This is a genomic window from Bradyrhizobium sp. 132, from assembly GCF_023074185.1.
GTDB lineage: Bacteria > Pseudomonadota > Alphaproteobacteria > Rhizobiales > Xanthobacteraceae > Bradyrhizobium.
The window spans coordinates 1-53,834 of record NZ_JADPKY010000096.1 but is presented as its reverse complement, the minus strand read 5'-3'; the positions used below and the strand labels follow the sequence as shown (position 1 = coordinate 53,834).

Genomic DNA, 53,834 nt, shown 5'->3' with positions numbered 1-53,834 from the left:
CATAGTTGGCGGCAAGGCCCACGATCGAGGTGAAGCGCGTCGCTACCCATGGATCAGTGTCAGCCGCCAGAGGAATGGTCAGGCGGTATCGCTTGAGTTGATGTGCGGCGAGCGTCTTGAAGACGTCCTCGTCATTGATCTGGCGGTACGCCCCGGAGGCGAACATGGAGTGGCCATTGACGCCGATTTGAACTGTCAATTCTGTTCCTTGATTGCGCGAGAAAAGAAGAGGATGCCGTTTGCAGCAGATCTGATTTCGGGCGCGGCGGGGTAAAGGAGGAGAAACCCCCGCCGCAGTCGGGCCGTAGCAGTCGGCCGGCGCTCTGTGTCGCCGCTCTCTGTTCTGTACTCCGAGTATGGTTGTATTTTGGCCAACTCTCCCTGAGGGAGTGGAAGGACTGCCATTGCGCGAACCAAGTCGCATCGACAGTCGCGCAGATGAAGACAATCTTACGGAATAACCTTTACGAACAAACTATGCGTCTAACTACCGAGGAGAGCGAACCGCATGTTGCTAGCCACATAGATTGCGCCGAAAACTAACGCCGGCTGGAGGCTAGGCCAAGGGAACGGCTGATGCCAAGAACTATCCAGGAACAACTGGACCAGGTGGAACGTGATATCAAACTTTACACAGAATACGATAATGCCGAAAAAGCACGCTTCGATCGCGAGTGTTACCTTTGGACCGCGGAAGATCGCATCGAGTGGCAGGAGACGCAGCTTTCCAATGCTCAATATCTTCGCGAATTAAACGACGAGCGCGTTGCGTTGCTTAAGCGGCTAAAGGGGTGAACGGCTGTTTGAGAATACGCGCAGCGCGGCTCCCTGATTGGATGAGAAGGACCCGTGTGTTTTAGTGGCCACTTCGGAGGGGCCCCCAGATGATACTTAGGCCGATGTCGATAGGCGAAACACCCAAGACATGCGTTTTCTGCGGAGGGGGGCCGTTATCTCACGACCACATTTGGGCCGAATGGATACAATCCTACGTCTCACGAGCCTTTTCGAAGCGAATGCACACGGCTTCATTCAGTGGGACTTTGCACGCCGAACGGATTTGGAATGGCGACATGCTAACCGACACGATCCCTTGTGTGTGCGAACGTTGCAACAGCGGCTGGATGAGCAGGTTGCAGACAAGAGCAAAGCCGCACATCGTTCCTTTTCTGCAGGCTACTTGGCCCACTCTAGATCGCTGGGCTTCAAGGTCTCTGGCGGCATGGATCACCATGTTCACAATGGTCTACGAATTCCGCGCCCCCCGTACAGCGGCGATCCCTTCCAAGCAGCGTGATACTTCCGAAGAACCAGAGATCCCATCGACGGCTGGGAAATCTCGATTGCGAAGATAAACCCTAACCGATGGAGAGGTCGCATCACGCACGTTGCAAGAACCCTCTACGACGTGAAGCATTCACCACTCAACGCAAGGCCCGACCATCAAATCACGACCGGTGTGATCGGCAATCTGCTTTTTCACAGCTACTCCTTTGCCCCAGAACTCGATATGTCCATGCCGGAGATCGAGGAGTACGGTTCAGCCCTGGGACTTACTCGCATCTGGCCGACAACCGAGACGCCTCCGCACTGCCCCCCTTCGCGTTCTATTCGATGCTGATGCGGAGAACGTGTCTTATTCCTTGATCAACGTACTCGCCAAAGTTTACGGCATCCAATCTCTTGTCCCCGTCCGAAATTAAAGTTTCCGAGCGGCAATGCCGAGCCAGGATCGACGCTGTACTCGTCCCCGAGACATGGATGGGTATCAGATCGAGATAAAGCCCGGCTGCACGGCTATTTGGCTATATCCCGCAATCTGCGTTTCCCCCAAAGCATTTAAGTGGAAGCCATCGCCCGCCGCATGTCCTCTCGCGGTAATCTCTGCGTAGGTGCCCATGAGCCTAAACACGTCTATGCGCGGCGCGTTCAACGATCGGGCCGCTGTGATTACAGCATCAGCATAAGCCGCCTGTGTCACCAGCGACACGCCCGAGATCGCGGGATCAGTGGCGTTTTCCGTCATGAAAATCACAGAGCCTTTCGGCTGCACGTTCGTGCTGATCGACTGAAGGCTGGGAATGTAGGCACCGGGGATGTCGGTACCACGCAACTGCATCGTTAATCATGTGCGCGACGAAGTTTAGGTTAGCCGCCAAGGTGGCTGTCGCCGGATACGGGTTGTAAGAGGCAGCGCCGTTGAGCGAGTTCGAAACCTTCGATGATGACCACCCAGCACTGTAGACAAATGTCTGGGACGGGATGGCCGAATTATAGGCGATGATCCGCGCCGCGTAGACTACCCCGGATACCCAATCAAGGTTGAGCGTGTGCAAACCAAGAGTTGTCGTGAACGCCGGTGCCGTGACGAAACCGTTTGCTAGTCCCTGATTGATCGGCGTGTTAGTTCCGCCGTCAATATTGACATTTAAAGTCCCCAACCCGCCACCGGCTAGCGTCGGGTAGCTGTACAGGAATGTGTCCACCGGAATGACCCGTGTTCCACATTGGGCCGCCGAGCGACGTGTCGGAGCCGGTCTTGGTCCATCCTCCCGTAAGCGTCAACCGACCATCGAACGCAGCGAGTTGATTATGCGAGCCGAACATCGACTGCGAAGAACCGCCCGGCAGCGCGGTTGCGCGCTGGCTTAGCCAAGAGTGTACAACCGCGTCAACATCACCGGCCCCCGTAGAACCTGAGCCAAGTCCGGCCATAACCGAACTACCTTGACCTAGTATTGATCTAGGGTACGGCGCTGAGTGGTACTTTGATAAATTGATGCCCGTGAAGTTGATAAAGTTCGGGATGTTGCTCGCTCCTCCAACGAGTGTGTACAGGTCAGTGAAGTTCGCCTGCGTCGCGGCGCGCAACTGATCGCTTGAGAGCCCAGCATTTAGATAGCGCGGAGCTCCGGTGAGCCCCTGCGCCTTCACCGCGGCATAGAGGTCCGAAAAATTGGCCCGCGTAAAGTCCAGCACCTGGCTGTCAGAAAGCCCGCTCTTCAGAAGCCGCGGCACCAGGTTGGTACCGTACGCGGAATTCAAAGCGGCATAGAGCTCCACGAAGTCGGCCTGCACTGCCGCCCGGATCTGCTCGCGGGAGAGCCCGATGTTTAAATTTTGCTCAAGCGGCCGATCTCAGGATGTCGTTGAGCGACGCAAACCGAAACTCCTTCAGCGCGCTGCCTTCAGTCGCGTCGATGACTTCGACGCCGACGGCGCGTGCGGCCTCGTCCCAGCCTGCAAAGCCCGGAACGAATTCGCGCTGATAGATCTCGGAATCGCGGGCCGAGCCCTTGTACTCGTCGTGGCAGTGCTCCCGGTCCGCGACGATGCGCAGCGCCTGGGGGTCGCCCTCGCCTTGTACGCGCTTGACCTTGTCCGGCATCTCGCGCTTCGCCGTTCGCGACATCGAGATCACCAGGCCATCCCAGTTCGCCACCAGCTGGCGCCGCGGCTCGTACCAGCCGGAATCCGTGAAGAACAGCACGCTCGCCCAGGGCGCCAGCACGGCCGACGAGTTGATGGCGATCGACCGCCGGCCGCGCACACGCTGGCAGATCTCCGCCGTGAGGCTCGGGCCCGACGCCAGGCAGAAAATCGTCTCGCCCTTGAACAACCAGGCGTAGTTGTCTTTTCCGGTATGCTTCAACCCAGGAATCCGTTTCTAGCGGCCGGCCGCCACGATGTGCGAGCACGCTTGCCCAGTCACGTGTTCCAGCAACAGCGCATGCATCACCTTCCGGGTGTAGGGCGGGCTGGCGGGCGGGGGCGTCTTTTCACTTCCGCATTCCGATCCCTGTACTGCCGGAGAAGCGCAGAGCGTCGCGCCAGAGGCGCCGTGCCTAACTATTGACGAGCTCCTGGCACAGATCGGGAGCACACGCCTGACCACACGAGCGAGCTAGACGATGCCCTTTATCAAAGGAAGTAAAGTGGGAGCACGTTCCTAGCAGCACCAGCGGCGAGGATAGTAGATGGTGAAGCCGCGGCGGCCAAGGCCGTGCTTGGGTCGGATCAGTTGGTTATTTGATGGCGCGCAAGGCGCCGAAGGAATTGGTGCTTTGGTCTTGGACATGCCGCTGGAACATTGCCCAAGCGCCGTCCAAACATCTCCATCTTCTGTTTGATTGAACGCGCGACCGCGACCACCGCGTCGGTCCCCTGCCCGATCGCGTTGTTGAGATTGAGCATGCCGAAGTCAGGCCCTATTTCGCAGCGGCCACAATTCAAGCGGGCCGCCGCGAGTCTTCCGCAATGAGACGTGGCCGACTCATCTGGCGGCGTTCCGCTCGCATAGACAAAGTGGCGGCGATCTCGCTCCTGCCGGAACTGGTAGGGGGCGCCGCTGAGTTTTTTGAATATTCTTTGCCGCTTCGGCGAGAAGCTCTTCCCAACTGAAGCACTCGGCACGCAATCCATGCGGTTACGACCTGTCGAGATCGGGTTCTCCAAAGAGAAAAGACCAAATGGACACGGTCATGAAAACGCCCTTTAACGTGCGCGGAGGCGAAGATGTGCGCGGCATCCCGTTGAGAGATCTAGATGTAAGCGAACCTAGACGATTTCAAGATGATAGCTTATGGCCCTGCTTCGAGCGGCTGCGAAGGGAAGATCCCGTTCACCACTGCCAAGACAGCCCATACGGAGCATATTGGTCGATAACGAGATACCGCGATATCGTGGCCGTCGATACAAATCATATAATATTCTCGTCAGAGCAAGGTGTCACGATCCTCGACGTGCCCGAGGAACATTGGACACCGAGTTTTATCAAGGCAGGTCCTCCCAAACATGCCGCGCAGCGCAACACCGTAAGTCCGATACTCGCACCGGACAATTTGGAAAAACTCGAGGGATTAATCCGCAGTCGCGCTAGAACAATCCTTGATGGCCTGCCGCGCAATGAAGCCTTCAACTGGGTCGATATGGTCTCGATCGAGTTGACGACGCAGATGCTGGCCACACTTTTCGACTTTCCGTTCGCGGATCGCCGGCTCCTGACGTACTGGTCGGACGTAGCCGTTGCAGCGCCGACGGTTGGGCAGGCGATCGACAGCTGGGGCAAGCGAAGCGCAATTCTGTCCGAGTGCTTGACATATTTTACTCGGCTTTGGCGGGAGCGGATAAATGCCGAGCCACGATTTGATCTCATTTCGATGATGGCGCACTCGTCCGGGACTCGGCATATGGAGCCACGTGAGTTTCTTGGCAATCTCATTCTACTGATCGTGGGGGGCAACGACACCACGCGCAATTCGATCACCGGTGGCCTGCTGTTCATGAACCAGCACCCCTCCGAGCTACGAAAGCTACGAGATAATCCCGCCTTGGTGTCGAGCGCTGTGTCCGAGATTATTCGATACCAAACGCCCATCGCACATATGCGCCGCAACGCTACCGCGGACATTATCATGGGAGGCAAACAAATCAGGCGAGGCGACAAGGTTGTAATGTGGTACATCTCTGGCAACCGAGACGATGAGGTCATCGAAGACGCCAACAAATTTACGATAGATCGCAAGAACGTGCGCCAACATCTCTCGTTCGGATACGGCATCCATCGTTGCCTTGGTCGACATCTCGCGCGGCTGCAGCTTAAAATCCTCTGGGAGGAGATACTGAATAAACGCATGGAGGTCGAGGTCGTTGGCGATCCGGAGCGCGTTGCATCGAACTTCGTGCACGGTTATTCCGCACTCCCTGTCCGAATCATAGTCTAGGCTGTGACGCCCTGAAATGACGCGCGAGCTACACGGCAGGACCGTCGTCGGGCTCTCTGATGACCAGTTACGCCATTGCACGCGGACCGGCGCGCGCCGCTGAAGATCGCCATCCCGGCTGGAGCCCGCACCTCTTGACCAACTTGGTCCGCCACTACGCTTCGCGTGACGCATCTCTCAAAGGCATCAAGTCAATGTCTGGGAACTCTATCACAATCAGGTTCAGACCGGAGCACGGGCGTATAAGGTGATAGGTAACCGGCAAAGAGACCCGCAAGCCGGAACCTTTGGTCGCAGCGGTCATCCGGTGCCGGCTTATCGCTTCGAAGACAGCCGGTCCGGCGAATGCACTGTTCGTGATTCAGTGGCCTTCTGCCCGCGCAGAAGCCGGCCCCCGACCGGCGTGCGGCCTGATCCTGAACCCCTGCGGCCATCATCGTCGGCACCAACCCCAGGTGCAGCGCCCATCATCATAGCGGTGTCAGGCCACAATGAATGCGCGATCATCGCGATCCGTCATCGGCGCTGCCGGTCGATCCAGAGCCCGCGCGGGGCGACGAGCGGACCAACTTCACCGCATGGTCCGGCCTCGAGGGTGCGTGGCCACAGGTTCACATACACGCGTCAGCGACGGTCTGGGCCCGGCGAGGAGCATCAGTTCTTCTTCGGCACGAGGTTGAGACTGACAGCGCTGCAACTGCAGCGGAGGACTTCCTTGTCACCCTTGATAGGCGAAACGCAGAGGAATTCGCCGCAATCGGTGTTGGGGCACTGCATCAGTTGAAGCAATTGTTGAAACGAACTCACGACCGCAGCGAATTCCTTCGATTGCAGGTCCGCCCAGGCGTTGTAGTGAACCGCCTTGTTGATCATCCACTCTTCGGACTTTGTCGCCGCCACCCGCTTTTTGGATTCTATCTGGAGCGCTTCGGCATCCTGAATATTTTTCCCCCACGAGGAGGCGGAGTCGCGCGCCTCTTTGAGACGGGCCTTCCATGCGGCTAACACCCCGGGCCAGAGATCGCCCAGGTCGTATTGTCCGTTTCCATGATATTCGATGCGAGCGCGCAGATTATCCGCAAGGATCGTCGAGGTGAACTCCAGATAGCGTCGCAAAGTCCCTGCCGCCAAAAATACATTGTCATTGGCAAGGTGTTTCTGGATCTGCGTCCAGACGTGACCCTCGTTCCAGACCTGTGGGCCACTGTCGACCGTCCAGCCGCCAAAGCTAAGAGTGCTCTGAACCAGCTTTTCGCTCTGCATGAACTTGAGCCACACGCCGTCGTGAGTGGTCAGGACAAACTGCGTGTTTGGAAATCTCTGCTTCAGGAGCGCGCAAACCTCACGACGATGGCCGGCGTCGACCGACATCAGCACATCGTCGAGGACGGCAAGCGTAAATCCATCGCCGAGCGTGTGCTTCACCAGTGCAAGATAGAGGCAAAGCCCCATGCCATCCTGATGGCCCTCGCTGTGGTAGGCCCCGGGAGGAAATCTGCCTCGTCCGTAAAAGTCGACATCGAAGGCCAGTTTGCCCAATGATGCAGAGAGCTTGCCCTCGAAATTGGCCTCATCGTCGCGGTTGATGAAACTGTAGTATTCGGTGAAGTCCTTCTGCACCTTGTCGTAGATGCCTTCCAACATTGCGGTGCTGACCGTACCGTAGTGGCTAAACACCGCAGAAGCTGTTTCGGCCTGCTGGGCCGCGATATTGAGGGTCTGCTGCGTCCCACGGCATTGATCGTATTTCTCCTGGGCAACGATCAAGAATTCCTTGGCTTCTTCCTCCTTTGAAAGGTCGGAGAGCGTTTCGATATAGGCCGCCAGACGATCGGCGGGCTGAAGCAACTCGACCGCGGGCGATGCCCCCAGTCGACCAAGGGCTTGCAGCGCGTGGGCGATCGCTGCCGGGTCCCGGACGACCTTGTCTAGTGTGTCGCGGTCACCGTCGAGGGCCTTTGCGTGGGACCGCAGCGACGTGGCATCTATAGGAGGATTGGCCTTTTCGCACCATTCGGCCACTTTGCCCGCGTCAAGCGCCATCGCCCGCAGGTGAGCCGCGAGAGGGTCGATCGCCAGGGCCAGTTGCTTCAATGCCGTCGAGGCCGCATCTGCCTTTGCGATCTTCTCTTGAAGATGCGTTGCCAGGAGGGCCATCTCCCAGGGACCGTCGCACAGTGGACAAGCGTCGCATTCGACCAGCTCAAGACCCCGCTCAACCAAAGCGCGCTGCTTGACAACCCTTAACAGAGCCGGATCGTCCGTGAGCTGGGCGAGAGCGCCGACTGCATCCGACTTTGCGCCGGTTATGGTTATTTCCTGCGAGACAGCCAGCCTCTTCAGGAAGCTCGCAAGGTCATTCTTGGCGCCGAGCTTGGAGAATGGCTGCGACGCCTCGTGCTCGGCATCTGGATTGATGCCTACCTTCAAGGCATTTTCCGGCGCGAGGTCCGCCACAGGATCGAGCTTCAGCACAGCTCGACGAGCATTTACAGAAGCAAGCAGATCAGTTTTGTTTGGAGTGGCAATGCCGAGATGGTGAAAGAAATCGGACTTGCTCCGCCGATCCTCCACCTCGGCCCTTCCGTGGTCGCGTTTTGCATCGTTGGCGACGCGTTGGAGTGAGACCCGCAGCTTTTCGAGCTGATCAAGGCGCAGCAGCTCTTGGACGTATTGTGATCGTTTGCCTGCAGGAACGAGAATATATTTGATGATTTCTCGACGAGACAGGGCAAACTCAGGATGGGTTTCGAGCTGCGCCAGAAGCGCCCTGGTTTCAGCACTGCTTGGCTTGAGTACCGCGGCGCCTGGATTCTTGACGCTCCGCTCGATTATGAAGCTCTTTTTGAGAGCGGGCGCATAGACCTGCAGGCGAACGAGCGCGGTTTCGGGCTTTTTGCTCGCGTCGACATGTGGAGCGTGCGCCTTGACACTCAGCTCCGCCGTGCCCGCGCCGCCGAGACGAGTGATGTTTCCGGTGAGGGCAAATTCGATCGCATCCACGATGCCGCTCTTGCCAGTACCGTTCGGCCCCGCAATGCCAAAACTCCTTCGGCCCAACGAGCGCTTGAGATGACGAATTCCACGGAACTCGACAATTTCGATTTCTTCAATCTGGATCATTGCTCGGCTCAGCAGCATTGAAAATGGCCGCCCGTAGGCTCTCGGCGTCCAATTGATGATCCGCCAGTGCCTTTCGCAGCGCCGACAAAGACGCCCGCGAAAGGGTTTTCTGGTCCTCGAGCTTTTTCAAGAAGGCATCGACAACGGATGAGACCGTAGATGAAAAGGGAAGATCGTCAGCGGCCATATGGTTGCTATTCCTGGGCTGGCCACCTGCTTCTGTGCGGCAGCGTCAATCGCGAGACGTCTCGACAAACAGCGATTCCGGACGTGGTCCTAGTGGTTGTGCACAATGCGCCACTAATCGCTTACGTTACTAGCCCTGCAAAGCCGCCCAGAACGCTTCGCCAAATGAATTGAGATTAGAACTGAGCCACCCATCTGGCACAATGAAGCCGACTTGAAAGCGCTGCCTGAAAATCAATCAAGCCGACCGATCGACCACCTCGGCCGGAGCTTGACTTGAACTGCGTCCGCGAGCACACCGCGGAGGCCAAGCCGACGCGAACGAAGCAACGCTGCCCTCAAGCTTGACATATTTTCCTGCCCCAGACCCGTGGCGGGGCTCGTTTTACCCGCCACGGCAGCTGCGAACTAGGCTAGGCGGCCGCAATGTTCGCAGCGCGGCCGCCCTCCGGTGCCCGAGGCGAGATTCTGCCGTTCGATGTTATTGCCCTCGGTACACTTGTCGTTGTCGTGATAGACGCTTCGCGCACCAGGTTTCGTTGAATGAAATGGTGAAACTTTCGACATAAATTGGTCCCCGACGGAGATGGGTGCATTTGTTCGTATGTGGTAGCAAACATGGAGGTTTGAATTTGTGCAATGACTCTCAAGCCAGCGCTTAAATTTGGCGCTCCATCGAATTTTTCGACGAATTTCACCATCGATGACAGCAGACCGGCCCTTGCGGGACGCAGATCGAGCTTGAGTTACGTCAGGTGTTGGGACGCCCCACGACGCCAGCAAAATCAACATAGACTGCCTCACCGACCTGCACACGACGAAGGTGCTGCCGGTATGCACCCGGGAGCCCGATATTTCCTCGCACGATTGTGGGACTGGCGCGCCAAAGACGATGGCAGCGATCAGCTTTGTCGATCGGCAGTTGCGCCGCGTGCTCGATGGGTGGGAGGCTGAGGGCGTCTCCCTTGGCGTGCACCTGATCACCGCCTCCGGTCATGGACATGTGACGGTGCATGCGCGGGCCGATCTATTTGAGACGCTCGAGGCTGCCGGGCTGCGCTGCGGCCCGGCACCGGCGGCCGGGATCGATGCCACGTCATACCTGGCCAAGTCGGAGCAATTTACATCGCCGAGCCATCGGACGCCGTTATCCGCCGCACAGTAGGATCGATGATCGAGCGGCCCTGGTGTGGTCTGGTGTTTACCGCCGGTGGCGCGGCCTATGGCATTGCGGCGGGCAGCTTTGCCCGCCATTTGGTGTTCGCCGACCATGCCCGATCGGCGGACATTCTGTTCTCGTTCCGGTCGGATGGTCTCGATCCATTTGGCCTTATGGGCCGCACCTGGAGTGCGGATGGGGCGGTCGGCTTCGGAGTGCACGGCGGGTGGCATGCCAACGAGATGTCGTCGGTCGGGATTTTGGCGGGACCGCTGATCGAAAAATGACTTCGTCTCGCAAATTCCCTCAGGCATTTGCGACATTGCGCCGACAGTGCTCGGTCTTCTGGGCCTTTCGCGACGGGCAACGATGACCGGTCGTGCGCTCGCAGAGATCTTTATCGATGATGGACAGGACGTACCTCGTACGGTTGAAAAGATATGCGAGACCAGCAGCGGAAGGAGAGGATTGCGACGTCGGGCCGAATTTGAAGCCAGATTACGTCGAGGAACGCTGAAGTCAGGAAGGCTTGAGAGGCAAGATCTGGGTTGCCGGCGGGGGACGCCGCAGGCGTCGGCGCCAGCAGGGTCTCCACTCGTCTGAGCATCTCGGCGGAGGTCGCGATGCAAGGGAAGTGGCCGGAGAGCGTCACTTGTCCGAGCTTTCGAGCTTTATGGTTCAGCAGGCGCCTTGCCCCCGCCGAGTTGGAAGCGAGGACTGAGAAGGTTCTGCCGTTCGCCGCGAGGATCTCACCAAGTGATGGCACACCGACTAGATGGCCCTTGCTCGCGGCATCAAGGTGCTCGATCAGGCGCGCATCGCTCGTGTCGACAGAGCGCGGTATGGGCGACTGCCTGTCGAGATATTGATCTCAATGATGCCGTGGCGATCCGGCGTCGCGCCAGTGACGAGGCTCGTGAGCGCTATTCGTGTTTCGCTGGGCGAGACGGTGCGCTGCCTGGCCAGCACAGCACCGCGGCGCTGGAGCCTGACCAGTTTCGGCGTCAATGATGGTTTGACGAGATCGGGTCGAAGCCCATCGAACAGCACGATGAGAACCCGATTCCGGATCGGTCGGTCGAACATGTAAAACTTTCGTCTAACTGGAACGTAGCGGACTGGGAGCGACCAGGACCGGGCTGGCGCAGCCCAGCGCCATCGACTTGGAGCCGAGGCTGATCGCTAGCACGAGCGCAATGCGGGTATGGCGCTCCCAGCCATGCTGACCAAAGCCCGGCCAGCGCGACGGCCGCTCCCGAGCCGGGATTAGCGGCGTGCGAGCGCCAGCAGCTCTCCTCAGCTGTAGATCGGCCCGGCTTGTCTAAAACTGGAGGCTGCGGCGTCAGTGGTTTGGTCTGATCATGATCGCCTGATGCACCTCTGCGGGCACAGCGTGAAGACACCGAAATCATCACAGGCCCCGAGGATCGCCCAATTCCGGCGAGGACGTCAGGTAGGATGTCCAGCAAGCCGTCGATAGCACGGCCCCGCAAGCAAGCGTAGCAAATGCCGCGTCCAGGAGAAGCTGCTCGGCAGCCCTAGCCGATCGTGATCTGGTCGACGTCGCGATTGAGCCAGGAAGCGTGACTGATGCTGCCGGCGGATCGTTTCGCCTGGCGGCTTGCTTCCTGCGAATGCGATGCATCTCGTGTGCTTGGCATTTCACAGCTGTGGCGCTCGCAGACACCGGTCGGCGTCTCGAAAATTGATATGCCCTGACTAAGCGTGATCGTATCGACGCCGGGTGCGCGCCGCTGGGCTGCTCGATTTGCCGGCGTTGCTCTCGAAGGGAGGGATCCGTTGAGCCATTCTGGCAGAAGTGACATGTTGGAAAGCCTGCAAATCGCCAGGGACGCCTTGAGGATTCCTACTCGCACTCAAACGAGCTAACCACTTTGGCTATCGTTTTTTGAAATGAAATGATCGAAAATATGATGCTAGTCAAGTTACCATGTCTTATTGTTATCCCTGCAGTCGCGCCGTGACGCGAAACCTTCAATTTTCAGTCCGAGCCTTCGCCCCGGTTCACAACCGCACGGGCAAGCACCCCGGCATATCGTCGCCGCGGGCATCAGTGATGCGCGCGCATCAGAGAGGGCGATTTGCTAAGTGGCGGAACCGCAGCACGAGGATCGCCGCATAGATTGTGAATCCGGTCGACAAGCCAATCCATATACCGACGGCGCCCAAACCGATCTTCAGACTGAGCCAATAGCTGAGGGAAAAGCCGATCGGCCACCAAGCAATAGTCGCAAACAGCAGCGGCACCCGCGTGTCCTTCAGCCCGCGCAGGCCGCCTGCCGTAATGCACTGGGCGGCGTCAGTGATAAAGAGGGTTGCGCCGACGATGAGGAGCGTTGCAGCGAGGCTGATCGTTGCCTCCGAATCGCGAGCCGCTCTGCCCAGAAACAGCTCCACGATCTCAAAACGCACGGTGATCAACGTAAGCGTTAGCGTTGTAGCTATGACCATACCGAGCAACATCGCCGCCAGATTCGCCCGCTTGACGCCTGCACGGTCGTCGCGGCCGGCGGCATGGCCAACGCGCATGGCAGCGGCCGTCCCAATGCCGAGATAAATCATAAACAGGGTCGAGGAAACCTGAACAACAATCTGGTGAGCGGCCAGTGCGCTGTTGCTGATCGAGCCCGCAACGAGCGACGTGGCTACAAATAGTCCCGACTCGATCGATGAAGCGATGGAGATCGGCGTCCCAAATGCGATGAGCTGCCGCATTGCGCGCCAATCGAAACGCCAGAGATCCGCAAGCACATGGTACTCACGGAACGGCCGGCGCAGTGCAGCGAACCACAAGCCCGCCAAAAACATGCCGCAGTTGACCAGCGTGGTCGCAAGACCTGCCCCGAACAGCTCCAACCGGGGCAGCCCAAGCTTCCCATAGGCCAGAATATAGACCAACAACGCATTGAGGGGGATGGCGGATAGCGTAATCCAGAAGACTGGCTGTGGCCGATTGACCCCACCCATGAAATTACGGATAGCCAAAAACGCCAGTGCCGGAGCCGTGCCGAGGGCTAATCCGAAGAGGTATTGCTGGGCGAGCTGCGCCACATCTGGGGTCTGCCCCAAGGCAAGCAGTATTTGCTCTGCTCGCAGCGCCACAGCAATGATCGGGAATGACAGGATCTGGGCCAGCCATAGGCCCATGCGCAGCGAGCGCTGTACCGCGCCTAGATTATTTTCCCCAAACGCCCGCGCCGCCAAAGGCGCGATGGCACTTAGTAGTCCCACGCCGAATGTGACGCTAATGAGATAGAGCCGGCCTGCCAGCGCTGCCGCGGCGAGCGCCTCAGCGCTGATACGCCCGATGAAGGCAAGATCAGTCGTCATCATCGCAACCTGCGCAACCTGCGTCAGCACCATTGGCAACGCGAGCTTCGCGGTTTCGCCGAGCTCGATAGAGAAGCGACGGATAGCCGCCCGTCTCGTCCCTTCTGGTCGCGAGATTAATGCCGGCTTTGTCTTGGCTATCTTGTCCATATCATCAGGCCGCCGTTTGCGTCGGCGAACGAAATACCGCTTCTGTCACGGAGTATTACGTTCTGACGTGAATTCGCGGTCAGCCTGCGATGCTGCTCGCGGGCAGCCTCGTGCGACCGCACGTTTAGACGCAAAAACGGACCACGGCTTGGCCGCTGGGCTTCGACCAACGCGGCGCCCATTTTCGCATGCAATAAGCGCCAAGGAGAGGTTGCAAATGCCGCGCCAGAATTGGCCAATCACCGCAATCGTGCAATGGAAACGGCGCGCATCGGGATGGAGCCAGGTCGATCATAGAGGCGATTCATGCGCAGGCCACTGCGTTGATGCCAAAGATTGGAGGCCCGAAGTCGGACCCGATCCATGCCACGAACTGAAGAGTTATCATCCCGCAAGCCATCCCTGCACTCCTGAGCAATCGATGGGATCTCGCGCTTCAACGCCGCCCATCTCACTCTTCGAAGCCCATGCCAACTGCGGCGAATTGAATAGATGCTCGCTCTTCTGCAAGCGGACTTGTCGGGAGATCGACAGCACGTCGCAAGTATGACAACCGGCATCGCCTGCTCACCGGCGAGAGGGCGGCGATGCGACCACATGACGAGCGTGGTTTCATCCGTTAGGAGGACCTAGCGGGATTGACTCGTTTGCTCGACTGGATCACAGACATCGATATGCAATCACATTGATGAGCTGCGTGGCCTCGATCCCAGGCTTGGCACCTTGGAAAATGACGTGCTCTCGACATTGGTGGCACAAGTTAGGAAGCCATAGACGTCGATCGTGACTTCCCCTTCCTGGGCCTTGCACGGGATTGTCCAGGAAAGGCTGCATATGAGTGCGGTACTGTGCTGCCTCGTTAGCCTTATCCGGCAAGGTTTTCGTTTGAAAGCGCTGATGTACGCTACCCGGCCGTGGCTAGTGCCGGTATCGTCGGGAGTTCCTTGAATCTTTGCGTGCGCATGTGAGCTTTCAGCTATCCATACTGAAGATACTTGCCGGTCAGCCGGGCGGCCGAGCCGCTCTTGAAGTCGTCAAACAGCACTTGGCCATCTTTTACACCAGCGGACCCGAGTGGGCAGCGCGCATGAAGCGCATCGCGAGCCGCGAGCCGAACCTCGATATCTTTGGACAAAAGCTCATCGACCGCGAGGTGGGATACTGGACCATCACTGAGGAGGGATGGAAGGTCCTTGAGGCCCTTGAGAAGCTCGATCGAGGTGTGGCACAAGGCCAGCCCGAGGCACAGGCCGATGAGCCAGCTGGCGATGAGCGACCGCCATTGCCGGCTGCGCCGCCACGACCGATCGCCCGCAGAAACCGTCCTGGGCGTAAACGGTTGTAGACGCGTGACGGGCGCTCAACGCGAGGGGTTGCGCGGACGTCCTTATGGTCAGGCAGTTCTTCGATTAGATCGCGGAACTTCAGTTTGGAAATAATGCAATCGCATTGGGGACTGTGAAGTGGTTCAACGCGGCCAAGAGATACGGCTTCACCAGCCAGAAGACCGGGGAGCTGGCATCTTCGTTCACATCAGCGCGGTCGAGAAGGCCGGCTACACCAATCTCGCGGAAGGCGTTCGGGTCAGCTACGAGCTGATGGCTGGTCGTTCGGGCAAGATGAGCGCCGAAAATCTGCGCATCGGCTGATCGGCAGCCCTGAGGAATCTGCAAAGCTTTGGCGTTTCTGAATTAGCTTGTGGCTTGCGCGAGAAGCATCGACTCAGCAAATCTCCCGGCCTGAGGCGTTTCCTGTCCGACGCACGATCAGCGGCGCGCATCGGAGCGCCCTGCGAGGCGCTTATCGCGATCGCATTCTCAAGCAGACATTGCAGTGAGGGATGCGACAAATCTCTCGGCCTGCTTCAAGCGCGAACACTGGATCCGCTGGTTCACTCCGTTGGACGCGCGAAGATCGATTTCACCATATAGGCCGATCGGTAGCTCCCGGTTGTTGTTGAAGCGCCGGTCCGGGCCGCCCTTACGATTCACCTAGCGCCAAGTCTGGTCTACGACAGTCGCGTCGGCGGGCGGCGTCTCTTCCTTGATAAAGCGAGCACTTCGAAACAAGAATTCAATGTCTTCGTAGCCGAACCCGGCAACAATCTTGCCGGCAGTAACCAGGATCGCGTCAGGTGTCAGATAGACCGTCTCTTTCCGGGTCCGCTCGCTGGCGAGCAGGCCGTTCACGCGCGCGGAAAGCTTGGGAATGATGCGCTATTCGATGCCATCGAACGGGGGAGCGACCGCCCCAATACGAATCGTGGGCAGCCAGCGAATATCGAGCTTGTGGTCGACGAGCTTGTAAGGACCGCTTCCAACAGGGGCTGTGGTCCACTGCTCCCACGAGCCCGCCGCCACGAAGGCGCGCTGACTGACGATCTCCGATCCCCAAACAGCCAGACGCTGCTCGAGGAGCGCGTCGCCGCCCTTGGCATGCACGAAGACGGTAAAAGGATCAACCATTTCGAATTTCTCGAGCCGAACAAGCGACTGAAGCGCCTGGGACATTCCGCTGCGTCCAGGTCCGAGCAGGTGGTCAGGACCAAGACTAAAGGCGACATCTTCGGCCGTCAAAGACGTTCCGTCATGGAAAGCCACTCCCTTGCGCAGGAACAGCCGCAATGAGTGCGCATTGATCCGCTCCCAACGCTCGGCCAAGCCGGGCCGTAGCGCCATATGGGGCATGGTCGAAGGTGATCAGCGTTTCGAAAGCTGCGGCATGGTCCGGCGAATGGCAGTATCGGTCGCAATGACCGGATCGAAGGATCGCGGAAATCCGGACATGCCGACCTTGAGGCGGCGACGCGGCAATGTCTTCGGCTCACCCTCCGCAGCGCCTGTGCTGGCCAACACGCTTGCGGCAACGGCGCCTGCGATGGCTTGCCGTCGCGTCAGATCGATATGGGTCATCACCGTCTCCGGTTCCACTTCCATTCATACGAATGCCACGCCCGCGAATTCTCAGATCGGGCACTGACCTTGGCGGACCACCGAAATTGGGCGCTTGTGTCATCAGGCATATCCGCGATTGTGTGCGACGTTAAAAACCTGAACTGCTACGGCAGGATGACATTAATCGAATAAGTCGATGTAAGCTTGCGAAGATGCGATGGTTGGCACTCCTGGCGCAGGCTGATGAAGAGGGAGAGCTGAGACGCAACGCACTGCGAACGCCGAACAGCGCCGCACTGAAGAAGCGATACAGTTATCGCAATCTTCGATGATTTTATCCAAAGCCGCGATCACCCGGTTAGTTTGATCGCTCGCGTTCGGATAGATCCCCACGAAACCGCTTATTCGAACGCGAAGGATATTGTGTCTTGTATCTCGTTTCAGAACGGCTCAAGCTCGTGCGTCCCTCTCAAACCAAGGTCATGACGGCTCGCGCCGCCGAGCTGCGCGATCAGGGCGCCGATGTGATTACGCTCAGCCAGGGTGAGCCGGATTTCGACACGCCGTCCGCTATCTGTGAAGCGGGCATCCGAGCCATCCGCGACGGGCAGACGAGATACACGGCGGTCGCCGGAATCAAGCCACTGCGGGCGGCGATCGGCGAGATGCTCCGTCGCGATCGTGGCCTCGATTACGGTATTGACCAGATCTCGGTGGGCTGCGGCGCCAAGCAGGTCGTGTTCAACGCGCTATTTGCCAGCCTCGATCCGGGCGACGAGGTTGTGATCCCAACGCCATGCTGGGTCTCTTATCCCGACATGGTGGCGCTGGCCGGCGGCAAACCGGTGCTCGTCGCCTGCAGTGAACTCGATGGCTTTAAGCTTCGCCCCCAAGCATTGGAGAAGGCGATCACGCCGCGCACCAAATGGTTGATGTTGAATTCGCCATGCAATCCGACCGGCGCAGCCTACAGCCGAGGTGATTTGCTCGCGCTCGCTGCGGTGTTGCACGAGCGTACCCATGTGCATGTGCTATCCGACGACATCTATGAAAAGCTCACCTATCACGCCGACTTCGCAACAATGGCCGCAGTCGCGCCGGATCTCTTTGAGCGCACCTTAACAGTCAACGGCGTGTCCAAAGCTGACGCGATGACCGGTTGGCGCGTCGGGTATAGTGCCGGACCTCTGGCGCTAATCAAGGCCATGAACCTCATCCAGGGCCAGACCTCTTCGCACACCAGCTCGATTTCTCAACATGCCGCGCTCGAGGCGCTGTCAGGGAGGCGGGACCATATCAAAGAGTTCGTGCGCGCGTTTTTGGAGCGCCGCGACCTTGTCGTCGCCAAGCTGAACCAGGCCAAGGGGCTTGCTTGCCGTGTGCCGGACGGTGCCTTTTATGTTTTCCCCTCCTGCGCGGGGGTCATTGGCAAGCGCACGCCCGACGGCAAGATGATCGAGACCGACAGTGATTTTGCCGTGATCTGCTCGACGCTTTCGCCGTGGCTGTCGTGCCTGGCAGCGGCTTCATGGCTTCGCCCTATATCCGCATCTCCTATGCTTCCTCGCTCCAGGACCTCACGCGCGCCTGCGACCGGATCATCGCCGCCTGCGCGAGCCTCCTGAAGGATTTTCCGATGTCCTCTGCCAAACGCCTTCGTGCCCGCATGGCCGAGACTGGCCTTGTCCACGTCATGGCCGCCCGCAGCCCATTCTCAGCGATGCTCGCTGAAGAAGCCGGATTCGACGGAGTGTGGGCGTCCGGCTTCGAGCTGTCTGCGCTTTATGGGCTGCCTGATATGAGCCTGATCTCAATGACACAACATCTCGACATGCTGCGGGCGATCGCCGGACGCACGAGGCTTCCGATCGTCGCGGACATTGATACAGGTTATGGCAATGCGATTAACGTCATTCACGCTATCACGGAATATGAGCGGGCCGGCGCCAGTGCCGTTGTCATCGAGGACAAGACTTTTCCAAAAGTAACGAGCCTTGCTGCCGAGGCCCGCCAGCACCTGTTGCGCATTGAGGAATTCCAGGGGAAGATCGAGGCTGCCATCACGGCAAGATCAGATCCGGATTTCCTCGTCATCGCCCGCACGGAAGCCTTGATCGCCAGCCTCGGCGAAGTGGAGGCCCTGCATCGGGCACATGCTTATATGGAAGCTGGCGCGGACATGATCCTGATCCATTCGAAAAGCAAGACTCCTTGCGAGATCGAAAGCTTTGCGCGCGCCTGGACCGGAACGGTGCCGCTGGTGATCGTGCCGAACGCCTATCCTGATCTCGACGCCAAACGGGTCAAAATGCTTGGCAACATCCGCATGATAATTTATGGCAATTACGGCATTCGCGCGGCTGCAACCGCCATGCAGGAGACCTTCCGCCGGATCATCGCTGACGGTGGCGTCCAGAATGTCCATAAGGACATTCTGCCCGTGGATGAGACCTTCAGAATCCAGAACATGCACGAGGTCAAGGCGGCTGAAGCTCGCTTCCTTCGCTGAACGCTGAACTGACACCTGCCAGCGAGATTTTGAGACGGCACTCAGCAGCGAGCTCTGATTCGCACGCAATCCTGAACGCACCTAAGAAGTCTCGGGCCTGTCATCTCGACGGCCCTCGATGTCGATCGCGACATCAGCAGTCATCCCCCTTGCCGGCACCTGGAGATCACCTCTTAGAAAGCCGTCGACAGCAATCGAAGTCGCCGAGCCAGATTGCACGAATCCTCGAGAAGGCAGATTTTGTGCGCGAGATATCACTTATAAGCGGCAATCCGGCTATAGACATCGAATAATGTGATGGAGCTTCTGGCAATGGCCCGCCGTGACAATCAGCGGAGAGCCCAGAAGCGACCGGAGCAGAAAATGGCTGCCGAACACAATGAAGTGCCCCTCAATGCTATCCGGGTCTTTGTGACCATTGCGCGCGAGGGAAGCGTCACGCGTGCGGCGAGCACATTGGGAACGACACAGAGCTCGGTCAGCCGCTATTTGGCTGTGTTGCAAGACTACTTTGGCACGGATCTCGTTCAACGGCGGGGCCGACGCAGTGAATTGACAGAATTTGGAAGGCTCTTTGCGAACGCCGTGGCCGAACCGCTTGACACAGTGTGTTTCACCGCGAAGAGAATGCGGCGGAGGAACCGAACGGACGCCAATCGAATCGTAGTCCACACCTCTCTTTCCACCTTCGCCTACTCCTTCCTGATACCGAATCTCCAGGCGTTCTCTGCCGAGATGGGCGGCGTCGTCGTCGACGTGATCAGCTCATTGTCTCCACCGAGATCCTCCGACAATTTCGACATCCTGCTTACCCGCGATCTTTGTGTCGCTGAACCGGCCGACGATTGGGCGATCTACAATGAGATGCTCGTGTGCGTAGGCTCTCCAAATCACGTCATGGGAAAAACGCTCTCCACTGCCCGCTCAATGCCGATTCTGAATATCACATCGCGGGCCGACATACTGCCCACCTGGCTCAGAGCCATGAACTTGACCGCGAAGGACATCAAGTCGGGGGCGCGATACGATCATAATTACCTTGCTTTGCCCGCCGTCATAACCGGGAAATGCCTGCTGGTGGCGCCGGAAATCATTGTGAGCGATCTCGTGCGTACAGGGGCGCTCCATGTGATACCGGGATCGCGTACTTCAAGCGGCATGCAATATCGGGCCTATGCGGTGGACCGAAGTGACAATCTCGAAGTCGCTCGCGCCTTTTGCCGATGGGTGGCGCGGCTCTGTAAGAAGGCCGCAATTTCGAAAGCCGCCTAATCGCGTATTTGCGTGATGGCGGACGTTTGATCAATCTTTGGAATCTTAGCGTATCCATTTGCACATGCTGACTGTTCCGATTGCCGGCGAGCTCGTCATTTTGCGAGCACCGCGGCCAGCCCGCAAGTGAAGGCGTTAACCCGCGCCCTGCCAAAACGCGTTCAAACCGGCCGACTACGATGGTTTTGTAAGATACGGGCTAGCCGATCAGCCAAAGCTCAGGACGGATCGCCCTCGCCTTTACGCTTGCGACGGAGCAAGGCGCGATAGCCGCCTCGCACCAGAAGCAGCCCGGTCTTGACCAGGCGAATGGTCCGGCTGCGCAGATCGTGCGTTTTCCAGCCGCGATCGGGAATGCGATGCTTGCCGAACAAGCCTTGCGCGATTTCGCGATAGCTGTGTCCCTCCAATGACCCATCGACCGCACGCAAGGCGAGGATGAGCCGACGGCGGGTCAAGATTGGCAGCGTCAGAGGCGGTGGTCCGATGGGGCGCCGTTCGAGCGCCAGCCAAAAACGATGTGCTGCCAGCAAACGAACCTCGAAACTGCCGTCGAACGGCAGGTCGACGGCAAGCGATGAGCCGCTCGGTGGAAGTTCTGTTAGCCACAGGCGATGCTTTGCTCCTCCGAGCGCCACGATGGCATGCCATCCATCCGGCGCATGGCGAAGCTCGCTACCCGCCTGTTTTCTGAAATCCAGATCGTACGACGCTGCCGAGCGGACAGCCGCGCGCAAGGGCAGCACGGTCGCGAGCACCTCGGGCGCCCAGAAAATGGCTTGTTGGTCGAAGGTCTTTTGCGGATCAGCTGCGAAAAGACAGTCCCCACTGCTGCCGGAAATGGTCCGGCATCGCGTCGGATCGTTCGCTCATGGCGAGAGCCAAATAGTCTCGTTGGTACTCGCCGTTGCGGCGTAGCCACTCCCAAGCTATGTCCGCGGCCTCTGCTTTGTTGGCATCGGGATAGGCCTTCTCTGATCTCCAGTCAGCACCTGGCATCGCACCACTTTCCCCGTATGTTCATAACGCACATGCAGGGAATTGCAGCCCGACGAATGTGACTATTTCTGGTTGACCCAATGCAGGTCTTCGCGATTGATGCAGTTTGCGCGATATGACGATCTAATTTTGCGATCGGTCATCACCAGAAGGGACGTCCGTTTCGAACGCACTTATTCCTCACTCTTCGGCCAACCGCGCTGCAGGAGCTGCCGAAAGCCATGACGTGCCGCCCACTTGGCGCGAGCCAGATGGCTTTCAAAAGTACGGCGGGCGCGATCCGGATCCAGGGTGGGATCAATACCAAGCACAATGCGCGCAACGTCCCGCCAATCAGCGTTATCGGCCTCGGCATCCAGTAGACGCATATACGTGACGGCATGTTGCTCGTCATATGGCGTGAGCTGCGGCGCGTTAGGCGCGAAATCTGCGATCTTAGGATCGGACGGCACGGCCTGAAAGTCCTACCAGATTGAGAAGCCTCGATTTTAGGGACGGTAGCCGTATTCAGAACCTCTTCGTAGAGAGCCGATTGTCGCGGCCTGCAGGAGCATTCTTGCCAAAGTCAATATACCTAACAGCGGTGACTGCCGTCGTTCCCTTCAATTCGTTCGCTCCGACCATCGCCAGAATGCATTTGATCGCAGTCCCGTTCCGCTCGATCAGCAGAACTGTCGTCCAGCCTTTCGAATCAAGAGGCGGAAATGGGACGCAGTTCGTCGTAGCTCGTCAGCACAGGCTGATTCGGCGCGCCTTCTGAATCCAGTACCGCTCCTTCATTCGGATTACGGACTCTGCTGATCTGCATTTTGGGCGAACGTACCGCAATAGTATGGTTATAGCCAGTGGTTTGATGGCCGTCGGAATGGCTGCTTTAGCGCATGAAAGCTCGTGCGCTTGTCGCCTGGAATGTGCGCCGGATCCGCGTAGATCGCGGTGTTTCGCAAGAGCGATTGGCATACGATGCCAGGATCGACCGCTCCTATATGGGCGGTATCGAGCAGCAATCGGAGAACCCGACGATCGATCTTCTCGACCGTATCGCGGAAACGCTTGGGGTTCATTTGTCTGAATTCTTTCTTCAGCCACCCAAAGGGGCGACGGCTCCCAAGCCGTTGCGTAAGGGCCGAAAGCCCGTACCCCCACGTAGCAGAAAGAAATAACACTCCTCACGCATGAGCTTTGTACTTGCTGCCCAAGCCGCTCACATCAATTTCGCAACTGCCGCAAACCTCACCGGGGGCGGACAATGGATCCACCGATGTCAGCGCTTGAGGAGTTCAGGCTGTCCTTGTGTATCCTGATGAGCTCCACCAGGTTCTCGCTGCCGTAGTCGGTGAACGCCATGATGTCGTGGTCACCGAGACCGAAGACCAGATGAGGCCGTCCTCGGGGTCCATTCTAAAAGCGACGTCTGACAGCCAGTTCTCGTCTTCGCCGAGACCCGCTCCGGTCGAAATCGATGATCGGTCAGCATGTCGCTGCCGCCCTCCCGGTAACCCTCATACCAGCGATAGAATGTGGCGCGTGGGATACCAAGACCTGTCCCGCCTGGCCAGAAATGCGATTGCTCCACCAGCTAGAGGATTCGGTTTTCCTCGGACGCAGGATATCTCATGCCTCGTCCTCCCCATCCCCGTTCATCCTTTTTTGGGCGACCGGTTCCCTAGCGTAAGGTCGGCCACCGATTTCCTTTGGCGCCGTCGTCTCACGACGCAGATCCTTCACCGCGCCAGAAGTTGCCACACACGTCGTATCGCCGCCAGGCGATGTCTATCGGCCCCGAGGAACTCCTTGAACCCGCCATGTACATTGAGGCGGCAATACCTCGGCCGGCTGAGCGCTAAAGAGATTCTCGTCGCCCTGCAGGCCTTCCTGGACGATAGCATCTTCTCTTCCGAAGGATATTCCGGCGTGTTCTGGCGCCGAATGTCTTTTGGTACTCGTTCTGCTAGCACTTGCCCCGGTCCGTTTTCTATTTCATCGATGCTTCTGGCGGCTACGATGAACCAGAAATCTCTCATCGGCCAAACCGTCAATTTGTCTCAGACGCTGTGACGGCGAGCCCTGATGAACCAGAGCATCCCTTCTCGAAAAGACTGATCAGTCCTCAATTCCTGGCGCCGTACAATGCGGGTCGGCTATACAGAAAATGAGGTCGCAGAAGCCTTAAGGGCATCTCATCGCATTGAGGGTAGTGTGTATTGGCTACCCGTTGGTGTTGACCGGTTGCGCGGCAACGTCAGGGACGACAGGGGGTACCGCCGCTGCAAGCGCCACGGCGCTCGCAGTTACAAAAGCCAATTTTTTCATTCGAGAGTTGCTCCCTTAGATTGGCCCCAGCCGCCCTCAACCTGTCCTATATGGAGGCTCCACGAGCTGTAAAATGCATAGTTTTGATGGGATGCATCTACAGTATGGATGAATATCGCGCGGAGCACCCCGACCGCTGGCTACAGCCGATTCTGCCACCTCTATCGGAGTGGAGTCAGATGATCTCGCCGAGTGCGCCAGGCGTTCGAGCCTGGAGAGAAGCTGTTCATCGGCTTAGCGAGCGACTACGTGCCTGTGTTCGACGCCGCCACCGGCCCGCAGCGGCTGGCCCATGTCTTCGTCGCCTGCTGGAGCATCCAACCGCACGTTTGCCACGGCGCGCTGGTCGCAAGCGGTAGCTGACTGGATTGCGATGCACGTTAATGCTTGGCGGGCGATCGGCGGGCCGACGGCGATCGGCTGGGACGCTCTGAGATCGGCGTAACCGCCATCTGTCGCTATGAGCTCGCCAACCTAACGAGGAGCTGGCCAAGATCACGCCACCTTTGTCCTGCCTATGCGTCCGCGCAAGCCGCGCGATAAGGCGAAGGTGAAAGTGACGGTACAAATCATCCCGCGGTTTTACTGGCAGCCTGCGGAACTTGACGAAGTCTTTTGCATCGTGAGCGTGATCGCCGTCCGCCGGTCAGCATAAGGCTCGATCATGTGCAGCGCCGCCACCCGCTCGGCATGCCTGTCCGCCAGCGTGAGGCAGGCGTCGACGAGCAGGCCGTGGCGGTTCTCCATCAGCCAGTGCCCGATGAAGCACAGTTTTGGCTCCTTGCCTTTGCCCTTGCGGTAGAGCCTGGCATCGGGATCGGTAGTCGAGGCGTGGGTGTCGTTCGAGCGTTTCTCCCTGACGCGCTCTTCATCGAGGCCAAGGCCTCAATCAGCGTGCCATCGACCAAGAAGTGATCGCTCGATAGAAGCTTCTCCACCCTGGGCTGCGCCAGCACCGCCGCCAGGAACTTCGCCGCGATGTCGCCTTCCAGCAGCCGGTCGCGGTTCTTCGAGAACACCGAATGGTCCCAGGCCGCGTCGTCGACGCCGATTCGGCGAACCAGCGGAACAGGAGGTCGTATTCTAACCGCTCCACCAGAAGCCGCTCGGAGCGGACCGAATAAGACGCCTGCAACAGCATCGCCCGCAGCATCTTCTCCGGCGGGATCGACGGCCGCCCAATCGGCGAATAGAGCGCGGCAAACTCGCGCTCCCAGCACCGCCAGCGCCTCGTTCACGATCGTCCGGATCGCTCGCAGCGGACGATCACGCCGCACCCGCGCCTCCAGCTAAACAGCTCACCCGTTCGATTGTCGCCGCCGCGCACACACCATCTCCGAATCTCGTCGGAGCCAATGAATCACGATCGATGCTTCAGCCTGAGCCTTGAGCCATCGATCGCGCCTTCGCGCTAAACACGTCCAGGCGACGCCGAATCTCGCTCCAAGGAACTTAAGTTTACTCCTTCGAGACGGATGCTTGAAGGCCGAGCGCGAACGACCAATCGCTTGATCTTGCGACAAGTTGACAATTGCCCTTCCTGCGCTACCGCGCTGGCTGACATGGCCAGGTACAGCGGCGTTGAGACCCGGCTAAGGCCGAAGTCGGCATCACCACCGAGGACGACATCAAGTGTCGATTGGCGAGGCGATCATCGTCGCGCGTTTAGGGAGACGGCACCAACATTAGTAGTCTTGTTTCGGTGATTGTCGACAAACCGTTGACCGACTGGGGCTGTCGTAGTCGAACCAACGGACTAACACACGATTACAAGAGATTTCCATTCTTCACTTCTTGGAGGGGGACGCGGTGCTTCGGGGCGTTGTCGCCATGGTGCCAATGGGATTGTCGAAGCACGGCAAGGAGGCGCCCTACTCATGGCGTTTGCTCTGCGGAACACAGGTGTTGTTGTTCAACAAAGGCGATGGAGATCGTCGACCGAGGAAGCTCATCCGGATCGATATGGCGTTGATCCGCGCGCAGAGCGGCACAGCTTTCTTGTTTCAAATCCGCCACCATTGCTGCCCAGCGCGACCTTGGACAGCCAATAGCCGAGGCAATCTGAGTCGCCCGCCCTGCTTGACGCTTACAGTTGCAGCCATCAGACGGAAGACAGGCACGAGTAGATCAGCGGCGTTTTTTCACGAGTCGTGATCGACCCTCGCGTACGATCAACTGCGGTAATTGGGTGAAGAAGCATCCGCCGAATCGACGTAGATTGTCGCACCGACCTGCACGCGACGCAGGTCCTGCTGGTATCCACCGGCTCTCGCCTTATGAACCATCTCGATGGCTGGAGGATCCTCGGCACCGAAGATAAGGACCTCCGCGAGGACGCGGCCGGTCATCGTGGACGGTCGCGAAATGCCAAGCAGGCTGAGCACGGTCGGCGCGAAGTCGCAGATGCCCGAAGGCACATGCGATTCCACGCCGCTTCTGATCAACGGGCCCGCTAGAATGCCGAGCGACGACATTTCCTTGGAGTGCAGCCCGCCGTGCACACCGAGCCCAACCGGCGAATTCGGGCTCCAGCAGCGGCCGGGAAAGCCAAAGGAATCGAGACCATCGTCTCCACGAAACGAAAACAATATGTCAGCCGACCGGGGATGATCGGCGAAGACCAGATGACGGGCGAGGCTACCTGGGGCGATCCCATCCTCCCCGCTCTTAGCGGCCGTAAAAACCGGTCCGCACCAAGGGCGTTCCATCATTGCCGCAACCAGGCGGCGGATGGCGCGGTCGGATGGCTCCGTCAGGTAAATGGCGCCAACCTGCCCCGATATGACGACCGCGTCGACCCCCGGTCCTGGCACTTGGCCACAACGCATCCCAGTCGCCTTCAACGTGTCCAAGAGATCAGCCTGCGCGTGCACCGTGACATGGCCATGTTCAGATGCTACGATAAGATGGACGCCCTTGGGCGCTCCTTCAGATTCCCACCAATCCAGCACCCGGCCGAACTGGCGGTCGAGAAAGCGGATCGCCTCCAGCGTCGGCGTCGCGCCAATTCCGCAATGATGCGACGAGGTGTCCGGCTCGCCGAAGGAGAGAATTGCGACATCGGGCTGAATTTGAGGCCAGACCTCGTCAAGTAACGCCGAAGTTAGAAAGGCTTGAGCGGCAAGATCCGGCGTACCGAGAGGCGTCGGCGCGGGCGTCGGCCCAAGCCGCGCCTCGACCCTTTCGAGCAGTGCGGCCGACGTCGCGATGCGAGCGAAATGACCCGAGAGCGTCACTTGGCTCAGGGATCGAGCCTTGTGGTTCAGCATGCGAGTTGCTCCGGCCGAATTGGAGGCGAGAACCGCAAAGGTCTTGCCGTTCGCTGCGAGGATCTCGCCCAGCGACGGCGCGCCGACCAGATGGCCGCCGCTCGCGGCATCAAGGTCCTCGACCAGGCGGTCGTCGCTGGTATCGATCAAGCGCGGCGATGTGGCCAGGCGGTCGACAAACCTGTTGCCGACGATGCCATGACGATCCGGCGTCGCGCCAGTAATCAGGCTCGTCAGTGAAACCCGGGTCTCGCTGGGATAGATGGTGCGCTGCCGCGGTAGCGTAGCACCGCGGCGCCTGAGTTTATCTAGGTTCGGCGTCCGCGATGGACTAACAAGATCGGGTCGAAGCCCGCCAAACAGCACGATGATAACGCGGTTTGGACCTGATCGATCTGACATAATGGCACGCTCGCTTAGCTGATGTTTCAAGGCTCCCACGGCTGCTCGCTTGAAGCGCCGCGACACGGTGAGAGATCGGCACAGGCTGGATGAGACCATGTCACCGATACTTTTTGCGCCGTCCATGTGAACCTTTCCATGATCCCATCACGATTTTCGCTCAGGACGCGAGATCGTTGCCGCGATCATCACACACGACAGCCGCTCCCGGACATCGGTTATCCTGAAGACGCACTCTTCTTTAACGTCCCTCGGAGAGCATTGTCGTCCCGATGATGCCTTTTCCCGCCAACTCTGCAACATAGCTATCGGAGAGCTCGAGAAGCCCAGTCAGGATCGCGCTATTGTGCTGCCCCAGGGTCGGCGCCGCCGCACGAATCGTATAAGGTCCGACCCCTTCGCGGGTCGACATTGATGACTGTAGAGGCGCGCCGATGAAAGGGCGCTCGACTTGCTGCAGAAATCCGCGCGACCTTAGATGGGGATCCTGAAGCAGGTCGATTGGATGCCGAGCTACGCCGGACGCAATGCTTACCGACTGTAATCCGAACATCGCCTGATCTGCATCACGGGTGCGCATCCAGGCTTCGATAGCGTTCTCGATGTTGTCCTCAATGCTACGGCGGGCTTCTGCAGAATTAAGCGACAGGTCCATGGCCCAGTCTCGTCGACCAATAAGAATGGCCAGCCTCTGCCACATCTCATTGTCAGTGGCGGCTATCATAAGCCAGTTATCCTCGCCTTCGCATCGAAAGCGGCCGTGAGGCACGAACTGCGGATGTCGATTGCCGTACCTTTTCGGCGGCATAGGGTCGATCGCGTGGATAGCGAGCCATGGCGCCGCAAATGGCAGCATGCATCCGATCTGGGAAAGGTCAATAAGCTGCCCCTGCCCGGCATCACGGGCACAAATCAGCGCGATCAGAATTGCGGCGCAGCCGTTCAAGCCGCCGATAGCATCTCCGAAAGCAACGTGGCTGATCACGGGCGGCATGCTGGACTTTCCGACTACGCCCGGCAAGCCCAAGCCCTGCTCGAGAGTCGAGCCGTAGGCCCGACAATCGCGACACCTACTATCCGCGCCAAACGCGGACATCGACAGCTTAACCAGTCGAGGGTTGAGCGATCGGAGCACATCACAACCTAATTCGAGCTTCGGCAGGACATCTACTGAATAATTATCGACGACAATATCAGCTTTCGTCAAAAGGCGCTTAACAAGAGCGAGACCTCGTGGCTGGGTGAGGTCGAGTGTAATGCCGCGTTTGTTGCGGTTCATGATGCAGAAGCATGGCGCCCGCTCGTACATTTTATCTTCGATGAAAGCTGGGCGTCGGTCAACGCCACGCCGCCAGTCCGGATATTCGATCGCCTCGATTTTGATGACGTCCGCACCAAGATCGGCCAGGATGCGCGTACACAACGATCCTGCCCACCCCATCGAGAAGTCTATCACGCGAACTCCACTTCCCCTTCTCGACCCATCGCAAACACTGTCTTTCCCGTTCCGACAGCACAACCTCTTTCTCATCGACATCCGCCATGACTTTCTCCTGGGCTTGAGAGAACAAGAACGGCATTAGCAAATGCCATACCATTCCAGTCGCCCAGGCACACTCTCGCCGAATCGGAGCGAGTTCTTCGGAGATAGCGGCTCCACCATCGCGAGGCTGCCATCTCAAGCCGGCCAATTCGAGGAGCTCTCGACAATGTCGTAAACGCCACAACCGCATTACGACAATCGTAGCGGTCGATATCACACTTTGTGTGAAATATCGCCCCTTCACTAAGCGTTCCTCGCGCCAGAGAGCGGGATCAACGCCCATGAACTCATAACGACGACTTTGCGTTTCACGTCAATGCTTGGCAATCATGCATGCCCTTTACGTCAAAACGAACCACCAAAGCTGGTCATTGATCGCCGTCAATCCAAAAGGATATGAACAGCGACGTTTGCGTCAATCGAAGCTCGGCCTTGTAGGATTTGTGCATGCAGTTTCAACCACAAGCCCTTCGGCCCACCGCAGCTCATCAATACACGCGGCCATCGACTGTCGAAAGGCTTCGTGCCGAGGTCTGTTCGAATGGTGCGCTCTCGTTTCTGATGGAGGCGCATGATGGCCGAGCGTTCGGGATTCAAGGGGCTCTGGGCGTCTGGCTTGTCGATTGCCAGCTCGCTGGGCTTTCGCGATGCCAACGAAGCTTCATGGAGCCAGCTCGTCGAGAGCGTCGAACGCATCGTGGATTCGGCTGAGCTACCTGTGCTCGTTGACGGGGATGGGGGCTTCGGCAATTTCAACCCCGCCTCCTTGCACGCAAGCTTTGCCAGGCTGGCGCGGCGGACGTGTCGCTTGAGGACAGCTGCTTCCCGAAGATGAACTCGCTCATTGGTGAGCGGCATCCCCTCGCCGATATCGATGAATTCTCCGGGTGTCTGCGGGCTGTGAAGGATGCGGTCGCGGAACACCTTCTTCTCGTGGCCAGGATCGAAGCGCTGATCGCCGGTCACGGATTGAACGATGCTATCTTGCGTGCTCATGCCTATGCGGATGCAGGAGCCGATGCTGTCTTTTCACTCGCGAAAAAGTACCGCGGACAAAGATTCTTTCGTTCGTCACCGAGTCGCGGACCCGGCTTTCTGTCGTGATCGTCCCGACGACATACTATCGAACGCCAGTCTCCGCCTATCGCGATGCGTGCATCTCCATGGTCTCGTTTGGGCCAATCACTCCATGCGAGCTGCGGCAGCTGCAATGCGGCGCATTTGCGATAGCATCGCAGCTCAGGAGAGCGCTGCCAGCATTGAATCTCATATTGCACCGCTCAGCGAGACTTTCGAACTCCTGAGATATGACGAACTCGCCGCGTCCGAGAAGCGATATCTGCAGCCCGGATAGCCCAGGACAGCAGGGTTTGGCACCTGAGTTTGCCTTCTTCAAAAGCTACCCGTGCACCTCGGTCCCGCTCCAATGTCACCTAACGGGCTGCGACGCACTCCGGAGACGCCCTGGACATCGCAAAACATCTCGCCCTGCGGCTCAAGGAAGCACACACACCGACCGATGCCAGTCTATGCGTCGACTCATACCTATCACTTTCAATCAGCCAGGTGGTCTGATACGTTTGCTGGAGGACCGAACGAAGGCGTTCACGCTCGAGGAGCGACACTCGGGATGAAGAGAGCGATTGAAACGCCTCTGAATGCTCCCAGGCATGCGCTCATTCTTTCCGCTGGACTGGGCTCTCGTCTGCGGGCACTAACGGAGCTGCCCCCCTCGTCCAAATTAATGAGCTCCCATCCTGCACAACGCGCTACATCAGCCTTGGGCGTGCCGGCGTGGAGCAGGTGACAATTGTTGTCGGGTATCGCAAAGAGGCGATCCAAAATGTCTGTGGCAGCCGCTTTGGCGGTGTTGCGATCAAGTACGTGGAATCCCTTGTTTACGACCATAATGGGAGGACCTATTCGCTCTGGTTGGCGCGTGACGCGCTCCTTTCCGGGGACCACCCTCTCATTGAGGGGAACGTCTTCTTTGAGGGGCGGGTTCAACTGGTCAGCGCAACACTCTAATCTTTATCGAGGATGGAGTGTGGATATGAAACAGCGACGTCGCATTTATTACTCGGCAGCCCAACGGTCTGAGATCTGGGATCGCTGGCAGGCTGGGGAGCCGATGAGCGCGATCGGGCGCCGGTTTGACCGGGAGTCCTCTTCTGTCTTCTCGGTGATCTCGCCAACGGGCGGAATTCGTCCTCCGGATCGACGCCGTTCCAAGCAGACACTCAGTCTTTCTGAATGAGAGGAAATCTCTCGATGGCTCAGCATGCGCTGCTCATTTCGGTCGATAGCGACCCACTTGGGACGATCTGCGTCAACCATCAGCCGTGAAGTCCAGCGCAATGGCGGGTCGGACCGCTATCGGGCAGCCCGGCCCGATCAGGCTGCCTGGGATCGAGCGCGGCGTCCCAAGCTTTGCAAGCTGGCTTGCCGTCCGTTCTTGAGGCGGACAGTATCGACCTTGCTGCGGCGTCAATGGTCCCCTCAGCAAGTTGCCGGCTGGCTCAAGCGCACATATCCGAGGGAGCCTCGAAAGCAGGTGTCACACGAGACGATCTATCGGAGCCTATTCATTCAGGCGCGCGGCGTGCTGAAAAAGGAGCTTCTTGAGCACCTGAGGGCGAGGCGCACGGTCCGCCGATCCAGGCACGCCAGCATGAAACGAAACGGGCTCGGCCAGATCAAGAACGCCGTATCCATCAGCGAGCGACCGCCGTCGGTTGAAGATCGTGCGGTGCCGGGCCATTGGGAGGGCGACCTGATCGGTGGATCGGGGAATAGTTATGTCGCAACGCTTGTCGAGCGCCATTCGCTACGTGATGCTGGTCAAGGTTGCGAACAAGGATACCGAAAGCGTTGTCTCGGCACTGATCAAGCAATCGCAGCGATTGCCTAGCGAACTTTACCGGTCGCTGACCTGGGACAGAGGCAAGGAGCTCGCAGACCATAAACGCCTGACATTGGCCACCGAGGTCGAGGTCTACTTTTGTGATCCTCGATCTCCCTGGCAACGCGGGTCCAACGAAAACACCAACAGATTGCTGCGTCAGTATCTTCCGCGTGGCACCGATCTGTCCTTGCACAGCCAGGCCAAGCTCAGTGCCATCGCAAGGCAGCTCAATGAAAGGCCGAGAAAGACCTTGCTCTATCAGACGCCGGCTGAGAAGTTCGCAGAATGTGTTGCAGCGATCGGTTGAACTCGCCGGAAAATGTATTGCGGTAGCTGATCATCAGTGAAGCGCCCGACGCGGCTGCTGTCGCCCCCTTCCATGAGCGGACACAGGGATTAGGGGTCCTGCTGTCCCATCTTGGCTTCATTTCAAAATTTCGTTTAAAGCAAACCGCGAGAAATCTCATTGGGGATGGCCCTCCTCTTTACAAGGCGATGAATCTATTGCGGCTATCCCCGTCTACTCTGCGGATGTCGGAGCCGGAGCTACCCAAGCCAATACCGAGAAGCTTCTTTCCTAATCTCGTGGAAACACGAGACCTGCAGCTTGCTGCCGTGAGGGGCGATAATCTCAGGTGGTACGAAATCGATGATGCGGAGGCGAGCCCCGGCGCCGGCTTGGACTTCGTCTATCTTTGCATTCACCACAGTCCCGCCTCGCTTCTGGGAGATGAAAGCCGAACGAGAAGGCGTACAGTGCAGTTCCATTTCTAAAGGCGCCTCTGCGGCTGCGCACGCCGTCGACGAGCCCCGTCGTAGCCAATGAATCATGGTTGCAGCCATTCAATAGCGTGCTGTGTCAGACCACGCAGCGAATGTTGGCGCGGCTAAAGATCTTTGCAGCAATGGTCGACTTCACTTTTTAGCTCGTCACCTGTTACCCACACTAGCCAATTATCCTCAGCAATATCCTCTTCAACAAGCCGCAAGATCGATCCGCCGGGTTCATGATGAGGGTAGTGTGGAAGTCCTTTATCCACTCGCCAGCGAGCTACAAGCGCGCATAAGAAATCGGGGGCCCAAATAGCATACGATAGCCGGTGTGTAACTCGGGCTATCATCCTCGCGACACCCTGACCCCTGAAATCTCTGCGCGCCCAAAGATCCCCATTGTAGGCTATTCTTCCAGCCATCTCCTCTGCGGTAGGGGCGATGCAAGCGCAATAGTCATTAATATGTGCCTGGACGATCGGGTCACTGTAAAATGCTTTCAGCGACCGAAGATGCTCCGCAAAGTTACTGTGAGAAAGGTCATACAGCCGTGTAGCATTTGTAAGTACGACGTCGTTGTTCTTGTCGAGGCCGACCACCCAATATCCCTCGCCTGGGCGAATAGTCGATCGATCAGGCCGAAAGTTTGGAAATGTTCGCCCTTTCGTCGGAATTGCTTGGGTAATTGAGACATATTCATGAAAATCGAACCCCATGAACAGGTTGATATCTTTCTGGGCGGCCATGGTGTCGTATATTGGAATGGACCGTGAGACATGCACCGGAAAGCGTGCGCACATTGCTGCCGCACGCTCGTCGACCGTCATGAGTTACCTCGCACGTTATAACGATCAAATGATACGCTCTGGACAATGAATGTCGTACTACCTTTTCTTGTGGGCGCTCTACAGGCTAAGTGGTGGATGCCGCTCGTACGTACGTATACGACTGTCAATCGGCTTGCAACTTTGGCTCTGACGCTATTTTGGTGCAGCACTGGTCATGTGGCGCCGATTAGCCGAGCCTGCAGCAAGTCGAGCTTGGCGCGCCCGTACATTTGGCGCTTAACCAGTTTGAGTTTGGTGATCTGGCCTTCGGTCTGTCCGTTGGACCAGGACGTCGTAATCGCTGCGCTGACGGCGGCTTTGTCCTTGATGACGCCATTGGCGAAAGACATGACGAGGCTTGCGCATGCTCGTTCCAGCCATGGTTCAAGCTCTCCGTGAGCCTTCTTGCGGATCATCGCATGGAAAGCGGCTATGATCTCTCGAGCTTCCACCAGGAGAGGAACGCCTTGCTCAATCGCCGCAATGGTGACGGTCTCTGACTTTGATAGCGTATCGCGGCCATTGGTCATCAGGCGGGCGATAGTTCTCGCGGACGGTACGCGCTGCAGGCTCTGAGCATCGGGCATTTCGGCACGCCGACGGCGTGTCGCCCATTCGGCAACGACTCGCACCGAGCCTCTAAATCCCTGCGCCTTGAGGCAACGCCACAGGTCGGCGCCATTACAATGACCAGCGGCCCACTGAACATCGAGCCATGGCAGGTAGTGCTCGAGCGAGCTCTCGCGCACCCTGAACACGTCGGATCGCTGACCTCGCAATACCCTGCGGATGAGGCCCCGGCTATGGCCGGTGAGCCGTACGATCTCCTTTATGGAGACGCCCGTCTCAGCCTGTTTGAGGATTGCCGAGTTGGTGTCTTCTCGCCGAAGATAGCCCTCATATTGAATGCGCTCGGCGGCGGTCAATAAGTTGGGATTTATGGTGGCGGAGCCGACCACGATGCGGACCTGGCGCATGGATTTGCGAACAGCATCCAGGAAGGCGTGGCTGGCGTTCTCCATGAGGTGCCAACGGTCGGCGACCTGGGTGGCGTGCGGGAGTGCCTTGGCCACAGCAAGGGCGTAACCGCCGCCGCGGTCGCGCGCGACCACAGCGATCTGTGGTTGCCCCGCGAGCCAGGCCTGCGCAGTGGCTGGCTCTCTGTCGGGTAAGAGAGTGATCGGTCGTCGCCGCTCGAGGTCGCAGATGATCGTTCCGTACCGCTGATTGCGCCGCCAGGCCCAATCGTCGATGCCGATAACGCTCGGCGCAGCAAAGGGCGGACACCCGCGCCTTCTAACCACCCGAAGCAATGTGTCGTTGCTCACGGGCAGCATAAGTCGACGGGCAAAACTCGCCGCCGGGCGGCCGCCCAAGGCAAGGCCAAGGTGATGGACGATCAGATCGAGCCGGGTCGTTCGCCGCGCCCACGGTGCCAGAGCGCCGTCATCGAAGCGCTCGGTGAAAATGCGCCGACCGCACAGAACCGTAACGCAGCGGAAGCGGCGCGCCACGACCACCAGGCGAACCTGCCGCCCCGCCAGCGGCAGATCGGTGAGGCGCCGCTGATATCGGCTATGGATCCGCGCAGAACTGGTCCCGCATCCGGGACAGAGACTCGTCCCGCTCGTGGGACGTACGGTGATCACGGTCGTAGCGCCATCACAGAAGGCGCTTTCCACTTCAAACCCGCGAGGGACCAAGGCCGACGGACGTAGGGCTCGCTGCATCATATTGATTCCTTTATGAAACCAACGCGAGCCGGCGCTTGAACTTCATCAAAAGTGAGTCAGAGCCAATATTGCAGGCCGAATGACACACTTGGCGACTATCAGTAAGGATATCCATACTGACAGTCAGCTACAGGTCGGAAAAACCCGCAAGACGGCCGTCCTCGGACGAGTACGCTCGTACGCATGTACGCGCGAGATGAAACGAGACTGGTGGCGTTCACATCGACCTGATCGAAGTCAACAACTCGCAAGTCTTGTTGGGCGGACCACTGGGCAAGCCGAACGCGAACTTCTTTCGCTTCAGCTTGCAGTTCTCGAGGAACACAGGACTCGTTCACCAGGCTTTACCTGAGCCGCGCCGCACGCAGCATAATCATTTTAGTCGTCCTGCCCGTCTACAACGGCTCACGATATTTCGATGCTTTGACTTCCCGTTGAGTTTGCATCCAGTACCGGCTCGCGTCTCATGTATTTTTCGGCCAAACTGCTCTTCATTCGAAAGAGTTCTGCCCTTCTGTCACATGTGCGCAACCTTCGCTTCCTTGCAGACCCTTTCCAGCATCACCACTCCACTTCCGATGCCGCCCATCTCACCGAAGGACATCGGCTGCGTGATCCGGACGTCCATTGCTCACCCCTACTCTGCGGACAAAATGGCGACACGCAGTTCAGTGCCAGGTCAGGTCACATCATCATTGTCTCTATCCCGCTGGGATTTAGGCCTCGAAGTCCCTCTTTGATCCAGGGCCTCTGCCAAGGCCTCTTCAAAGATTTCAAGGCCCCTATTGAGAGTCTCGCTGTCAATCGTGAGTGCCGGCAAAAATTGTATGACCTCACCAACCGAAGCGCATCGTTCAATAAATAGACCTCTCGCGAAGGCGTTGCGTCTGGTCGCTTCTGCAATTTCCGATGTTTGGCAATCAAGTCCCAACGCTAGCCCCCTCCCCGGAACAGAAAAGCTGCTCCCGTAGTAGCATGCAATGGCGTTGAGCCGGCAGCGCGCAAGCTCTCCCAGCGCTGCACCTCCCCCGAGAGGATGCAGTCGCGCCAATAGATATCTATGACAGCGGCTGCAGCCGCAAACGCAAGGTCAGTCTTTTCCGTACCCACAGGCCGAGTATGGTCGACCTCATCTTTAGTCGGCAGCATTGACAACGGCAAACCACAGCCGCTCAGAGAACTCGACATCATAATGATGTCCGGCGATAAGCCTGCGAACTCGAAACTAAAAAATTGGCCTGTCCGACCACAGCGCTTCCGTTTCGTCTAGTATCACAACGGCGCCAGTCTCTTTCGCAATTGCCTGGATCGACCTTAACCACTCTTTGCCAGCAACGTTCATGCCACTGTTTCGCTGTACAGCTTCGACCAGAATGGCAGCTGGCCGATCAATGCCGCTGTACCGGTCAACCAACAAACTTTCGCAATTGGTCGGTTGTGCTAACGACGGGCCCAACACAGCCGTCGAACGGGACAAGACCTAGTCCGCGTGGAGACACGTCAACGCCAGTACGTCGAAGCCGGCCACCGCGCAGAGCAATGGATCCAGGACTCACGCCGCTCTGTCCACTGGTGAACAAGACGATATTCTGACGTCCCGTGACTTTGCGCGAGAGCTCCAGAGCTGCGTCGATAGCGATGGCGTTACTTGGTCCAGTGAATTTGAAATGATATGGCAGCAAACCCCGTTCGCGAAGCACGACAGATCTGAACGCATCCACAAACTTAAGTTCAGCAGAAGTAGCCATGTTAAACCCGCTGACCACCGCATCTGACGTTAGATACTCGAGAATAGCCTCCCTGATCCGATGATTGTTGTGGCCGTAGTTTAGCGGCCCGGCTCCTGAGTAAAAGTCGATAATCCGCCGGCCATCCACCGTCAAGCAATGGAACCGCGCGCTCGACTTCAAATGACCGCAGAGGTCTCCGTATCGGCTTGATCCTCCTCTGCACGTTGCCGCCCAATACGGAAGTTCTTCACGTCGTCCCGCGGCGGCCTCTAGTTCTTCAATCGATCATCCTCCGGCAGATCATCTAGCCAACAAGCGGACTCGACGTATTGCCTTGAAAAGATCTTCCCGATTTTTTCTGGGATCTTGTTTTGATGATATCGCATATAGATACGTCCATCATCACCCAGACCAAGAATCTCGATCTTCCCGGTGTAATGCGACATGATATATTTGAAAGTCTTTTCGATGCCCGCCAGATGTTGATTGACGCCGTTCGCAATCTCTATTCCGCGACGAAGCGGCACCTGAAAATGAGACGCACCCTTCACCGGCCTTGCTTGAAAGAGATAATAAGGGCGGACGCCAATTTGGTGGAATTTAGAGAAAGTCGCTGTCAAAAGCTCCGGATTGTCATTTACGTCTGCAAGCAGCACAGATTGATTGAGGAACTGCACTCCTTGTGCACGCAAGGATCGGATATTTCGCTCAGCATCGACCGAGATCTCGCCGATGTGATCGAAGTGCGTGACAAGCACCGCGGTCTTGCCCGCATCACGTATTCGTTGGAAGAGAGCAGGTAGAGCGGGATCCTCGAAGCGCTTTGGCTCAAAAGCGAACAGTTTGGTGCCGATTCGAATGGAAGCTAGATGCGGAATCGAGAGCAGATGAGCAAGAATCTCGTCGAGCTTCGCCGTACTAAGAACAAAGGGGTCGCCTCCCGACAGCAGCACGTTTGTCATCTCAGGATGGCAGCTAATGTACTGACCAACTTTCGCGACATCCGGGACGATCTCATCTGATTCTCGGCCAACTAGTCGCTTACGGAAGCAAAAACGACAATATGAGGCACAACGGTTAGTCACCAGCAGCAAGCCGGTCTGTGCGTACTTGTGCTGAAGTCCGCGCACCACGGTGTTGTCATGCTCACCACTCGTGTCCAAAACGCCCGGACTGTCGAGCTCCTTAACCGATGGCTCCACAATCCGTCGTAGCTGCTCGTAGTAACCGCTGTTCGCCATCTGCTCGCGGTAGAATTTTGTGACATGATGACGTGTAATGCTACGCGCTTGTAGCTCTGTCTCCTCAATCTCGCGATCGCCTTCTATAAATCTCATGACCACGGTGCCGGGGGATGCCTCTGATTGGCCGGATGACAACCGAGGCGAGAGATCTCCAGCAGCCGTTAATTCGCCTGGTGCACTGCCCGCGTCAGCTATTTGAGTCAACGGAGAGGGTTTCATTTTAACTCCTTCGGAACGGAGGGAGATCGTTCCGCAATGTCGTGGTCCGTCAGCTTCCAGCAATCCGCGTGCCAACAAGATCTGGCGCTCCATCAGCGCAACACATCAGACTCGAAGCGACTTCCCGGCTGTCGAGCAAACAATGGTGGTCCATTTGTCGGGCTTCAAACAGGATGTCCTCGATTGGACATAAGCTTCGATGAGACAACAAGGCTTATTTGCTTCAACCGTTCGCCGCTTGACAAGTTATGACGGTCCGACCGATCAGACGCTACCGTCCCAATGTTTCGGAGATCGCAAGAAAGAGGTCCTCCTCGCTACGATGGACTCTCAGAGCGTTGGTAGGCGTACTCGTCCCATGACACCGACGACCGCGAACGGATCGCTTGCGCCGATCGAAATAGACGCCGCTTAGATCGAGCACTTCTCCGCGGAGACCAAGTCAGCCAACTGATCGGCGATTTCTGAACTCAGGCCAAAGGGGGATTCGAACAGGCAATCGGTCTGCACGACACTGGAATGAGAGCACTACGCACCGCATCTGAAGCAATATGAAAATAACTCCGAACTGCCTCTCGAACTACCCTCTTTGAAGATCTGCGTACCTTGCTTGGTGCCTCTACTGTATGGCTGCAGATACGAACATGTTCGGTAAACGCCGGCGTTTCCTGGCTTTACGTCACAATATTGAACGTCGAGCAGCTCCGACGGCCGCTGAACGCGATTTTGACGCGCGAACTCCCTCTGTTGGTAGGTGCGCACATCTGTACGCCTCGCTAAATGTGCGGCCGCTAATCGATTAAGTCAGTCCGGCATGCTACGACGCGCAGCATGCGGTCAGCAAAGGGCCCGACGCTGTCATGACCACAATCGTCGATTCAAAGGCATAGTTTTACGCAGCATGATGGATTGAGGTCTCTATTCACGTAAGTAGTGAGACGGCAGCGATGCAGATGAAGCTCCAGGTTGGTTTCTATGACACCCTTCGTAAACGGACATCACAGGATGAACGCCGTTTCCATCGGCTTTCTATGCCATCTTCAACGCAAGTCCCTTGCTCTTCGGCCGCGCGGCCGCAGTAGAGGAATGATATGATGGAGATGTTGACGAGAACTCCAGGGGACGGCAAGATTGCTAGCTCCCACTCACTCGCGAAGCCATGCGGGGTGGCAACCTGCCACCCTCACTTCGGCGAGCTGCTCCAGGGAGCTTTCGCCCTTGAGAAAGGGGCGGACCGCCGCACGGTGCGCGCGCTCGTTTCAGTTCACATGCCGCACGCCGATGGGTCGGAAGCCCGGGCGACGTTGGAGCCGAGCCGCATCGGGAAGTTTGTGCCGCAAGTCGGCCGCACCGGCATCCAAGTGACACCAAGTCATTTCTACAAATGTGAGCTCGCCGCTCGACTTGCCCTCGATGCCTTTGGATTGAGGAATATGGCAGCCACTCTTGAGGTCAGGACTTTTGTTCCCGAAGGCGCCGGCATGGGCTCGTCGACGAGCGGCGTAGTGGCCTCTATCCGTGCGATCGCTAAGTGCGTCGCAGCCTATCGGGGATCACGGGTGCTTCTGGCGCCCCATCTTCAGGCGGAGCTTGCGGTGGCGGCTGAGCATGCGTGCGACTCGCTGATGTTCGACTGCACAAGCAGCACCATTCTATTCGCTCAACGAATGGGCAAAGTTGTCCAACTGTTCAACGGCCCTCTCCCACAAATGTACATTTTGGGGTTCGACACCGGCGCGGCCAATGGGAGCATTGGAACGGACTGCCTACCGCGAGCGCGCTACTCACGTGATCAGATCGCCGCCTTCGGCTGCGCATTGGCCGTTCTGGAGCGTGCGATCGCAGAGCAGAGCGTCGCACTCGCCGGCCGGGTGGCGACGTTCTCCGCGATACAGAGCGAGACCGCCCCGCAGAATCCGCTCAAGAAGCCGAAGTTTGACGAACTCCTCCGCATCAAGGAAGACACGGGATCGGCCGGTATTGTTGTTGCCCATAGCGGCACGGTCGCCGGCCTGATCTTCGACCCGCATTTAGCCGACCTTCGCAACCGACTGGATGAGGCTAAATCCGCGGTCGGTTGCCTTGGCTTCGATATCCTCCGCAGTTTCTCGACTCCCTATTGAGGATAGACGATGGCGCACACGCTCTCCGACACCATCGACGCCCATGCGCCTCTTAAGATCGTTTCACTGCGGCCAGAAAACCTAGCCGCGATCGATTTCAGGGTCATGAAGGTTTTTCCTGCCTTCAACATCATCGAATCAGGCCTTCGCGATGGCACAATCAGCTCCAACACGACCATTGTCGAAACGTCGAGCGGAACAATGGCTCTCGCTCTCGCCATCGTTTGCATGCAGTTCTCGCTGAGGTTACACATCTTCGGCGACCGCGCCATCGAGCCCCCCCTTAAACGCACGATCGAGGACTTAGGCGCTGAAGTTCACCTCGTCGAGGCGACAGCGTCCGACGCGAACGTCCAGCAGCTCCGTAAAAAGGCACTCCTCGACTTTATGGATCGGACCGGAGCTACCTGGTCACGACAGTACGACAACCTCGGCAACCATCTTTCGTATGCGCGCCCAGCTGAGCAAGCGATAAGGCACTTCGGGAAGATCGACATTCTGGTCGCAACTGTGGGCTCCGGAGGTTCATCCTGTGGCCTTGCCCGCTATTGTCGAGCCTTCTTTCCCGAAATGAAACTCATTGGGATCGACACCTTCGGTAGCGTCTTGTTCGGCCAACCGCCGAGCCGACGTGAATTGCGGGGGCTCGGCAATAGCATTCTACCCGGCAACTTGTTCCACGAAGCGTTTGATGAAATCCATTGGCTCGGCGCTAACGAAGCATATCAAGCTGCGCACCGGCTCCATCGCGAGACTTCGTTAAGGCGTGGGCCGACGAGCGGGGCGGCCTATCTCGTCGCTAAGTGGTACGCCGAGCGCTTTACCAAAAGCAAGGTGCTCGCCGTCTTTCCAGACGACAGCAATCGCTACGAGCACAACGTTTACGATCCCACGTGGATGTCCGCCAACGGCTATCAGGCCGTACTCGCCGCGACCGAGCCTGTCCTTGTCCATCATCCGCTTCATGCTGATAGCGGATGGTGCCGCTTCAACTGGAGCCGTCGCTCGTTGACCGAGGTAATGGGTGATCAACCTTCCTCCAATTGAAGTATACACAAGTGACCAACTCAGCTGCGATCTTCATCGAATCCAACACGACAGGCTCGGGCGCCGACTTTCTTCTGCGCGCACAAGAACTTGGGCTTGTTCCGATCTTTGTTACCGCGTCACCCGAACGGTATTCCTTTCTGAGTCGCATTTCGGGCCTCGAACTGCGCACTTGCGACACGTCCTCAGAAACCGATGTTAGAGCTGTAGTCGAAGGCGTCGCAACGAACATGCCGATTGCGCTGCTCACGACTTCCAGCGATTTCTACCTTTATACAGCAGCGCTGGAAGCTAGGCGGCTAGGGCTTAGTGGTCCGGATCCGAACGCAATCGCGCTTTGTCAAGATAAGGATCGCCAGGCCGCCGCCCTGCGGATGGCAGGTATCGGCGTGCCCTATAGCGCGACAGTGCGAGCGGAGTGCGATATCGGCAACGCGATCAAACAAATCGGGTTACCTGCAGTGGCTAAACCGGTCAGCGGGACCGGCAGCATCGGGGTCACCCTCGCCGACACCGAAACAGGTGCAAGGGATGCTTTGCGCAAGCTACTCGGGACAACGAAGGACGTGCGTGGCCGCCCTATTCAGCCTGGTGCTCTTCTTATGTCGTATGTCGCCGGCGAGGAGTGTTCAGTCGAGATTCTCGATAGCAAGATCATCGGCGTAACGCGGAAGCACCTTGGACCTTTGCCGCATTTCGTTGAAATCGGACATGATATACCAGCGCCGATCTCGTCCAGATTGCGCGTGAAGATCGAAAATGAGGCACTGCGTGCCATCCAAGTTGTCGGCCACGTGAAAGGACCAGCTCATGTCGAACTCCGGGTCGGCGAGGATTGCGTCACGATAATCGAGGTCAATCCACGCCTTGCTGGCGGTTCGATCCCCACCCTTTTTCGTTACACAACGGGTTTTGACCCGGTCCTCGCGGTCCTCCGTAGCCTGCTCGGAATGTCCTCGCCCGCTTTGACCGGAGACGCACACGGCTCGATACGATTCATTGTTCCGGAGCGTGACGGCTTCTTCGCCCTTCCACCGAATTGCGAGCAGCTCGTCGACCGCTTCGGAGTGACGGAGTTCGTACTGTACCAAACTCCGCCATTACAGTTCAGGCGCTGCAACGATTTCCGCGATCGGATCGGTCACGTCATTGCAGTTGGCGACGACCCTGCTGCCGTTGTACGGCGCGCCGAAGCTGCCGTCGCCTTCATCCTTGGCGCATGAGGAGATACCCTTGCAAAGCACAGGCCGCATCAAATCGACCCTTCATCCTGAAGCCAGCGCCATCGTCTTCGACAGTGATCTACAGCGTGCAACTAAGGACGAGCTACCTTTCTACGCCGATATCGATCGAGCCCAGGCCGTCATGCTTGAGCGAGTCGGATTGATTGACCGCGCTCTCGCCCGAAAAGTGCTGACCGAGCTGGACAAACTGCAAGCTGAATCTTTCCAGAGCATTGCAAGTCGTCCCGCCCCCCGCGGCTCCTATCTCGCTTATGAGGATCATCTCCGTTCAGTAATTGGCAACGAAGCCAGCAATCTACATCTTGGCCGGAGCCGAAACGATATCAATGCGACCCTGTTGAAACTAAAGCTGAGAGCTCCGTATCAGGAACTGTCAGACGAGCTACTAAGGCTTCTACGACTGCTGTGCAGTCTGGCTCGCGAACACCTTGAGACCGTCTTCCCGCTGCACACCCACCGTCAACCAGCATTGCCATCCACTTTTGCGCACCATCTAACGGCCTTCGCCAGCGCGCTCGCGCGCGATCTAGATGCGCTTCTGGCCGTACATCCGATTCTCAACCTTTCCTGCCTCGGGGCCGGCGCCGGCGGCGGCACGACCTTGCCTATCCTCCCGGAGTTGACGGCCAGGCTGCTTGGCTTCTCGAGCAAGCCACTTAATTCCATCGACAGCGTGGCCTCTCGGGACCTTGTTCTTCGCATGCTGGCGGCTTGCGCGATCCTAGGATCATCTCTAAGCCGCATCGCCGAGACGTTGCTGCTGTGGGTCGGCGATCATGGATTGGCCACTCTACCTGACGAACTAGTCGGATCTAGCTCCGCGATGCCTCACAAGCGCAACCCCTTCCTTCTCGAGCAGGTCCAAGGGAAAGCAGGCGCGATCGTTGGCTGTTTCGTGGCCGCGATCACCGCCATGCATAGCACGCCGTTCACAAACTGCGTCGCCGTGGGAACGGAGGCTGCGCGCAATGTCTGGCCCGGGATCGACCATTCGATTGGGGCGGTGCGTCTCATGCGATTGTGTTTCTCGGGCTTGATCGTCGCCGAAGATGCAGCGGCCGCGATGCTCGGCGGGTCCTTCGTGAATGCCATGGAAACGGCGAATCGCCTCACGCTCGGTGGCCATCTCGATTTTCGTTCCGCCCACAATGAGGTCGGGCGGTTGGTTACAACAGCGATCGAGTGCGGAGCGCCGAGCCTCTTGGCGCTCGGGCAACACGATTGGGTGCTCAACTCAGAGAATTCGCCAGCGCCCGACGTGATCGCGCGAGCGGCTCGGGCTGGGGGAGGACCTGCTCCGGATGCCGTTACGACATCGCTCTACGAACTCGAAAGCGGCATCGACCGAGCAGGCACGCTTTTGCGAGATCTCGTCGCAGGTTGGAGTCTTGCTCAGCTTCGATCGGAAATAGCGAACCTTCAGCAGCTGGCGATTTAGCAGCGAACCCCCGATCCGGCCTTGTCGGCCGTAGAACGCACACTCGGAGACCTGAGTTCCGATGACGGTGTCGACGGCTCGGAGCGACCGTTGCCGCTCGACTTTTTGAAGTAGCTCTCGGACGGTGCCGCGGCACTCTCACAGGCCGCATTGTCAGCTGGCGCGGGAAACCAATACCTCGCTCTCGGGCGGCCGTGCTGGCGCGGAGCTACTGGTGATTGCGCGCGGTAAGTCGGAGACGGCGGTCCGCCAAACAACGGCGAGCTGACCCCGCACTGCCACTGCCGATCAGAGCACGTCGCACAAACACCGCTATGTGCATCTTGCGCCACGCGAGGGGTTCGCGCCACCTCTCGTCGCTACCACGCTCGAGGGGCGGCACTTTGCTCTTTGCCGTAATGCGGAAAAGCGCAACGGGCATGCTCTTCGCAGAATGCAACTCAGCATTCACCATCTAAAAATTCGTCCAACTACACCCTCCTGTTCTTGGTAGTGCCGCGTCACCTAAATCGGATTTATATTCTGCGTAGGAAATCGTGGGCTACAAGGTATCTGATGGAACAAATGGGTGAAGAGCTTATCTCCTTAGGCGAGAAGCTTTCCCGCCGTGCGCAGGCAACGCCAGATGCCCCGGCGGTTAGTTGTGACGAAACAACTCTCACGTGCAGCCAGTTAGAGGCGAGCGCCAACCGCATCGCTCGCGCGTTGGAAGGGTTGGGGGTCAAGTTGGGCGATCTGGTCACCATCGGCCTACCCAACGGAGTCAGTTTCATTGAGGCCTGCTGGGGTGTCTGGAAACTAGGTGCGACGCCGCAGCCGGTATCCTTCCGACTGCCGAGTGCTGAGCTGAACGCAATCGTTGAGCTTGCTAACCCGCCGATCGTGATTGCTATGCCCAGTATGGAAACCGGCCGGCGCTGCGTCACGATTGAGGACCTTCTCGCGCTATGCGCGGATGATGGCCCAATTGAGCCGCGCGTCGCGCCAGTGCTGAAGGCAGTGACGTCGGGCGGCTCGACAGGGCAGCCCAAGCTGATCCTGTCCGGCCGGCGCGGCGAGACGCTCGCCGAGCCGGCGAATGACCCATTCGGCTGGCGCATTGAACGAGGTGAGACCGTATTGGTTCCTGGACCGCTCTATCACAATGGTCCTTTCGGTTGCGCCATGGACGCGTTGATCAACGATGCCCACCTGGTGATAATGCAACGCTTCGATGCCGAGCGGGTGCTGAGCGAGATCGCACGACGCAGGGCGAATTTGGTGTATCTTGTGCCCACGATGATGGGCCGTATCTGGCGGCTGCCGGACGAGGTGCGAACCCGCTACGACATCTCATCGCTTAAGGCTCTCTGGCATTTCGCCGCACCTTGCGCGCCGTGGCTCAAGGAGGCTTTCATTGCCTGGCTCGGCCCTGAGGTGATCATGGAGCTCTATGGCGGCTCCGAGAGCCAGGCCTGGACCACCATCACCGGAAGCGAATGGCTCGATCACCGTGGCTCCGTAGGCCTCGTAAGGGTGGGCGAGATGAAGGCCTTCGATGCTGACGGAAACGCGCTACCACCGGGTGAAGTTGGCGAGATTTACATGCGACGTCCTAAGGGTTCATCGCCTTCTTATTTTTACCGCGGCGCTACGGCTCGCGTCCTGCCGGGCGGTTGGGAAAGCCTTGGCGACATCGGCTATTTCGACGCGGATGGCTATCTGTATCTCGCTGACCGACGCACCGATATGATCCTGGTCGGCGGGGCTAACGTCTATCCGGCCGAGGTGGAATCGATGATCGACGAGCACCCGCAGGTTATCTCGAGCGCCGTAGTTGGCCTGCCGCACGAGGACATGGGCTCGTCTATCCACGCCATCGTCCAGGCTCACCCGAACCTCACTGAGGATGCGCTGCGGGCCCATCTGGCTGACCGACTGGTGACCTATAAGCTTCCGCGCACGATTGAGTTCGTAGCCGAGCCGCTGCGCGACGAAGCGGGAAAAGTACGGCGTACGCAGTTGCGTGACGAGCGTGTCGCCAGGACCAAGTCCTAAGTCGCTAAAGGCATCGCCGCCGCTTGTTCGAGGTGAACAGCGCCACAGGCCTGCTTGGCGAAATACTCGCGGGTAACAGGAAGTAGAGGAGGCGCCACCGAAACTCAAACACGTCAAACATGATTGACCTCTCTTAGGGACGCCGAGGCCTCCCTCGGAGATCTCGTCAATCAGCAAACGAATGAACGACAAAAAAGAAAGGTCCAGTGTGGATACACTCGTAAGACTCGAATGCCATGACGTGATCGCGGTTGTAACGATTGACAGTCCGCCTGTGAATGCCCTTAGCTCTGCAGTGCGCTGCGGTATCCTGCAATGCGTGAACGAAGCGGTGGCTGACCAAGAAATAAAGGCGATCGTTCTTACCTGCGCGGGCCGTACCTTCAGTACGGGGGTGGATATCTCTGAATATGCTAAGCCTGCTAGACCGCCTAGTTTTGACGAGTTGCTCGCTTCTGTCGAAAACTCATCGAAGCCCATAATCGCCGCGATCGAAGGTAATGCTCTGGGTGGCGGGTTGGAGCTGGCGTTAGTCTGCCATTTTCGGGTCGCGACCAAGGATGCAAAACTCGGTCTGCCTGAGATCAAGCTCGGCCTCTTGCCCGGGGGCGGCGGAACGCAGCGCCTGCCGCGAGCGGTGGGACCAGAGCTCGCGGTCAAAATGATCCTCGGTGGTGATCCAATCGCCGCGCCGGAAGCGCTCAAGAACGGCTTGATCGCAGAAATCGTCGATAGTCCAGCCGCGGGCGGTGAAGCTTTCGCTCGGAAGGTACTCGCCTCGAATTGCCCGCTCCGCCTGCTGCGCGACGACGATTCCAAGCTCGCCGCGGCTAAGGCCGACCGCTCGATTTTCACAAATGCGGTCGCGGCAATGACTAAGAAGTCGCGCGGCCTGGCGGCGCCGTTCGTCGCAGCGGACGCCGTCGGCTACGCAATCGACCTGCCGTTCGGCGAAGGGCTAAAAAGAGAGCGCGAGTGCTTCCTCAAGGTTCTTGCCGGTGATCAGTTTAAGGCTCAACGTTATGCCTTCTTCATCGAGCGCGATGCCAATAAAATCGCACGCATTCCTCCGGACACAAAGCCACGTCCGGTCAACCGCGTAGCGGTCCTCGGCACCGGCACAATGGGCGCCGGTATTGCGATGTCCTTTGCCAATGCAGGGATTCCCGTCATTCTAATCGGGACCAGGGAGCGGACGCTCGAGCGCTGCCTGGCCGTCATGCAGAAGAACTGGGAAACGACAGCGGCGCGCGGCCGCATCCCTGCGGATGCGCCTGCGAATCGGATGGCGTTGATCGAAGGCGCGGTCGGGATCGAAAATGTCGACGACGCTGATCTCGTGATCGAGGCGGTGTATGAGACCATGGCATTGAAAAGGGATGTGTTCACCAAGCTCGACGAATTCGCCAAGCCGGGTGCGGTGCTTGCCTCAAACACCTCTTATCTGAACATCGACGACATTGCGAACTCGACCAAGCGTCCGCAGGACGTGCTCGGTATGCACTTCTTCTCGCCGGCCAACGTCATGAGGCTCTGCGAGATCGTGCGCTGCCCACGAACTGCGCCGGACGTGCTGATAACAGCGGTCAACATTTCGCGCCAAATTGCGAAGGTGCCGGTGGTCGTTGGCCTCTGCCATGGATTTGTCGGCAATCGCATGTATGATCAGATCGGTAAGCAGGCAGACAAGCTGTTATATGAGGGAGCGCTTCCTCAGCAAGTCGATGCGGTCTGGACGAAGTTTGGAATGCCCATGGGGCCGTTTGCCATGAGCGATTTGGCAGGCAACGATATTGGTTGGCGGTCGCGCAAAGATCGGGACGTCAAATCGGAGATTGCGGATAAGCTCTGTGAAGCCGGCCGCTTCGGCCAGAAAACCGGTAAGGGATGGTACAGATATGAAGGAGATTCGCGAACGCCCATACCGGATCTTGATGTAGAGCTGCTGATCGAGCAGACGCTGACCCACCTTGGACGAAAGCGTCGCGCTATCGGCGACGATGAGATCATCGAACGCCTAATATATCCGATTATCAATGAGGGCGCGCAGATCCTCGAGGAGCGCATCACCACGCGGCCGGGCGACATCGACTTGGTGTGGCTCTATGGCTTCGGCTGGCCAATCTATCGCGGCGGTCCAATGTACTACGCCGACCAGACGGGCCTAGATACGGTGCTGATCAAGATGCAGAAGCTCCAGGCCAGCGTGGCCGGCGAATTTAAACCGGCTGCCCTGCTGAAACAGCTAGCGCGGGAAGGCAAGAAATTCTCGGATTTTGAACAACCCGCATATTCCACTTGCCTTGCCTAGCCTAACAAACTAGCACTACTTTGGCAGATTGATTGGCTGAGGTTTTTCAAGGATTTGTTTCGGCAGTACGGGCACCAGGGAGCCGGCGGTCGCAGGATGAGATCGACGATGGCGTGACGTACGGCGGGGTTGGCTGAGGCGGAGGCCCGTTGATTCTTTTTTTTCCGCCCCGCGTATGCGAGGCGACGGTATTGCAAGAAGGCGTAGGCAATCATTGTCATCAGAGCGTGGCGATGAAGAATCTGCCATGATCGCCCCTCGAAGTGATCAAGTCCAAGCTCCTCCTTCAACTGCTGATGCGCCTGCTCGCAAATCCATCGTGCCTTGATGGTGGCGGCCAGTGTGCGCAGATCCGTCGACGCAGACAGGTTGGCGAGATGGTATTTCTTTTCCCCTGAGGCACGTTGCTCGCCAATAAGCCAGGCTTCGTCGCCCGGAAGATGCTGCTGACCCTTATCCCATATCCGCTGCGGAGGCCCGTCGGCGATGCGGACACGGACAGCCGCAAATCGGGCTTTCAGCCGACCTTTCGTCCCGCTCCGCCAACTCACGGTTTTCCACCTGGCGCCGGCCAGCATTTGTTCTGCCGCGATCGATAGGACATCTGGTACGTGGTGTTTTCGTGGTCGGCCCCGAACCTTGGTATTCGGCCAAACGAGCTTCACATCAATCGGATAAACCTTGAGGTGCCGTGGGATGCCGACGGCCCAAAGTAGCCCGCGTGCCGTTAGCCCTTGTCGAAACGGCGCGCTGAGCCCGTATCCCGCATCCGCCAGCACACACCCAAAGCGCACGTTGGCTGCTATCGCGCGATCAATCTCGGCCAAAGCAATTTACGGCTTGGACCGTGGCGCTTGGTGTTCGGCAGGCACGCGAGCGCGCTTTAAACGAGCTACGTTGCTTGTCCAACTGTCAGGCAGAAAGAGACGCAACGCGACCATCACCGGCACTTCGCCGCGCGCAAGCGTCAAAGACACCAGCGTTTGGCAATTTGCCGTCTTGCCGAGATCCGACGCATATTGAGCTGCAACGCCAACCGAACGTTCGCCCTTCTTCGGCAGTGAGGTGTCATCAATGACCAGCACCGCATCCTTGCCGCCGACAAGCCCGTCGGCCTGGTTGAGCAACTCAGATTCCAGCGATGACTCGTCCCAGACACCATCGGCGATGAAATGGTGCAGCTGATCGTAGTTGCCGGTTGCGAGGCGTTCTGCCATCGGCTGAACGCTCTTGCGATCGCCAGGACCGATCAATCCCGCAACGTAAAGGGGACACATCCGCTGCCGGGTCTTATGACCCAACCGCTGCAAGAACGGCTTCAGCCAGCCTTCGAGTTCGTCTTCCCATTCCGCCATGGTCAGCCCTCCAAGAGCCGACCACCCATGAATCATTGAAAAATCGATTCGGGAATCTGACCTGCCACTGAGTTTTCATCCAGCGGCGGTTAGAGTCTCGGAGTTTTGTACGCCAAGTGGCGCGGGCGGAGCAACGGACGATCGGCGGAGCTGGTCGGGGTTGCGTAGCCGATCGTCCTTTGCGGTGAGGTGGGCGGCATAGGCCGCGGGGGTTAGGTATTTCAACGATGAGTGCGGTCGCCGGAGATTGTACAACAAGGCTTGAGAACGCCCACGGGACCATATGCCGTGAGGTTCTGTACCGGCATCACCCTTGGGCAGGCCGCGAGGTTTTCGTCCATAGTCTGATCGACAAGGCGGACGGCGTTGTTTTCCGCTGCACGCTGGATGGATCGGAGACGCAACGTTTTCTGGAGATCCCATCCTGGATGTTCGACCGCACGGCATGTGCTCGCGGTGGCAGCCTAACGGCAGAGCCCTTTGTCAGCCTGGAAGCGCTCAACGCGTTGTCGTCGCTTGTCGATTCAGCGGTCAAGAGCGCGACATCATCACTGAATGAACCGCTTTCCGGTGCATGCGGAGTCTCTCACGATCAGAATCGGGGAGAGGCTCATGGCAAGCAGGACGGCGATATCGGCGAACCCGGTTCGGCGCAACCGGCGGTTCGGCGTGCATCAGATGGACCTGTTCACGGGTGGCATAGCGCACGGCGTCGTCGGGGTACCGGAATGGCGGGAGCTGCCGAAGGAGGCGCAGGATGCGCTGGTGAACTTGATGACGCAGCTGGTGCTGGACCATGCACGGGTAAGTGCAACGCTCGCGAAGAGGGAAGACGGTCATGATCAGTGACAAGGTCCGTCCTCACCATCTCGAGCGCAAGGCGATCCTCTATGTGCGCCAGTCCTCCACCCATCAGGTTCTGCACAATCGTGAGAGCAGCGTGTTGCAATACGCGATGCGCGACCGATTGACGGCGCTGGGGTGGTCCAAGATCGAGGTGATCGACGATGATCTTGGGCGTTCGGCCGCCGGCGGCGTCCAGCGCGCGGGCTTCGAGCGGATGATGGCCGAGGTCTGCCTCGGCAAGGTCGGCGCAGTCTGTGCGCGGGAGGTCTCGCGCTTTGCCCGCAATAGCCGGGATCGGCAACAGCTGATCGAGATGTGTCGCGTCGTCGACACGGTGCTGGTTGACCAGGAAGCTGTCTATGCTCCGCGGCATGGCAACGACCGACTGCTTCTCGGGCTGAAGGGGAGTCTCAACGAGTATGAGCTGGACCTTTTGCGACAACGCTCGCTCTCGGCACGCTACGAGAAGGCCAGCCGTGGCGAACTGATTGCGGCCACGCCAGTCGGTTTTGTGAAGGCCGGTGATCGCTACGAGAAGGATCCGGACCGGCGTGTGCAGGACGCCACTACGCTCGTCTTCGACAAGATCGAGGAACTCGGGACCGCGCGGCAGGCGCTGCTGTGGTTCCATGAGCACGGCCTCGACCTACCGGTGAAGCAGCCGAATGGCGACACAGCCTGGCGGCGGCCCAGCTACGCGACTCTCCACAGGATGGTCGAGAACCCGGTCTACGGCGGAGCCTACGTCTATGGTAGAACAGCCGTAGCGACGGGGTACGGCGTCCTTGCCGCAGGCGCGAAGATCCGCCGGAAGGCGCGCGCCGAGTGGCTCGTCCTCAAGCCGGACGCCCACGAAGGCTATGTGAACTGGGAGAGGTTCGAAGCGATCCGTACAATGGTCTCCAGTAACGTGCCCACGAGCCGGCATCATGGCGCGCCCAAGCATGGCGAGGCGCTGCTCGCTGGGCTCATCCGCTGCCGGCGCTGTGGCCGCAAGCTGACGCTGCGCTACAGCGGTATGAAGCATCACATCCCCCCGTTACAGCTGCTCGCGCGGCTGGATGGACAACGGCGAACCGCGCTGCATCGCGTTCGGTGGCTTGCGCGTTGTGAGTGGCGGAGTAATTCTCCCCACTTATGGCATTTGAAAATTCCCCAGTTTTCATGACGGCCGACCTTCCAGGGCATGCCCTGGACGGTCGGCCGGCGCGTCGAATCGCCGACGTTCCTCCTGCAGGCGAAAGGGAGGGCGCGGTGCTCAAACTTGGGGAACTTGTCATGATCCTGGATTTGCATCGCCAAGGTCTGTCGGTCAGCGCTATCGCCCGGCAACTTGTGTCGACCGAAAGACAGTCAGGGCCTACATCGCCAAAGGATTGGAGCCGCCGGTCTACAAAAAGCGAGCGGTGCGGCCCGGAATTGTCGACCACTTCGAAGCTTATTTGCGTGAGCGGCTGGCTGCCTATCCTGCGCTCACCGCCGTGCGGCTGTGGCGTGAGCTCAAGGAACGCGGCTTCGTCGGCGGTTACAGCATCGTACGCGATCGCGTGCGCGAGCTGCGGCCTGCCCAGCCGGCAGCCTTCCAAGTGCGTTTTGAAACTCCAGCAGGTGAGCAGGCGCAAGTCGACTTCGCCAGGTTCGAGGTCGAATTTGTCGATGAGCCAGGGGTCAAGCGCATCGTCCGTACGCTGATCCACGAGGTCGTTGCCGATATCGATGACGAAGCGTCCGAGATCGTTCTTGTCGTGCATCGGGCGGGCGGCGCTCACAGCGAGATGCGGCTGCCGAAGCGTCGACGGGGGCAGCGTAACAGCACCTCCGGTGACATCATCGCAGCCATCCGGCAACTGGTGCTGATCGCCAGCGACGACCTGATTGCGGGCCTGCTCAACCGCAACGGCCTCAAGACGGGCAACGGCAACCGTTGGACCCGTGAGCGCGTCACAACCACGCGATCTTATCATCGGATACCCCTCTTCCGGCGGGCCGAGGATAGCGTCGAGCCTTGGCTCAATCTCTCCGACGCCGCCAGGCTTCTCAAGGTCGCATCCAAGACGCTGCGCTTGGCCGCAGAAGCTGGTCAGATCGAAGCCGTCCACCCTCTGCCGGATGGGCCATGGATCTTCGCGCGCGCAGCCTTGACCACGGATGCCGCCACATCCATCACCGAACGAGCGCGGCAGAACCCAAGATACCCCGCAGGATCGCATCCCGATCAACAAAGTCTCTTCTCTTCAACAACATAGCCAAATGGGTGTTCTGATGCGCGGTCGTAGTCGGCGATCCAGTTGGCGATCTTGGCGCGGGCGTCATCGAGATCGAAGAACAGGGTCTCGTTGAGCAGCTCATCGCGCATCCGGCCATTGAAACTCTCGACGAAGCCGTTCTGCATCGGCTTGCCGGGCGCGATGAAGTGCCAGTCGATGACGGCATCTTTGCACCAGGCGAGCATGGCATTGCAGGTGAACTCGGTGCCATGATCGAACACGATCATTCCTGGCTTGCCACGTCGTTCGACGATTGTCGTGAGTTCGCGGGCCACCGGGCGGCCCGAGATCGACGTCTCCGGAATGGCGCCCAGGCATTCTTTGGTGACGTCGTCGACAATGTTGAGGATGCGGAAGCGCCGGCCGTTAGCGAACTGGTCGTGGACAAAGTCTAGCGACCAGCGCGCGTTGGGCCTGGCCTCCACCAGGATCGGGGCCCGGGTCCCCACAGCCTTGCGCCGAGCCCGTCGCTTACGGACGGCGAGTCCCTCCTCGCGATAAAGCCGGTAGATCCGGTTGATCCCCGACGGCTCGCCCTCCCGCCGCAGCAGGACGAACAGCCGGCGGTAGCCGAAACGCCGCCGCTCGTTGGCGAGATCTCGCAGCCGGCCTCGCAGCTCTGCCTCTGGAGGGCTGCTGGAGCGATAGCGGATCATCTTCCGATCCGCGCTCACGATCGAGCAGGCCCGCCGTTCCGACAGGCTCATGACGGCCTGCAGATGCGCGACCGCAGCGCGCTTGGCGGCGGGCCCTACCATTAATGGGATGACCCGCCCCGTCCTCTCAGTCAGACTGAGTTGGCTTTTGAAAGGAGGAAGCAATGAGGACACGGAACAAGCCCAGG

At 58.5% G+C, this 53,834-nt stretch carries 36 protein-coding genes and 9 pseudogenes; 23 read left to right on the top strand and 22 right to left on the bottom strand.

The features are described 5' to 3' along the window. Positions 1-199: hypothetical protein (locus IVA74_RS18715; RefSeq protein ID WP_247347018.1), on the bottom strand; the 199-nt coding region annotated here is incomplete at its 3' end. A 377-nt stretch (positions 200-576) separates the two neighbouring features. On the opposite strand from IVA74_RS18715, the gene IVA74_RS18710 reads away from it, so the two are divergent. Then, positions 577-795, top strand: coding sequence for a hypothetical protein (locus IVA74_RS18710; RefSeq protein ID WP_247347015.1), 219 nt, complete (start codon positions 577-579; stop codon positions 793-795). 973 nt (positions 796-1,768) lie between these two features. Here the strand turns inward: IVA74_RS18710 and IVA74_RS18705 are convergent. The 3 genes from IVA74_RS18705 to IVA74_RS18695 all read right to left on the bottom strand — a co-directional run bounded on the left by IVA74_RS18705 (position 1,769) and on the right by IVA74_RS18695 (position 3,652). Beyond that, positions 1,769-2,119 (bottom strand): hypothetical protein, encoded by a 351-nt coding sequence (locus IVA74_RS18705; RefSeq protein WP_247347012.1) that lies wholly within the window; start codon positions 2,117-2,119, stop codon positions 1,769-1,771. 296 nt (positions 2,120-2,415) lie between these two features. Beyond that, positions 2,416-3,063 (bottom strand): hypothetical protein, encoded by a 648-nt coding sequence (locus tag IVA74_RS18700; protein WP_247347003.1) that lies wholly within the window; start codon positions 3,061-3,063, stop codon positions 2,416-2,418. Between the two features lie 61 nt (positions 3,064-3,124). After that, positions 3,125-3,652, bottom strand: coding sequence for a hypothetical protein (locus IVA74_RS18695; protein WP_247347002.1), 528 nt, complete (start codon positions 3,650-3,652; stop codon positions 3,125-3,127). 817 nt (positions 3,653-4,469) lie between these two features. On the opposite strand from IVA74_RS18695, the gene IVA74_RS18690 reads away from it, so the two are divergent. Further along, positions 4,470-5,723 (top strand): cytochrome P450, encoded by a 1,254-nt coding sequence (locus IVA74_RS18690; protein WP_247347001.1) that lies wholly within the window; start codon positions 4,470-4,472, stop codon positions 5,721-5,723. Between the two features lie 654 nt (positions 5,724-6,377). On the opposite strand, the gene IVA74_RS18685 is transcribed toward IVA74_RS18690, so the two are convergent. Together IVA74_RS18685 and IVA74_RS18680 are read right to left on the bottom strand one after the other, a co-directional pair. Beyond that, on the bottom strand, positions 6,378-8,846 hold the full coding sequence (locus IVA74_RS18685; RefSeq protein ID WP_247347000.1) for an ATP-binding protein: 2,469 nt from the start codon (positions 8,844-8,846) through the stop codon (positions 6,378-6,380). Then, entirely contained in the window at positions 8,833-9,033 is a 201-nt protein-coding gene (locus tag IVA74_RS18680) for a hypothetical protein (protein ID WP_247293751.1), read from the bottom strand. Before IVA74_RS18680 ends, IVA74_RS18685 begins: the two co-directional genes overlap by 14 nt. Before the next feature lie 822 nt (positions 9,034-9,855). Between IVA74_RS18680 and IVA74_RS18675 the strand changes: the two genes are divergently transcribed. Beyond that, positions 9,856-10,197, top strand: a complete 342-nt coding sequence (locus tag IVA74_RS18675; protein ID WP_346730955.1) for an alkaline phosphatase family protein — start codon at positions 9,856-9,858, stop codon at positions 10,195-10,197. A gap of 5 nt (positions 10,198-10,202) precedes the next feature. Then, complete coding sequence (locus IVA74_RS18670) at positions 10,203-10,478, top strand: hypothetical protein (RefSeq protein ID WP_247346998.1); 276 nt, start codon at positions 10,203-10,205, stop codon at positions 10,476-10,478. A gap of 520 nt (positions 10,479-10,998) precedes the next feature. Here IVA74_RS18670 and IVA74_RS18665 read toward each other — a convergent pair. Beyond that, entirely contained in the window at positions 10,999-11,277 is a 279-nt protein-coding gene (locus IVA74_RS18665) for an alkaline phosphatase family protein (protein WP_247338586.1), read from the bottom strand. A gap of 1,002 nt (positions 11,278-12,279) precedes the next feature. Beyond that, entirely contained in the window at positions 12,280-13,692 is a 1,413-nt protein-coding gene (locus tag IVA74_RS18660; protein ID WP_247346995.1) for an MATE family efflux transporter, read from the bottom strand. A 1,087-nt stretch (positions 13,693-14,779) separates the two neighbouring features. Here IVA74_RS18660 and IVA74_RS18655 point away from each other — a divergent pair. Both IVA74_RS18655 and IVA74_RS18650 read left to right on the top strand, forming a co-directional pair. Next, entirely contained in the window at positions 14,780-15,037 is a 258-nt protein-coding gene (locus tag IVA74_RS18655) for a hypothetical protein (RefSeq protein WP_247346993.1), read from the top strand. A gap of 98 nt (positions 15,038-15,135) precedes the next feature. Then, a pseudogene (locus tag IVA74_RS18650) lies at positions 15,136-15,341 on the top strand (cold-shock protein). Positions 15,342-15,683: 342 nt separating this feature from the next. Here the strand turns inward: IVA74_RS18650 and IVA74_RS18645 are convergent. Genes IVA74_RS18645 through IVA74_RS18635 form a run of 3 tightly spaced genes read right to left on the bottom strand, consistent with a single transcriptional unit; the run spans position 15,684 to position 16,604 of the window. Then, the gene (locus IVA74_RS18645) at positions 15,684-15,881 is read right to left on the bottom strand and encodes a hypothetical protein (RefSeq protein ID WP_247346990.1); all 198 of its coding nucleotides are present in this window, start codon (positions 15,879-15,881) and stop codon (positions 15,684-15,686) included. A gap of 27 nt (positions 15,882-15,908) precedes the next feature. Beyond that, a complete protein-coding gene (locus IVA74_RS18640) occupies positions 15,909-16,352 on the bottom strand; it encodes an ABC transporter substrate-binding protein (RefSeq protein WP_247346988.1) in 444 nt (147 codons plus the stop codon). Between the two features lie 39 nt (positions 16,353-16,391). Next, the gene (locus tag IVA74_RS18635) at positions 16,392-16,604 is read right to left on the bottom strand and encodes a hypothetical protein (protein ID WP_247346986.1); all 213 of its coding nucleotides are present in this window, start codon (positions 16,602-16,604) and stop codon (positions 16,392-16,394) included. Positions 16,605-17,014: 410 nt separating this feature from the next. Here IVA74_RS18635 and IVA74_RS18630 point away from each other — a divergent pair. From IVA74_RS18630 to IVA74_RS18620, 3 genes and pseudogenes are all read left to right on the top strand, one after another. After that, positions 17,015-18,153 (top strand): annotated as a pseudogene (locus tag IVA74_RS18630) (pyridoxal phosphate-dependent aminotransferase); the annotation flags it as partial. Between the two features lie 69 nt (positions 18,154-18,222). Then, positions 18,223-19,095, top strand: coding sequence for an isocitrate lyase/phosphoenolpyruvate mutase family protein (locus IVA74_RS18625; protein ID WP_247347022.1), 873 nt, complete (start codon positions 18,223-18,225; stop codon positions 19,093-19,095). Positions 19,096-19,458: 363 nt separating this feature from the next. Then, positions 19,459-20,367: a LysR family transcriptional regulator gene (locus IVA74_RS18620; protein ID WP_247346984.1), complete on the top strand. Its 909-nt coding sequence runs from the start codon at positions 19,459-19,461 to the stop codon at positions 20,365-20,367. Between the two features lie 218 nt (positions 20,368-20,585). Here the strand turns inward: IVA74_RS18620 and IVA74_RS18615 are convergent, their stop codons facing one another. Both IVA74_RS18615 and IVA74_RS18610 read right to left on the bottom strand, forming a co-directional pair. Further along, entirely contained in the window at positions 20,586-21,125 is a 540-nt protein-coding gene (locus tag IVA74_RS18615; RefSeq protein ID WP_247346982.1) for a DUF2285 domain-containing protein, read from the bottom strand. A 414-nt stretch (positions 21,126-21,539) separates the two neighbouring features. After that, entirely contained in the window at positions 21,540-21,818 is a 279-nt protein-coding gene (locus IVA74_RS18610) for a DUF2285 domain-containing protein (protein ID WP_247346980.1), read from the bottom strand. 429 nt (positions 21,819-22,247) lie between these two features. On the opposite strand from IVA74_RS18610, the gene IVA74_RS18605 reads away from it, so the two are divergent. Continuing rightward, positions 22,248-22,529 carry a helix-turn-helix transcriptional regulator gene (locus IVA74_RS18605; protein ID WP_247293715.1) on the top strand — a complete coding sequence of 94 codons (282 nt, stop codon included), beginning with the start codon at positions 22,248-22,250 and terminating at the stop codon, positions 22,527-22,529. A gap of 1,342 nt (positions 22,530-23,871) precedes the next feature. After that, complete coding sequence (locus tag IVA74_RS18600; RefSeq protein WP_247347023.1) at positions 23,872-24,042, top strand: hypothetical protein; 171 nt, start codon at positions 23,872-23,874, stop codon at positions 24,040-24,042. A 261-nt stretch (positions 24,043-24,303) separates the two neighbouring features. Here IVA74_RS18600 and IVA74_RS18595 read toward each other — a convergent pair. The 3 genes and pseudogenes from IVA74_RS18595 to IVA74_RS18585 all read right to left on the bottom strand — a co-directional run. Next, a pseudogene (locus IVA74_RS18595) lies at positions 24,304-25,006 on the bottom strand (IS5 family transposase); the annotation flags it as partial. Positions 25,007-25,850: 844 nt separating this feature from the next. Next, complete coding sequence (locus IVA74_RS18590; RefSeq protein WP_247346965.1) at positions 25,851-27,476, bottom strand: alkaline phosphatase family protein; 1,626 nt, start codon at positions 27,474-27,476, stop codon at positions 25,851-25,853. A gap of 115 nt (positions 27,477-27,591) precedes the next feature. Continuing rightward, positions 27,592-28,806 carry a CoA transferase gene (locus IVA74_RS18585; RefSeq protein ID WP_247346960.1) on the bottom strand — a complete coding sequence of 405 codons (1,215 nt, stop codon included), beginning with the start codon at positions 28,804-28,806 and terminating at the stop codon, positions 27,592-27,594. A 658-nt stretch (positions 28,807-29,464) separates the two neighbouring features. Here IVA74_RS18585 and IVA74_RS40880 point away from each other — a divergent pair. The 3 genes and pseudogenes from IVA74_RS40880 (at position 29,465) to IVA74_RS18575 (ending at position 32,105) form a co-directional block, all read left to right on the top strand. Next, positions 29,465-29,728, top strand: a complete 264-nt coding sequence (locus IVA74_RS40880; protein ID WP_346730954.1) for an isocitrate lyase/phosphoenolpyruvate mutase family protein — start codon at positions 29,465-29,467, stop codon at positions 29,726-29,728. Then, positions 29,686-29,997: pseudogene (locus tag IVA74_RS40875) on the top strand (isocitrate lyase/phosphoenolpyruvate mutase family protein); the annotation flags it as partial. The gene IVA74_RS40880 and the pseudogene IVA74_RS40875, both read left to right, overlap by 43 nt. A 1,159-nt stretch (positions 29,998-31,156) precedes the next feature. Then, positions 31,157-32,105: pseudogene (locus IVA74_RS18575) on the top strand (IS30 family transposase). A gap of 580 nt (positions 32,106-32,685) precedes the next feature. On the opposite strand, the gene IVA74_RS18570 reads toward IVA74_RS18575, so the two are convergent. From IVA74_RS18570 to IVA74_RS18560, 3 genes are all read right to left on the bottom strand, one after another. Next, positions 32,686-33,396: a hypothetical protein gene (locus IVA74_RS18570; RefSeq protein ID WP_247346959.1), complete on the bottom strand. Its 711-nt coding sequence runs from the start codon at positions 33,394-33,396 to the stop codon at positions 32,686-32,688. Between the two features lie 173 nt (positions 33,397-33,569). Continuing rightward, on the bottom strand, positions 33,570-35,126 hold the full coding sequence (locus IVA74_RS18565; RefSeq protein ID WP_247347021.1) for an ISL3 family transposase: 1,557 nt from the start codon (positions 35,124-35,126) through the stop codon (positions 33,570-33,572). A gap of 2,002 nt (positions 35,127-37,128) precedes the next feature. After that, entirely contained in the window at positions 37,129-38,415 is a 1,287-nt protein-coding gene (locus IVA74_RS18560; protein ID WP_247346957.1) for a lysine 2,3-aminomutase, read from the bottom strand. 998 nt (positions 38,416-39,413) lie between these two features. On the opposite strand from IVA74_RS18560, the gene IVA74_RS18555 reads away from it, so the two are divergent. The 6 genes from IVA74_RS18555 (at position 39,414) to IVA74_RS18530 (ending at position 48,522) form a co-directional block, all read left to right on the top strand. Further along, a complete protein-coding gene (locus tag IVA74_RS18555) occupies positions 39,414-40,445 on the top strand; it encodes a hypothetical protein (protein ID WP_247346955.1) in 1,032 nt (343 codons plus the stop codon). A gap of 9 nt (positions 40,446-40,454) precedes the next feature. Continuing rightward, entirely contained in the window at positions 40,455-41,492 is a 1,038-nt protein-coding gene (locus tag IVA74_RS18550) for a pyridoxal-phosphate dependent enzyme (protein ID WP_247346946.1), read from the top strand. A gap of 11 nt (positions 41,493-41,503) precedes the next feature. Next, complete coding sequence (locus IVA74_RS18545) at positions 41,504-42,715, top strand: ATP-grasp domain-containing protein (RefSeq protein ID WP_247346945.1); 1,212 nt, start codon at positions 41,504-41,506, stop codon at positions 42,713-42,715. Positions 42,716-42,725: 10 nt separating this feature from the next. Then, positions 42,726-44,174 (top strand): lyase family protein, encoded by a 1,449-nt coding sequence (locus IVA74_RS18540; protein ID WP_247346943.1) that lies wholly within the window; start codon positions 42,726-42,728, stop codon positions 44,172-44,174. A 564-nt stretch (positions 44,175-44,738) separates the two neighbouring features. Beyond that, entirely contained in the window at positions 44,739-46,211 is a 1,473-nt protein-coding gene (locus IVA74_RS18535; protein WP_247346941.1) for an AMP-binding protein, read from the top strand. Between the two features lie 208 nt (positions 46,212-46,419). Next, on the top strand, positions 46,420-48,522 hold the full coding sequence (locus IVA74_RS18530) for a 3-hydroxyacyl-CoA dehydrogenase NAD-binding domain-containing protein (protein WP_247347020.1): 2,103 nt from the start codon (positions 46,420-46,422) through the stop codon (positions 48,520-48,522). Positions 48,523-48,537: 15 nt separating this feature from the next. Here IVA74_RS18530 and IVA74_RS18525 read toward each other — a convergent pair. After that, a pseudogene (locus IVA74_RS18525) lies at positions 48,538-49,913 on the bottom strand (IS701 family transposase). Between the two features lie 39 nt (positions 49,914-49,952). Next, positions 49,953-50,129 (bottom strand): annotated as a pseudogene (locus tag IVA74_RS18520) (IS3 family transposase); the annotation flags it as partial. Positions 50,130-50,489: 360 nt separating this feature from the next. Here IVA74_RS18520 and IVA74_RS18515 point away from each other — a divergent pair. From IVA74_RS18515 to IVA74_RS18505, 3 genes and pseudogenes are all read left to right on the top strand, one after another. Next, positions 50,490-50,726, top strand: a complete 237-nt coding sequence (locus tag IVA74_RS18515; RefSeq protein WP_247277337.1) for a hypothetical protein — start codon at positions 50,490-50,492, stop codon at positions 50,724-50,726. Next, entirely contained in the window at positions 50,716-51,891 is a 1,176-nt protein-coding gene (locus IVA74_RS18510; RefSeq protein ID WP_247346939.1) for a recombinase family protein, read from the top strand. The genes IVA74_RS18515 and IVA74_RS18510 overlap by 11 nt, the downstream gene beginning before the upstream one ends. 86 nt (positions 51,892-51,977) lie before the next feature. Beyond that, positions 51,978-52,405 (top strand): annotated as a pseudogene (locus IVA74_RS18505) (IS21 family transposase); the annotation flags it as partial. Positions 52,406-52,986: 581 nt separating this feature from the next. Here IVA74_RS18505 and IVA74_RS18500 read toward each other — a convergent pair. Then, positions 52,987-53,748, bottom strand: a pseudogene (locus IVA74_RS18500) (IS3 family transposase); the annotation flags it as partial. Positions 53,749-53,834: the final 86 nt, after the last annotated feature.

Excerpts from the sequence above, each read along its gene's own strand:
- IVA74_RS18625 (WP_247347022.1), top strand. The coding sequence starts at position 18,223 with ATGTCCTCTGCCAAACGCCTTCGTGCCCGCATGGCCGAGACTGGCCTT.
- IVA74_RS18635 (WP_247346986.1), bottom strand. The coding sequence starts at position 16,604 with ATGACCCATATCGATCTGACGCGACGGCAAGCCATCGCAGGCGCCGTT.
- IVA74_RS18710 (WP_247347015.1), top strand. The coding sequence starts at position 577 with ATGCCAAGAACTATCCAGGAACAACTGGACCAGGTGGAACGTGATATC.
- IVA74_RS18560 (WP_247346957.1), bottom strand. The coding sequence starts at position 38,415 with ATGGAGCGCCAGATCTTGTTGGCACGCGGATTGCTGGAAGCTGACGGA.
- IVA74_RS18665 (WP_247338586.1), bottom strand. The coding sequence starts at position 11,277 with ATGTTCGACCGACCGATCCGGAATCGGGTTCTCATCGTGCTGTTCGAT.
- IVA74_RS18705 (WP_247347012.1), bottom strand. The coding sequence starts at position 2,119 with ATGCAGTTGCGTGGTACCGACATCCCCGGTGCCTACATTCCCAGCCTT.
- IVA74_RS18535 (WP_247346941.1), top strand. The coding sequence starts at position 44,739 with ATGGGTGAAGAGCTTATCTCCTTAGGCGAGAAGCTTTCCCGCCGTGCG.
- IVA74_RS18555 (WP_247346955.1), top strand. The coding sequence starts at position 39,414 with ATGATGGAGATGTTGACGAGAACTCCAGGGGACGGCAAGATTGCTAGC.
- IVA74_RS18510 (WP_247346939.1), top strand. The coding sequence starts at position 50,716 with ATGATCAGTGACAAGGTCCGTCCTCACCATCTCGAGCGCAAGGCGATC.
- IVA74_RS18605 (WP_247293715.1), top strand. The coding sequence starts at position 22,248 with ATGAAAGCTCGTGCGCTTGTCGCCTGGAATGTGCGCCGGATCCGCGTA.
- IVA74_RS18685 (WP_247347000.1), bottom strand. The coding sequence starts at position 8,846 with ATGATCCAGATTGAAGAAATCGAAATTGTCGAGTTCCGTGGAATTCGT.
- IVA74_RS18655 (WP_247346993.1), top strand. The coding sequence starts at position 14,780 with ATGAAGCGCATCGCGAGCCGCGAGCCGAACCTCGATATCTTTGGACAA.
- IVA74_RS18550 (WP_247346946.1), top strand. The coding sequence starts at position 40,455 with ATGGCGCACACGCTCTCCGACACCATCGACGCCCATGCGCCTCTTAAG.
- IVA74_RS18660 (WP_247346995.1), bottom strand. The coding sequence starts at position 13,692 with ATGGACAAGATAGCCAAGACAAAGCCGGCATTAATCTCGCGACCAGAA.
- IVA74_RS18670 (WP_247346998.1), top strand. The coding sequence starts at position 10,203 with ATGATCGAGCGGCCCTGGTGTGGTCTGGTGTTTACCGCCGGTGGCGCG.
- IVA74_RS18570 (WP_247346959.1), bottom strand. The coding sequence starts at position 33,396 with ATGACGGTCGACGAGCGTGCGGCAGCAATGTGCGCACGCTTTCCGGTG.
- IVA74_RS18680 (WP_247293751.1), bottom strand. The coding sequence starts at position 9,033 with ATGGCCGCTGACGATCTTCCCTTTTCATCTACGGTCTCATCCGTTGTC.
- IVA74_RS18565 (WP_247347021.1), bottom strand. The coding sequence starts at position 35,126 with ATGCAGCGAGCCCTACGTCCGTCGGCCTTGGTCCCTCGCGGGTTTGAA.
- IVA74_RS18620 (WP_247346984.1), top strand. The coding sequence starts at position 19,459 with ATGGCTGCCGAACACAATGAAGTGCCCCTCAATGCTATCCGGGTCTTT.
- IVA74_RS18515 (WP_247277337.1), top strand. The coding sequence starts at position 50,490 with ATGGCAAGCAGGACGGCGATATCGGCGAACCCGGTTCGGCGCAACCGG.
- IVA74_RS18590 (WP_247346965.1), bottom strand. The coding sequence starts at position 27,476 with ATGGACGGCGCAAAAAGTATCGGTGACATGGTCTCATCCAGCCTGTGC.
- IVA74_RS18690 (WP_247347001.1), top strand. The coding sequence starts at position 4,470 with ATGGACACGGTCATGAAAACGCCCTTTAACGTGCGCGGAGGCGAAGAT.
- IVA74_RS40880 (WP_346730954.1), top strand. The coding sequence starts at position 29,465 with ATGATGGCCGAGCGTTCGGGATTCAAGGGGCTCTGGGCGTCTGGCTTG.